The following is a 56,786-nucleotide window of genomic DNA, read 5'->3' on the forward strand; positions in this document are numbered from 1 at the left end:
TGTGCTGTCTTTTAGGACGCAATGGCGGGGCAAGCCGCTCCTACAGGTACACCACAATCCTGTGGGAGCGGGCTTGCCCCGCGATGCGCCACTCAGAACTTGTAGTTGGCGCTGACGACTACGTTGCGCTCATCGCCGTAGTAGCACCAGAAGCCATCACAGTTCGACAGGTATTCCTTGTTGAACACGTTCTTGGCTTCCACCGCCACGGTCAGCCCTTTCATGCTGTTGTCCAGGCGCCCCAGGTCGTAGTGCACCGACGCATCGTAGACGGTGTAGGAGCCCACGTGCCCCAGGTCGGTGTTGGCGGTGTTGCCGTAGGTGTCGCCCACGTAACGTACGCCACCGCCGATGCCGAAGCCATCCAGCAACCCCTGGTGCCAGGTGTAGTCGGCCCACAGGGTTGCCTGGTTGCGGGGTATCAGCGCCATGCGGTTGCCCTTGTCGTTACCTTTGAGAATCTCGGTATCGGTGTAGGTGTACGAGGCGATGGTCTTGAGGTTCTCGGTCAGCTGGCTGGTCGCCTCCAGCTCCAGGCCACGCACCTGCAACTGACCGACCTGACGGGTGATGCTGCCTTCGGTGACGTTCACGTTCTTCTGGCGCAGATCGTACACCGCCGCAGTAAGCAGGGTTTGACTCCCGACCGGCTGGAACTTCACCCCGACCTCGTACTGGCGTCCTTCGGTAGGCTTGAACGAGGTGGTGGAACTGACGTTGGCACCGATAGCCGGCTGGAACGACTCGGTGTAGGAGAAGTATGGGGTGATGCCGTTGTCGAATACGTAGCTCAGGCCTATGTTGCCGCTGAAGGCCTTGTCGCGCTCGGTGCTGGTGGCGTCGTTGCTGTTGTGGAACACGGTGCCGGTGTGAATCCAATCCTCACGCCCGCCGAGCGTCAGGCGCCAGTTGTCCAAGGCCATCTGGTCCTGCACGTATAGGCCGGTCTGGCGGGTCTTCTGACCGAAGTCCTGCAAGGCGAAGTAGGTGACCTGCGACATGTCTGCGCCATATATCGGGCGCACCACGTTGATCGGCGGCACACCCATGCCGTAAAGCCACTGATAGTTGGTGTTCGAGCGCTGGTGGTCCAGGCCCAGCAGCAGGGTGTGGTCGATGGCACCGGTCTGGAAGTTAGCCTGGAAGTTGTTGTCCACGGCGAACTGGCTGATGTCTTCGTTGACGATGCCCGACTCGCGGTTGACGTTGCCGTTGGCGTCGACACTGTTGAAGGTGTTTACGTTGACCGCCTGGAACGACAGGTCGCTCTTGGTGTAGCGCAGGTTCTGGCGGAACTGCCAGGTGTCGTTGAAGCGGTGCTCGAGCGCATAGCCCAGAGCGTAGTAGGTGCGGTCGTAGAAGTCCCAGTCCGGCTCGCCGAGGTTCTTGTGGTGGGAAATCTTGCCTACTGGCGAGGACAGCTTGGTGCCCTGTAGTGGCAGAAACTGCCCGGTAATGCCGGTATCGTCGCGGGTGTATTGCGACAGGAAGGTCAGCTTGGTGTCGTCGTTGATATTCCAGGTCAGGCTTGGGGCGATGTTGTAGCGTTTGTCCGGAATGTGGTCGACCGGGGCATTGCTGTCACGCACGGTGCCACTGACGCGGTAGAGGAACTGGCCCCCGTCGTCGATCTTGCCGGTGCTGTCGAAGTTGATCTGCTTGTGCTCGTTGCTGCCGACCTGGGCTTCGACCTGGTGCGCGCTCTCGGCTTGCGGGCGGCGGCTGACCATGTCGAGCATGCCGCCGGGTGGGGTCTGGCCGTACACCGACGATGCCGGGCCGCGCAGCACGGTGATGCGTTCCAGGTTCCAGGGCTCGATCTTCGGGTTGGCGAACGACCCCTTTGGCAGCGGCAGGCCATCGAGGAACTGGGTTGGGTCGAAGCCGCGCACGCGCAACCAGTCGGCGCGCGAGTCGGAGCCGTAGCCGCTGCTCTGCACACCGGCGGTGTAGCGCAGGGCATCGTTGAGGTTGAGCACCTGGCGGTCGTCGAGCTGCTGGCGGGTGATCACCGACAGCGAGCGCGGGGTCTCGACGACGGGGGTATCGGTCTTGGTGCCGGCGGCGGTGCGGGTGGCGACATAGCCGCTGACCGCGCCCCATGCACTCTCGTATTCAGTGTTGGCGTTGATCGCGGTTTCTGGCAGGGCCACGCTGCCTTCCGGGGCGGCCACCAGGCTGTAGCTGCCGGCGCTGCTCTGCTGCAGTTGCAGGCCGGTGCCACGCAGGGCGGCGTGCAGTGCGCCGAGAGCGTCGTACTGGCCGCTGACCGGGGCTGAAGTGCGGCCGTTGACCAACGCCGGGTCCAGGGCCAGGGCGATTCCGCCTTGGCTGGCGATCTGGTTCAGCGTGGTGGACAACGCGGCGGCGGGCAGGTCGTATGCCCGCACGCTGGACTGCTCGGCAGCCAGCAGCATGGGGCTGACCAGGGGGGTGGCAAGGCCGATGGCCAGGGCCATCAGGCTGGGACGCAGGTAAGACTCGACAGCACGGGACATGCAGTGGCTCCTAGACGGATAAGTGCTAACTGCTTCCTTGCCGAGCGAGATTTGGAAAGTGACAGGGGCTATTTGAAAAAAGTTTGCCTGCACGGCTTCGCTGGATTCAGCGAGGCCTTACCGTCACCCACCAGGGCGTCCGCTGTTCGATCTTCACCGGCAGTGCCGGCACCAGCGAGGCCAGTGCCAGATCGATATCGGTCAGCGGGAAGCTGCCGGTCACGCGCAGGTTGGCCACCTCATCCGACACCCCCAGGTGCCCGCTACGATAACGACCGAGCTCGGCGACCAGGTCTGCCAGGCGCACGTTGTCTACCACCAGCATGCCGCGGGTCCAGGCGTCGGCTCCGGCGCTGACTGGACCTACCAGGCCGAGGCCGTTGCTGTGCATCAAGACTTGCTGGCCCTCGTTCAGCACCTCTTCGTTACCCGTGTTGCGCGGTTGCGCAGCAACCTGGGCCTGCAGCACCTCAAGGCGTGTGCCGGCGGTTTCGCGTTTGACCAGAAAGCGCGTACCCAGTGGGCGCAGTCGGCCATCGTCGGTGCGTACCCACAAGGGGCGCGGATCGTCGTGGCCGGTTTCCACGGAGATTTCCCCCTGGTGCAGCACGATCACCCGCTGTTCGCCCGCGTAGTCGATGTCCACTGCGGTATGGGTGTCCAGGCTCAGCAGCGTGCCGTCCTCCAGGCGCAGGGTGCGCAGCTCGCCGGTTCCGGTACGTTGATCGGCCAGCCAGTAGCTGGGCGCCAGCGATGGGGCGCCGACCCAGGCCAGCAGGCCACCGAGCAGGAACATCCCGGCCAGCCCGCCGCCGAGTTTGCCAACCCGCTGACGCAGGCCGGCGCGTGATTGCAGCAGGGCGTGGCGGGCGGGGCCTGCAGCCGCGCCCACGCGTTGATCGAGCATGCCGAGCTGGAACCAGGCGCGGGCATGTTCCTCGCTGGCGGCGTGCCAGCGCGTGAATTCGTGGCGCTCATCGGCCGTGCCGTCGCCGCCCTCCAGGCACAGTTTCCAGGCGATGGCGGCTTCCAGGACCTTGGCCGAGACCGGCGTATTGCTCACGTCGGCTCCCCATACAACGCCACGTAGCACTGACGCATGCCTTGGGCGATGTACTGGCGCACCCGCGACACCGACACCCCCAGGCGCTCGGCGATCTCGGCATGGCCCATGCCGTCCAGGCGGTTGTACAGGAACGCCGTGCGTGCCTTGCTCGACAGTTTGCACAGCAGGCGGTCGATGGCCTTGAGGTCTTCGAGGATCAGGTGCTGGGTCTCTGGCGAAGGCTGCTCGGCTTCAGGCAGCAGCGACAGCTCGGCAAGGTAGGCCTGCTCCAGGGCGGCACGCCGGAAATGGTCGAACAGCAGGCCCTTGGCCACGGCGACGAGAAACGCCCGGGGTTCGCGAGGCGTGATCAGTTGCTCGCGGCCGAGCAGGCGCACGAAGGTGTCCTGGCTGAGGTCTTCGGCGCGCTGGCGGCAGGCTGTGCTGCGCTGCAGCCAGGCAAGCAGCCAGCTGCGGTGGTCGCGGTACAGGCTGCCGACCAGCTCGGCATGTGGGCTGTGCGCAGACGACAAAGGCGTTCCCCGGGGAAGAATGCGTTATATAACGATAATGATTCGCGATTGTGGCAGAGGAGGGAGGGGGGATGCAATTGACGCTGGTCAGAATGCCAGCAGGAGCGGATTTACCCGTGAAACGATCACCATCTGCCTACAGGCCATGGCTGTGCACAGCCCGCCGCCGCCACTGCCTCAGCCGCTGTTCCAGTTGCAACGGGCTGTCCAGTTGCTGGCGTCGTGCCTGGCTGAACAGGATCAAGGCCAGTTCGGCGGTGACCTGGGCGTCGGCGCTGGCATGATGGCGCGCCTGTACCTCGAGGCCGAAGCGCGCCACCCAATCGTCCAGGCTTGCTTCACGCAGCACCGTGTCGGGGTTGAGCATAGGCGCCAGTTCCGCCACGTCGATGAACACCTGCTGCAGACGATGGCCCAGGGTGTCCTTCAGGGCGCGGGCCAGCATGCCCTGGTCGAATGGGGCGTGGAAGGCCAGCACCGGGCTGTCGCCAATGAACTCCAGCAACTCGACGAAGGCTTCGGCCGGGTCGGTACCCGCCGCCAGGGCGCTGGGCCCCAGGCCATGGATCAGCACGCTGGCGTTGGTCTTCTGCTCGGGACGCCGCAGGGTGCGTTCGAACTGGCGGCCCAGGTCGATGCCGCCGTCCTCGATGGCCACGGCCCCGATCGACAACACTTGGTCGCGATTCAGGTTGAGGCCGCTGGTCTCCAGGTCCAGTACCACCCAGCGCTGCTCGCGCAGCGTCTGCATGCTGGACGGCATCGGGCGCGGCAGCAGCGCCAGGCGCTGGCGCAGGTCGGCGTCGAGAGTGGGCGGGTTGGGGCGCAGCCAGGCGAACAGCTTCATAACTGGTACCGCTGCGCCAGGCTGCTCTGCAGGCGCTGGGCCTGGCGCAGCGATTCACGCAGGATGCGCCGGTCCAGATGGTTGAGGCTGTCCGGGTCGACGCGGTTGGAGTAGGCCAGGTTGTCGCGACTCTGGCGCTGGTGCTGCTGCATGCGGGTCTGCTGGATGAAGTGATAGGCCTCTTCGAAGGCGGCGCCGTCGAGGGCATCGATGACGCCCTTGGCCACCAGTTGGCGCAAGCGTTCCAGCGTGTTGTTGGCAGCGATGCCGTTGGCCAGGGCGAGCAGGCGGGCGCCATCGACGAAGGGGGTCAGGCCCTGGACCTTGAGGTCGAGGGTGGCAGCCTTGTCGTTGCCCTGGCGGGTCAGCACGAACTCGCGCAGGCGCCCGACCGGCGGGCGCTGGCGCAGGGCGTTGTCAGCCATCATGCGCTGGAAGATGCGGTTGTCGGCAACCTGGGCGAGGATGCCCTGGCGAAGCGCTTCGCAGCCTTGCTCGTCGCCCCAGACCACGCGCAGGTCGAAATAGATGCTTGAGCCCAGCAGGTTTTCCGGGCTGGCTTCGCGGATGAAACCGGCAAAGCGCCGTGCCCATTCGGCACGCGACAGGCACAGCTCGGGGTTGCCGGCCATGACATTGCCCTTGCACAGGGTGAAGCCGCACTGGGCGAGGTTGTGGTTGATGTATTGCGCCAGTGGCAGCAGGCGCGCGCGGATGGCATCGGCTTCGGCGCTGTCGCGGGCCTCGAAGAGAATGCCATTGTCCTGGTCGGTGTGCAGGGTCTGCTCGCGGCGTCCTTCGCTGCCGAAGCACAGCCAACTGAACGCCACGCCGGGGTCGCCGCGTTCGGCCAGCGCCAGTTCGATGACCCGGCACACGGTGTGGTCGTTGAGCAGGGTGATGATCTGGGTGATCTGCGTCGAGGAAGCGCCATGGGCGAGCATGCGCTCGACCAGTTGGCCGATCTCGCCGCGCAATGCCACCAGTACCTCCAGGCGCGGCGCGTGACGGATGGTGCGCGCCAGGTGCACCAGGTCGACCCGCTGCAGGGAGAACAGGTCGCGCTCGGACACCACCCCACACAGGCGACCGTTGTCGACCAGGCAGACATGCGCGATATGCCGCTCGGTCATCGCCATGGCGGCATCGAAGGCGCTGGCCTGGGGGCTGAGGTAGAACGGTGCGGCGGTCATGTGCCGGTCGATCGGTGCGCTGAGTTCGGCGCTGGCGTCGGCGACCACCTGGCGCAGGTCGCGCAGGGTGAAGATGCCGATGGGGAAGCGCTGCTCATCGACGATGGCAATGCTCCCCACCTGTTGTTCGTGCATCGACCTTACCGCGTCGCGCAGCGGCGTGTCGGGCGTGCACACCACCGGGTGACGCATGGCCAGCTCGCCCAGCGGCGTATTGAGCGAATACTGCGTGCCCAGGGTTTCCACGGCGCGCTGGCGCACCTGCTGGTTGACCTGGTCGAGCAGGCTGCTGACGCCACGCAGGGCGAAGTCGCGAAACACACCGGACAACGAGAACACGCGGATGAACGCCGCCTTGTTCAATTGCAGGCAGAAGGTGTCTTCGCCGGCCAGGTGTTCGGTGCGCGTGGCCCGTTCGCCGAGCAGTGCGGCCAGGGGGAAGCATTCGCCGCTGGCGATCTCGAAGGTGGTTTCCACGCCGGGGCCGGTGACATGCTGGCGCTCGCCCATCACCCGGCCCTGCTTGACGATGTAGAAGTGTTCCACGGGTCCGTCGGCAGGCTTGATGATGCTTTCGCCGCTGGCATAGAAACGCAGTTGGCACTGTTCCACCAGGTAGGCGAGGTGGCCCTGTTCCATCTGGTTGAACGGCGGGAAGCGCTGCAGAAACTGCAGCGTCCCCTGGATATTCTGCAGCACCGCTGTCCTGCCGGCCTGGGTGTAGGCGTCCTTTTTGCTCATGAAGCTGACCGTATCGCTACGCCGAACTATATATATCTATCTATAGGTATCGGCTTTGTTGTTTTCGGCCTCCATGGTCGGCTGGCTGCCCGTGGATGCCCATTGGACGTAAGTCTATCGGTGAGAGTCGCTGTCAAGGATCCGACGAAAGGTGGGTAGGCTACGCCGGTTTTCGCGGTCCTAAACCTAGCACGAGATTTTTTTGACGAGATGGCGATGGCTGAGCATGACGAAATACTGAGTGACGCCGAGCGCGAGGCGTTGGCCGTGGTGAGCGCGCCAGTGGCGCCCAGGCCGGTGGTGCTGGTGGTGGACGACAACCCGGTGAACAGCGAGGCCCTGAGCCTGTACCTGAAAAGCCGTGGCATCGACTGCATGGTGGCCGATGGTGCGCAGGAGGCGATGTTCAAGCTGCACTACGAACCGCGCATCGCGCTGATGATCACCGATCTGCGCATGGAGCCCGAGGATGGCCTGGAGCTGATTCGGCAGATTCGCGACTCGGACCGGGCGGCGTTGTCGATCATCGTGGTCTCGGGCGACACCGATGTAAAAGAGGCGGTGGACGTGATGCACCTGGGGGTGGTGGATTTTCTGCTTAAACCGGTGGATCTGGGGAAATTGCTGGAGTTGGTGAAAAAAGAATTGAAGATCGAGTGATGCAGGACTAGGGCTGCTTCGCAGCCCAATCGCGGCACAAGGCCGCTCCTACAGGTACGGCGCAAGCTTCGAACCTTGCTCTGTGCCTGTGGGAGCGGCCTTGTGCCGCGATTGGGCCGCAAAGCGACCCCCGTCGTAGATGTAACTTACAGCCCGTTACGCGCCTTGAACTCGCGACGGCGGCGATGCAGGACCGGCTCGGTGTAACCGTTCGGCTGCTTCGCACCTTCGACGACCAGCTCGACCGCGGCCTGGAACGCGATGTTGTCATCGAAGTTCGGCGCCATCGGGCGGTACTGGGCGTCGCCCGCGTTCTGCTTGTCGACCACCGCCGCCATGCGCTTGAGGCTTTCCAGCACCTGCGCCTGGGTGACGATGCCATGGCGCAGCCAGTTGGCCAGCAACTGGGCGGAAATGCGCAGGGTGGCGCGGTCTTCCATCAGCCCGACGTTGTTGATGTCCGGCACCTTCGAGCAGCCCACGCCGTGGTCGATCCAGCGTACGACATAGCCGAGGATGCCCTGGGCGTTGTTGTCCAGCTCGTTGCGGATCTCGTCGGCCGACCAGTTGGTGTTGGCCGCCAGCGGAATGGTCAGGATGTCGTCCACCGAGGCCGGGGTACGCGAGGCCAGCTCGCGCTGACGTGCCTGGACGTCGACCTTGTGGTAGTGCAGCGCGTGCAGGGTCGCGGCGGTTGGCGAAGGGACCCAGGCAGTGTTGGCGCCGGACAGCGGGTGGGCGATCTTCTGCTCGAGCATCGCCGCCATCAGGTCAGGCATGGCCCACATGCCCTTGCCGATCTGGGCACGGCCTTGCAGGCCGGTGGCCAGGCCGATGTCGACGTTGTTGTTCTCGTACGCGCCGATCCACTTCTCGCTCTTCATGGCGCCTTTGCGCACCATGGCGCCGGCTTCCATCGAGGTGTGGATCTCATCGCCAGTGCGGTCGAGGAAGCCGGTGTTGATGAACACCACGCGCTCGGCTGCCGACTTGATGCAGGCCTTGAGGTTGACCGTGGTACGGCGTTCCTCGTCCATGATGCCGACCTTGACGGTGTTGCGCGGCATGCCCAGCAGGTCTTCGACGCGGCTGAAGATCTCGGCGGCGAACGCCACTTCTTCAGGGCCGTGCATCTTCGGCTTGACGATGTACACGCTGCCGGTACGGGTGTTCTTGCGGCTGGTGTTGCCGTTGAGGTTGTGCAGGGCGATCAGGTTGGTGAACAGGCCGTCCTGGATACCTTCGGGAACTTCGTTGCCCTGGGCATCGAGGATCGCCGGGTTGGTCATCAGGTGACCGACGTTACGCACGAACAGCAGCGAACGGCCGTGCAGGGTGACGCTGCCGCCGTTGGGCGCTGCGTACTCGCGGTCGGGGTTCATGGTCCGGGTGAAGGTCTTGCCGCCCTTGCTCACGCTTTCGGCCAGGTCGCCTTTCATCAGGCCCAGCCAGTTGCGGTAGACGACGACCTTGTCGTTGGCATCGACGGCGGCGACAGAGTCTTCGCAGTCCATGATGGTGGTCAGTGCCGACTCCATCAGGATGTCTTTCACGCCGGCGGCGTCAGTGCTGCCGACCGGGGTGCTGGCGTCGACCTGGATCTCGAAGTGCAGGCCGTTGTGCTTGAGCAGCACGGCCGTCGGTGCTGCGGCGTCGCCCTGGAAGCCGATCAGCTGGGCGTCGTCGCGCAGGCCGCTGTTGCTGCCGCCCTTGAGGGCGACGACCAGCTTGCCGGCGTCGATGCGATAGCCGGTGGAGTCGACGTGGGAGCCGGCAGCCAGGGGCGCGGCTTCATCGAGGAAGGCGCGGGCGAAGGCGATGACCTTGTCGCCGCGTACCTTGTTGTAGCCCTGGCCTTTTTCGGCGCCGCCTTCTTCGCTGATGGCGTCGGTGCCATACAGTGCGTCATACAGCGAGCCCCAGCGGGCGTTGGCGGCGTTCAGGGCGAAACGTGCGTTCATCACCGGCACCACCAGCTGCGGGCCGGCCATGTGGGCGATTTCTTCATCGACGTTTTGCGTGGTGGCCTGGAAATCGTCGGCTTGTGGCAGCAGATAGCCGATTTCCTGGAGGAATGCTTTGTAGGTCGCGGCGTCGTGGGCCTGACCCTGGCGTGCCTGGTGCCAGGCATCGATCTTGGCTTGCAGCTCGTCACGCTTGGCGAGCAGGGCTTTGTTCTTTGGAGCGAGGTCGTTGATGATCTTCTCTGCACCGGCCCAGAACTGCTCGGCGACGATGCCGGTCCCTGCAATGGCTTCGTCATTGACGAAGTCGTACAGGACCTTGGCGACCTGAAGGCCACCGACTTGAACGTATCCAGTCATTGCTTGCCTCACTCTGCTCAGCTATTTCGCTCTTCTGTATTAAGCCTGTAGCGCTTCTCTAAACACGCGGCCAGTACATGCCCTCGTCATGCAGCCCGAGCGCGGCTGGGTGCAGCCTGCCAGACAGGCTGGCGGGCGATTCGCGTATTTTCACAGGCGCCTTGGCAGACATCCAAACGACGTTTTGTAGTCCGCGCTGGCGCATACTACATGATGCAGTAGGCGGGTGAACATCAGACTAAAAGCGTCGTTGTGCGACCTATTGGTCGCATCGGGTCACGCTGGAAGGCAGTATGTTCGCAAAAAACCTGTGGATTGTTCCAGATAAATCTCTAAACGGTACACGATTTGTTGCGTGGTCCGCCCTGCGGCAGGTTGCCGCGCCTTGCCTATACTGATTCGATGCCCTTGTACGCGCAGGTAGAGGAGTGGCCCGTGGATCATCTTGTACTCACCGTGATCGCCCCTGACAAGGCCGGACAGGTCGAACGCATCGCCCAGTGCATCGCCGATCACAACGGCAACTGGCTGGAAAGCCGCATGTCGCGCATGGCCGGGCAGTTCGCCGGGATCCTGCGGGTTGCGGTGCCGGCGGAAAACTACGACGAGTTGGTCGAGTCGCTGCAGAAGCTGGGCGATCATGGCATTCGCGTGCTGATTGCCGAGAGCGGCATCGAGCCATCCTGCACCTGGAAGCCGATCGCGATGGAGCTGGTGGGCAATGATCGCCCGGGGATCGTTCGCGATATTACCCGGCTGCTGGCGGATCAGGGGGTCAACCTGGAGCGCTTTACCACCGAGGTGCGTCCGGCACCGATGAGCAGCGAGCCGCTGTTCCACGCCGATGCCTTGCTGGCCTTGCCGCTGACCTTGTCGCTGGATGACCTGCAGCAGAAGCTGGAAAGCCTCGCCGATGATCTGATGGTGGAGTTGAAGCTCAGGCCGGAGGAATAGCAGGTTATCCCCGGTTTAACGGGGAAGCCCCTGTGGATAACCTGAGGGTACTCCCCGCCAGCCCCGACCAATCGCGGGCTGCACCGGATTGAGCAAAAAATGTCCATATTTCAGGGGGTTGTGCACAAAGCACGGGGATCAGGGTGTGGATAACCTCTGGAGACCTTGCTGCAGGCCACGCTTTCCGTGGCCTGCAGAGGCTTGATCGTTTTTTGATCAGGCGCGTTTGCGCAGGCTCAGCCAGGCATCGACGCTGTAGATCGCCAGGCCCGCCCAGATGAACATGAACGCGATCAGCGTGCTCGAGGACAGGTGCTCGCCGAACAGCAGCACCGCCTGCAGCAGCACCAGGGTCGGCGCCAGGTATTGCAGGAAGCCCAGGGTGGTGTAGGGCAGGTGGCGCGCGGCGGCGTTGAAGCACACCAGCGGCACCAGCGTGACCGGGCCCGCAGCCATCAACCACAGCGCTTCGCTGCTGCTGAAGAACGCGAGGTTGGCGCTGTTGGCCTGCGGATGCAGCAGCAGCCAGCCCAGTGCCAATGGCACCAGCATCCAGGTCTCCACAACCAGCCCCGGCAGCGCCGCCACCGGCGCCTGCTTGCGAATCAGGCCGTAGAAACCGAACGACAGCGCCAGCCCCAGCGACACCCAGGGCAGGCCACCGACCTGCCACACCTGTTGCGCCACCCCCGCCGCCGCCAGCCCGACCGCCAGCCATTGCAGGCGGCGCAGGCGTTCGCCCAACAGGAGCATGCCCAGCAGCACGTTGACCAGCGGGTTGATGTAGTAACCCAGGCTGGCCTCGAGCATGCGACCGTTGTTCACGGCCCACACGTAGGTCAGCCAGTTGCCTGCGATCAGCGCGCCGCTCAGGGCCAGGATCGCCAGGCGCCGCGGGTTGTCGCGCAGCTCTCGCCACCAGCCCGGGTGTTTCCACACCAGCAGCAGGAGCGAACCGAACAGCGCCGACCACAGTACCCGGTGGACGATGATCTCTACCGCCGGGACGCTCTGGATAGCTTTGAAGTAGAGGGGGAACAGGCCCCAGATGATGTAGGCGCTGAGGCCCAGGATGTACCCGCGCTGCGGGTTTGCGGCGTGCATGCAGATTCCTTGCTTTGGCAGCTGATATCGCGGCGCCTATTGTAGACAGGTGACGCCTTGCAACTAGAACAATTTCAGTGGCGCTTCATCCAGTGCGGCCATCTGCTCGCGCAGGGCCAGGATCTGGTCGCCCCAGTAGCGCGGCTGGCCGAACCAGGGGAAGCTGCGCGGGAACGCCGGGTCGTCCCAGCGCCGTGCCAGCCAGGCGCTGTGATGCAACTGGCGCAAGGCGCGCAGCGGCTCGATCAGCGCCAGTTGGCGCGGGTCGAAATCGTGGAACTCGTCGTACCCGTCGACCAGTTCGGCCAACTGGGCCAACCGCTCTTCGCGGCTGCCGGCCAGCATCATCCACACGTCTTGCACCGCTGGCCCCATGCGGCAGTCGTCGAGGTCGACGACGTGATAGATGTCGTCGCGGTGCATCAGGTTGCCGGCGTGACAGTCGCCATGCAGGCGGATCGCCTCGAAGGGCGTGCGTTGGTAGATATCCTCGACCCGCTTGAGCAGGTCGCGGGCCACCGACTCGAACGCCGGCAGCAGCTCGCGCGGGACGAAATCGCCGTCGAGCAGGGTCTTGAGCGAGGCATGGCCGAAGTTGTCTACAGCCAGCGTCTCGCGATGCTCGAATGGGCGCGTGGCGCCGACGGCATGCAGACGTCCGAGCAATTGCCCGAGGCGATACAACTGGTCGAGGTTGCCGGGTTCGGGCGCATGGCCGCCGCGGCGGGGGAACAGGGTGAAGCGAAAGCCCAGGTGCTCGAACAGGCTGCGACCGTCATGCTGAAGCGGGGCGACAACCGGCACCTCGTGCTCGGCCAGTTCGAAGCTGAAGCGGTGTTCCTCGAGGATGGCCGCATCGCTCCAGCGCCCGGGGCGGTAGAACTTGGCGATCAGCGGTTGTTCACCTTCGATGCCCACCTGATAGACGCGGTTCTCATAGCTGTTGAGCGCCAGCACCCGGGCATCGCTGAGAAAGCCCAGGCTTTCGACGGCGTCCAGGACCAGGTCGGGGGTGAGGGTATCGAAGGGGTGGGACATGGGAGCTCCGGCAGGGGAATGCATGCGTGGCATGGTAACGCATTCCATGGTTGCTTCAGGTGCCAAGGCTCCCAGCATTCCTGGACTGCCCCCAAGGGTTGGATGTGTGTCCAACTTCTTGGGGGCAGTCCATCCTGTGGGAGCGGGCTCGTCCCGCGATCGGGCGCGAAGCGGCCGTAAACCAGCCACTACAATGCTTCAGGCCCATCACGTCGCATGCCAGGTAGCCGCTTCGGGTGATCGCGGTGCGAGCCCGCTCCAACGCATTGCGCGTTACACCGGCACCCCCAGCAGCACGAGCGACGGATGAAACTGCGCCCGCACCCTGCTGCCGACCACGATTGCCTGCTGCTGCAGCCATTGCGGTTCGGCAAAGGCGCACAGTGTCTGCCCGTTCTCCAGCGCCAGCCGCATTTCACTGCCGCCGCCTTCATCGGCCAGCACTTCGTCGACCTGGGCGTGCAGGCAATTGCTCTCGGCGTCTGGCTGATCAGCGTCAGTCAGCACGTTCACCCAGCCGGCCTTGAGCAGGGCCACCACCGTGCTTCCCAGTGTCAGCTCCAGCCGTTCGGTACTGTCCCGGGTGATCAGCGCATCGATTTCCAGGCCGCCGCCCAGTGCCAGGCTGACCCGGTCGTAACGCCCCTCGCGGCGCATTCCGCTGATCTGCCCGCGCAATTGATTGCGAGCGCTGGTGCGCAGCATCAGGCGGCCGAGCAGGTCGAGGTCGCTGTGTTCTTCGGTGGATTCGAGGATTTCGCTCTGCAACGCCTGGAGACGCTGATACAGGCGCAAGACCCGCTCGCCCTCCGTCGACAGCTTGGCGCCGCCACCGCCACGCCCGCCGGCACTGCGCTCGACCAACGGCTGGGCGGCGAGGTTGTTGAGCTCGTCGATGGCATCCCAGGCGCTCTTGTAACTGATCCCGGCCGCCTTGGCGGCGCGGGTGATCGAGCCTTGTTCAGCGATGTGCTGCAACAGGGCGATGCGCTGCGGGCGACGGAAGATGTGCTGGGCAAGCAGGGCGGGCAGGGACATGGGGCAGGTTACCGGCGGTGTGATGCGGCGAAAGTGCCTTCGAGACCGAGTCTAGTCAACCCCGCCGGGCCTGGGCGTGCGTGCCAGGCAATACACATCGACCCGGCGCGCCCCGGCCTTGCGCAGCAGGCTCGCCAGCGCTCGGGCAGTGGCACCGGTGGTCAGCACGTCGTCGACCAGGGCCACATGGCATCCGTCGAGCGCGGCGTGCGGTGCGATGGCGAAGGCCTGGCGCAGGTTACGCCAGCGCGCCTTGGCGTCGAGGGTCTGCTGCGCCGCAGTGTCGCGTGGGCGCAGTAGCACGCGCTCGTCGCAGGGGATGTGCAACTGGCTCGACAGCCAGCGGGCGAGCATGGCGGCCTGGTTGAAGCCGCGTTGGCGCAGTCGACGTGCAGCCAGTGGCACGGGCAACAGCTGGTCGGGTTTTGTCAGGCCTTCGTCATAGCGATGCTGCAGGGCCTGCGCCAGCAGATCCGCCAGCAACCGCCCCAGCGGCCACTGGCTGCGGTGCTTGAAGCGGCTGATTGCAGTATCCAACGGATACCCGTAGTGCCACGGCGCGATGACCTGCTCGAAAGGCGGTGGCCTGCGGCTGCACTGGCCACAGGTCATCGCCCGCATCGCCAGTGGCAGCGCGCAGCGCGTGCAATGTTCGTCGAGCCAGGGCAGCTCATGCTCGCAGGCCGGGCACAGGGGATACGCCTGTTGCGCAGGTTCGTCGCAGAGCAAGCAGAATTGTTTAATATTTATCCACTTGTAAACCAGTGATTTTATGTTTGGTTGACAGTGCATGGACCTTCCCTGACTATGCGAGCTATCCGTGAAGCGCTGGCGGGCTTTCCTGTCCCGGCGCCTGTCAGAGCCTAGATAAGGAAACGCCGATGAGCGCCAGCACAAATGCAACAACACGTCACGACTGGTCCCTGGCCGAGGTCAGGGCGCTGTTCCAGCAGCCGTTCAACGACCTGTTGTTCCAGGCGCAGACCGTGCACCGCGCGCACTTCGACCCAAACCGCGTGCAAGTCTCGACCCTGCTGTCGATCAAGACCGGCGCCTGCCCGGAAGATTGCAAATATTGTCCGCAGTCCGGCCACTACAACACCGGGCTGGAAAAACAGAAGCTGATGGAAGTGCAGAAAGTGCTGGAAGAGGCTGCCCGGGCCAAGGCCATCGGCTCGACCCGCTTCTGCATGGGCGCCGCCTGGAAGCACCCCTCCGCCAAGGATATGCCCTACGTGCTGGAGATGGTCAAAGGGGTCAAGGCCCTGGGCCTGGAAACCTGCATGACCCTCGGCAAGCTCGATCAGGACCAGACCCTGGCACTCGCCCAGGCGGGTCTGGACTACTACAACCACAACCTCGACACCTCGCCGGACTTCTACACCAGCATCATCACCACCCGCACCTACAGCGAGCGCCTGCAGACCCTCGCCTATGTGCGCGACGCCGGGATGAAGATCTGCTCCGGCGGCATTCTCGGCATGGGCGAGTCGCTGGACGACCGCGCAGGCCTGCTGATCCAGCTCGCCAACCTGCCCGAGCACCCGGAGTCGGTGCCGATCAACATGCTGGTGAAGGTGGCCGGTACGCCGCTGGCCAACGCCGAAGATGTCGACCCGTTCGACTTCATCCGCATGCTGGCGGTAGCCCGCATCCTTATGCCCAAGTCGCATGTACGCCTGTCCGCGGGCCGTGAGCAGATGAACGAGCAGATGCAGGCCCTGGCCTTCATGGCCGGTGCCAACTCGATCTTCTACGGCGAGAAACTGCTGACCACCGCCAACCCGCAGGCCGACAAGGACATGCAACTGTTCGCCCGCCTCGGGATCAAGCCTGAAGAGCGCGAAGAGCATGCCGACGAAGTGCACCAGGCGGCCATCGAGCAGGCGCTGGTCGAGCAGCGCAGCAGCGAGATGTTCTACAACGCCGCATCGGCCTGAGCATGGCCTTCGATCTGGCGGCACGCCTGGCCGAACGGCGCGCCGCGGACCTGTATCGGCAGCGTCCCCTGCTGCAGAGCCCGCAAGGCCCGGAAGTGGTGGTCGATGGGCAACGCCTGTTGGCGTTCTGCAGCAACGACTACCTCGGGCTGGCCAGCCACCCCGAGGTGATCGCTGCCTGGCGTGACGGTGCCGAGCGCTGGGGCGTCGGTGGCGGTGCCTCGCACCTGGTGGTCGGCCACAGTACGCCGCACCATGAGGTCGAAGAGGCCATCGCCGAGTTGACCGGACGTCCGCGTGCGTTGTTGTTCACCACCGGCTACATGGCCAATCTAGGTGCTATCACGGCGTTGGTGGGGCAGGGCGATACGGTGCTGCAGGACCGCCTCAACCATGCCTCCCTGCTCGACGGCGGGCTGCTCAGCGGCGCCCGCTTCAGCCGCTACCTGCACAACGATCCGGCCAGCCTGGCGAACCGCCTGGATAAAGCGACCGGTGACACGCTGGTGGTCACCGACGGCGTGTTCAGCATGGACGGCGATCTTGCCGACCTGCCCGCCCTGGCTGCAGTGGCGCGTCCGCACGGCGCCTGGCTGATGGTCGACGATGCCCATGGTTTCGGCACCTTGGGCGCCAATGGCGGCGGTATCGTCGAGCACTTCGGGTTGGGCATCGACCAGGTGCCGGTGCTGATCGGCACGCTCGGCAAGGCCTGCGGTACTGCCGGCGCGTTCGTCGCGGGCAGCGATGACCTGATCGAGGCGCTGGTGCAGTTCGCCCGTCCCTACATCTACACTACCAGTCAGCCGCCGGCACTGGCCTGCGCAACGCTGAAAAGCCTGCAACTGCTGCGTGACGAACGCTGGCGGCGCGAGCACCTTGGCGCGTTGATCCGCCAGTTCCGCCAGGGGGCGCAGCAGATCGGCCTGGCATTGATGGACAGCCCGACCGCGATCCAGCCGATCCTGGTTGGCGATGCGGCGCGGGCACTGACGCTGTCGAAGATGCTGCGCGCGCGGGGTTTGCTGGTCACCGCGATCCGCCCGCCAACCGTACCGGCCGGCGGTGCACGCCTGCGGGTAACCTTGAGCGCCGCGCACAGCGAAGCGCAGGTCCAGCTATTGTTGAATGCATTGGCCGAGTGTCATGCACAGCTGGAGTCCGCCGATGCGTAACCGACTGATCCTCCTGCCCGGCTGGGGGCTGGGCACTGCTTCACTGGAACCCCTGGCTGCCAGCCTGCGGGCACAGGATCCACGCCTGCAGATCGAACTGGCGCCGTTACCGGAACTGGCCGACGATGACGTCCAGGCCTGGGTCGATCACCTCGACCGCAAGCTGCCGACGGATGTCTGGCTGGGCGGCTGGTCGCTGGGCGGCATGCTGGCCAGCGTCCTGGCGCACAAGCGCGGCGACCACTGCTGCGGCTTGCTGACGTTGGCCAGCAACCCCAGTTTCGTGGCCCGGCCCGACTGGCCCCACGGCATGGCCGAGGACACCTTCGGCACCTTCCTCGATGGTTGTCGCAGCCACCCCCAGGTCACCCTCAAGCGATTCCGTACGCTGTGCAGCGAGGGCGCGCAGCAACCCCGCACCTTGCTGCGCCAGCTTGGCGTGGGCGTGCCGGACACCGACCCCTTGTACCTGGCCACCGGCCTGCAAGTGCTGGCCAGGCTGGACACCCGTCAGGCGCTCGAACAGTACGGCGGCCCACAACTGCACCTGTTCGCCGGCAGCGATGCCCTGGTGCCGGCGGATGCGGCCAAGGCGCTCAGCGAGCTGCTGCCGGATGTCGAAGTCGGCCTGGTCGAAGACAGTTCCCACGCGTTCCTGCAGGAGTACCCACAGGAGCTGGCGGCGGGTATCAAGAGTTTCTTGCATGAGAGTGGTGATGACTGATCTTTCCCGCCCGATCCTGCCCGGTGCCCTGCCGGACAAGCGCCAGGTGGCGGCCTCGTTCTCCCGCGCGGCGGCCAGCTATGACAGCGTTGCCGCCCTGCAGCGCGCGGTGGGTGAGGCTTTGCTCGCGCGCTTGCCGACGTCGATGACGCCGACCCGCTGGCTCGACCTGGGCAGCGGTACTGGCCATTTCAGCCGGGCCCTGGCCGCCCGCTTCGAGGCTGCCCACGGTGTGGCGGTGGATATCGCCGAAGGCATGTTGGGCCATGCTCGCGAGCAGGGCGGGGCGCATCATCACGTGGCGGGCGATGCCGAGCGTCTGCCGCTGCGCGATGATGCTTTCGACTTGGTGTTCTCCAGCCTGGCGGTGCAGTGGTGCGACCAGTTCGCCAGCGTGCTGGCCGAAGCCCGGCGCGTGTTGCGACCGGGTGGGGTGCTGGCGTTCAGCAGCCTGTGTGTCGGCACGCTGGAGGAGTTGCGTGCCAGTTGGCAGGCGGTGGATGGGATGGTGCATGTCAATCGGTTCCGGCGCTTCGAGGATTACCAGCGCCTGTGCGCCGACAGCGGCCTGACCCTGCTTGGGCTGGAGCGCCTGCCCCATGTACTGCACTACCCGGACGTACGCAGCCTGACCCACGAACTCAAGGCCCTTGGTGCGCACAACCTGAACCCCGGCCGCCCCTCGGGCCTGACCGGGCGTGCGCGCATGCAGGGCCTGCTCCAGGCCTACGAGCGATTCCGCGACAGCGAGGGGCTGCCAGCCACCTACCAGGTGGTCTATGGGGTGTTGCGCAAAGGCGAAGAGGAGTGACATGAGCCAGGCCTATTTCATCGCCGGTACCGACACCGATGTCGGCAAGACCACCATCGCCGCCGGGCTGCTGCGTGCAGCACGTAACCTTGGGCGCAGCACACTGGCTGCCAAGCCTGTGGCGTCCGGATGCACGGTCAGCCCCAAGGGGCTGCGCAACAGTGATGCGCTGGCGCTGATCGACGAAAGCTCGATCAAGCTGCCTTATGAGCAGGTCAATCCCTTCGCTTTCGAACCGGCCATCGCCCCGCATGTGGCTGCACGCGAAGCCGGTGTGGCACTGAGCGTGCCGACGCTGCGTGACGCCATGCAGCAAGTACTGGCGCACGGCGCCGACTTCACCCTGATCGAGGGTGCGGGTGGCTGGCGGGTGCCCTTGTCCGATCATGCCAACCTGTCCGACCTGGCGATTGCCTTGAAGCTGCCGGTGATCCTGGTGGTGGGGGTGCGCCTGGGTTGCATCAACCATGCGCTGCTCAGTGCCGAGGCCATCGCCCGCGATGGGCTGCAACTGGCGGGGTGGGTGGCCAATATCGTCGATCCCCGGACTTCGCGGCTAGAAGAGAACCTGGCGAGCCTCGCCGAGCGTCTGCCGGCGCCATGCCTGGGGCGGGTGCCGTGGCTGAAACCTGCCGCAGCCGAGGCGGTGGCCGAGCATCTGGATCTGGACCTGCTTGACTGACCGCTCGGTGAACATCCGGTTACGAAAAATGCCCTGATTCTATTAGATGGCACTGGGCTATTAAGGATTTAAACGGGTAATTTCCTTTCCGGGCTGTTTTAATTGAGGCCTCTTCCTTCACCCAGTCTTGTGGAGTCCTGATATGGAAATCACCGGCAGCTCTGCTTTCTACGCAGGCCTCGGCGCCATCCAGAACGGGCAGAACCGTGTCGACCAGGCCGCCGGCCAGATCGCCAGCAATGGCGTCGAGCGCGCAGGCACCAGCCAGTCCACCAGCTATCAGGCCGAGCGCCTGCGTGGTGTAGACCGCAGCCAGCAGCAAGACCTGGCCACCAGCACTGTGCAGCTCGCCCTGGGCAAGCATGAAGTCGAACTGGGCGTGAAAGTCGCCAAGGCCTCCGACGAAATGCTCGGTCGGTTCATCGACACCTACGCCTGACTGCATAACCGTCGGCCAAGCACCTGTGGGAGCGGGTTTACCCGCGAACAAACCAGACACCATTGCGTGGCCTGGTTGATTCGCGGGTAAACCCGCTCCCACAGGCGCTTTGGGCCGATGAATCAAGCGCTGGCATAAATGCCATCGTTCGCGACCGAATTGGCACCATCGTCCCTTCTTGACATTGCCCTGAGCTAAACGTAAGTTTCAAACAACTGTTTGACCGAAAGCCGCCAAGAGCTGGTTGGTACCCGCGGTCTCCCCAACGAACTCAGCCCAGAGGTTCATCGCCATGCCTGAATACAAAGCCCCCTTGCGTGATATTCGCTTCGTCCGTGACGAGCTGCTCGGCTATGAAGCGCACTATCAGAGCCTGCCGGGTTGCCAGGATGCTACGCCGGACATGGTCGATGCGATCCTCGAGGAAGGTGCCAAGTTCTGTGAGCAGGTGCTGGCCCCGCTGAACCGTGTCGGCGACCTGGAAGGCTGCACCTGGAGCGAGTCGGGCGTGAAGACCCCGACCGGCTTCAAGGAAGCCTACAAGCAGTTCGTCGAAGGTGGCTGGCCGAGCCTGGCCCATGACGTCGAGCACGGCGGCCAGGGCCTGCCAGAGTCGCTGGGCCTGACCCTGAGCGAGATGGTCGGCGAGTCGAACTGGTCCTGGGGCATGTACCCAGGCCTGTCGCACGGCGCGATGAACACCATCTCCGAGCACGGCACCCCCGAGCAACAGGAAACCTACCTGACCAAGCTGGTGTCCGGCGAATGGACCGGCACCATGTGCCTGACCGAGCCGCACTGCGGCACCGACCTGGGCATGCTGCGCACCAAGGCCGAGCCGCAGGCCGATGGCAGCTACAAGGTATCCGGCACCAAGATCTTCATCTCGGCCGGCGAGCACGACATGGCCGACAACATCGTCCACATCGTGCTGGCGCGCCTGCCCGATGCTCCGGCCGGCACCAAGGGCATTTCGCTGTTCATCGTGCCCAAGTTCCTGCCGAACGCCGAAGGCGGTGTAGGCGAGCGCAACGGCGTGAGCTGCGGCTCGCTCGAGCACAAGATGGGCATCCACGGTAACGCCACCTGCGTGATGAACTTCGACGCGGCCACCGGTTACCTGATCGGCCCGGCCAACAAAGGCCTGAACTGCATGTTCACCTTCATGAACACCGCGCGCCTGGGCACTGCACTGCAAGGCCTGGCTCACGCCGAAGTGGCCTTCCAGGGTGGCCTGAAGTATGCCCGCGACCGTCTGCAGATGCGTTCCCTGACCGGCCCGAAAGCACCGGAAAAGGCCGCTGACCCGATCATCGTCCACCCGGACGTGCGCCGCATGCTGCTGACCATGAAAGCCTTCGCCGAAGGCAACCGCGCAATGGTTTACTTCACCGCCAAACAGGTGGACATCGTCAAGTACAGCCAGGACGAGGAAGAGCGCAAGAAGGCCGATGCACTGCTGGCCTTCCTGACCCCGATCGCCAAGGCGTTCATGACCGAAGTCGGTTTCGAGGCCGCCAACCATGGCGTGCAGATCTACGGTGGCCACGGTTTCATCGCCGAATGGGGCATGGAGCAGAACGTGCGCGACAGCCGTATCTCGATGCTGTACGAAGGCACCACCGGCATCCAGGCCCTCGACCTGCTCGGCCGCAAGGTGCTGATGACCCAGGGCGAGGCGCTCAAGGGCTTCACCAAGATCGTCCACAAGTTCTGCCAGGGCCAGGAAGGTAACGAAGCCACCAAGGAGTTCGTCGAGCCGCTGGCTGCGCTGAACAAGGAATGGGGCGAGCTGACCATGAAGATCGGCATGGCCGCCATGAAAGACCGCGAGGAAGTCGGTGCCGCGTCCGTGGACTACCTGATGTACTCCGGTTACGCGTGCCTGGCGTACTTCTGGGCCGACATCGCCCGCCTGGCGGCCGAGAAGCTGGCGGCCGGTACCGCTGAAGAGGCGTTCTACACTGCCAAGCTGCAGACCGCGCGCTTCTACTTCCAGCGCATCCTGCCGCGCACCCGCACGCATGTGGCGGCCATCCTGTCGGGTGCCAACAACCTGATGGCGATGAAAGAAGAAGACTTCGGTCTGTCGATCTGACGCCTGAGGCTGTACGGAAAAACGCCTGCCATTATCGGCAGGCGTTTTTTTTTGCCCGCCCTAGTTGCATCCGGTAACGAGAAAACCTCAAGACTCGCCACCCGCCTGCCGTTAAACCCTTCTGTTGTATTCATCTATTCATGTGCGCTGCCGATGAAGTAAGGGCACAATGCCATTATTGATCTGCCGGGTCGGAGATTACCCTTGTTTCGTCTATCCGCTGTCCGCGCCAGCCACTTCCTGCCTTCGATCCTGCTGTTGCTGTCGGGGCTTGCGGCGGCCTACGTCAGGGACCTGAGCGTGTTCTTCACGTCCCTGTTCAACGTGCTGCCTACCCTGGTGCTGCTGCTCGGCGGTGCCTACTGTGCGGTGTATCGCCGCCAGCGCGAACTGTTCCTGATGGTTACGGTGTACATCGCCTACTTCCTGCTCGATACCCAGACCGATTACTACCGCGATCACGGCCAGGTCCGCGAAGACGCTGCAGTCGTGTTTCACCTGGTGTGCCTGTTGCTGCCTGCGCTGTTCGGCCTGTTCGGCGCCTGGCAGGAGCGCACCCACCTGGCCCAGGACATGCTTGCTCGCTTCGCCGTGCTGTTCGCGGTTGGCAGCGTGACCCTGGCGCTGGAGCAGAGTTACCCACAGGCGCTGCTGACGTGGCTGGCAGAGATCCGCTGGCCGTCGCTGCATGGGCAGTGGATGAGCCTGATCCAGTTGGCCTACCCGTTGTTCCTGGGCGTGTTCATCCTGCTGGTGGTGCAGTACCTGCGCGAGCCCCGGCCATTGCACGCCGCGCAGATCACCGGCCTGGTGGGGATCTTCTGGATGCTGCCGCAGACGTTCATCCTGCCCTTCACCCTGAACATCATGTGCAGCCAGGTGATGCTGATGATCGCCGCAGCGGTCTCCCACGAGGCCTACCAGATGGCGTTTCGCGATGAGCTGACCGGGCTTCCTGGCCGCCGCGCGCTGAACGAACGCATGCAGCGCCTGGGCCGCAACTATGTGATCGCCATGGCCGACGTGGATCACTTCAAGAAATTCAACGACACCCATGGCCACGACGTTGGCGACCAAGTGCTGCGCCTGGTCGCCAGTCGACTGTCCAAGGTGACCGGGGGTGGGCGTGCCTATCGCTATGGCGGTGAGGAGTTCGCCCTGGTGTTCGCCGGCCAGACTGCCGAAGAATGCCTGCCGCACCTGGAGGCGGTGCGCGAGATGATCGCCAACTATGCCATCCAGTTGCGCGACCAGAACAACCGCCCGCAGGATGATTCCACCGGGCGCCAGCGACGGGCAGGGTCGGCAGGCAACACGGTGTCGGTGACCATCAGTATCGGCGTCGCCGAGCGCCTGCCGGAGCACCGCAACCCGGAAGAGGTGCTCAAGTCCGCCGACCAGGCGCTCTACAGCGCCAAGGCTGCAGGGCGCAACTGTGTGATGCTGTCGGGGCAGACCGCGCGGCGCGGGGCGGTTCGCACGGCGTGACCATATCGGACTATATGGTCGAGTGATGACCCTATGTCTCGTAAAAGTTGTTCGGTTACACTGGCCTCAACCCAGTGCGCGGCCCCTGGTGGCCGCCCCGACTCTGCTAACGAGAGGTTGTCATGGCCGACTATAAAGCGCCCCTGCGCGATATGCGCTTCGTACTCAATGAAGTCTTCAAGGTTTCCGAACTCTGGGCTCAACTGCCGGGCCTGGCGGACGTCGTCGATGCCGAGACCGCCCTGGCCGTGCTGGAAGAGGCCGGCAAGGTCACCAGCAAGAGCATCGCGCCGCTGAGCCGCGCCGCTGATGAAGAAGGCTGTCACTGGGACAACGGCGCGGTCCGCACCCCGGCCGGGTTCATCGAGGCTTACCAGACCTACGCCGAAGGCGGCTGGGTCGGTGTCGGCGGGGATCCGCTGTTTGGTGGCATGGGCATGCCCAAGGCCATCTCGGCCCAGGTCGAGGAAATGGTCAACGCCTCGAGCCTGTCGTTCGGGCTGTATCCGATGCTCACCGCAGGTGCCTGCCTGTCGATCAACGCCCACGCCAGCGAAGCGTTGAAGGAAAAGTATCTGCCGAACATGTACGCCGGCGTCTGGGCCGGCTCCATGTGCCTGACCGAGCCCCATGCCGGCACCGACCTGGGCATCATCCGCACCAAGGCCGAGCCGCAGGCTGACGGCAGCTACAAGGTCAGCGGCACCAAGATCTTCATCACCGGTGGCGAGCACGACCTGACCGAAAACATCATCCATCTGGTGCTGGCCAAGCTGCCGGATGCGCCGGCCGGTCCGAAAGGCATCTCGCTGTTCCTGGTGCCCAAGTTCCTTGTCAACGACGACGGCAGCCTGGGTGCGCGCAACCCGGCCACCTGTGGCTCGATCGAACACAAGATGGGCATCCAGGCTTCGGCCACCTGTGTGATGAACTTCGACGAGGCGGTCGGCTATATCGTCGGTGAGCCGAACAAAGGCCTGGCGGCGATGTTCACCATGATGAACTACGAGCGCCTGGGTGTCGGTATCCAGGGCCTGGCGTCGGCCGAGCGCTCCTACCAGAATGCCGTCGAATACGCCCGCGACCGCTTGCAGAGCCGTGCGCCGACGGGCCCGCAAGCCAAGGACAAGGTCGCCGACCCGATCATCGTCCACCCCGACGTGCGTCGCATGCTGCTTACCATGAAAGCGCTGACCGAAGGCGGTCGGGCGTTTTCCACCTATGTCGCGATGCAACTGGACAGCGCCAAGTTCAGCGAAGACGCCGCTACCCGCAAACGCAGCGAGGAACTGGTGGCCTTGCTGACGCCGGTGGCCAAGGCCTTCCTCACCGACCTCGGCCTGGAATGCACCGTACATGGCCAGCAGGTGTTCGGTGGACACGGCTACATCCGCGAATGGGGCCAGGAGCAGTTGGTGCGCGATGTGCGCATCACGCAGATCTACGAAGGCACCAACGGCATCCAGGCCCTGGACCTGATGGGGCGCAAGGTGGTGGCCAGCGGTGGCGCTTACTACCGTCTGTTCGCGGACGAGATCCGCGAGTTCATCCGCACCACCGACGTCGAGTTCAGCCAGCCGCTGGGTACTGCGCTGGATCAGCTCGACGGCTTGACCGAATGGGTGCTGGAGCGGGCCAAAGGCAACCCCAACGAAATTGGTGCCGCCTCGGTCGAGTACCTGCATGCGTTCGGCTACGTGGCCTATGGCTACATGTGGGCACTGATGGCCCGTGCTGCGCAGGTAGGTGAGGGCGACGAGGCCTTCTATGGCGCGAAGCTTGGGACGGCGCGCTTCTACTTCGCCCGCCTGCTGCCAAGGCTGGATTCGTTGGTGGCTTCGGTGAAGGCGGGCAGCGAGTCGTTGTACTTGCTGGATGCCGCGCAATTCTGATCGAGGGCCGGGGTTTACGCGTGCGAACAGGACGTTCTGAAAACCTCGGCTTTGTAAGCTTTTTCCTACATCACGTGGTGACTTTTCTCCTCTTTCCTAAGATTGGATCCACGGTTAATCTTTCTTACATGGACGGAGCGCAGGAAGCGCAAAGGACAGAACAGGGACACGTAGGATTTCCCGCCAGGATGGTGGGACGATAAGGATGTCAGGGAAACAGTCTGGAGAACCCCGCCTCGGCGGGGTTTTCTTTGTCTGGCGTTTTTACCCGTTGCGGCCGTCCAGCGCCGGGACGCCCACCTGGCGAGCATCGCTCTCCTCCTCCAGCAGGGTGCGCAGCAATTCCACCGACGCCTGCTGGCGTTGGGCATCGCGAAATACCAGGCCCACCTTGAGCGGAACCCGTGGCTCGCTCAGGGGTTTCCACAGCAGTGCCTGATCGTCTTCGGCCGCTTCCTTGGCACGCCCCGGAAGGATGGTCGCCAGGGCGGTATTGGCCAGGCTGTCGAGAATCCCGCCCATGTTGTTCATCTCTGCCTGCACCTGCGGCCTGCGCCCGAGATTGGCCAGTTGCGCCTTCCAGATCTGCCGGATCTGGAATTCCTCCCCCAGCATCAGCAGCGGTAATTCGGCGGCTTGTCTGATCGAGACCTTCTTGAAGTCTTTCAGTGGATGCGTATTGGGGATGACAAGCTGCAGTTCATCTTCGTACAACAACAGCCCATGCAGCCCTGGCTGACGTGGCGGCAGGTAGCTGATACCGATATCCAGGCTGCCGTTGAGCAGCCGCCGCTCGATTTCCAGCCCCGACAACTCGTAGATCTGCACGACCAGGTGTGGCTGGGCCTTGCGCAGTTTCTCCAGCAGCCGCGGCACCAGGCTCGGGCGTACGGTCTGCAGTACGCCGATGGCCAGGGTGCGCAAGGACTGGCCCTTGAACCCCTGCATGGCTTCCTGGGCGCGCTGCAGCCCGTCGAGCAGGGGCAGCGCATGGTTGTAGAGAGTGTGCGCGGCGAGGGTTGGCAGCAAGCGCTTGTTGCTGCGTTCGAACAGGTTCAGGTCAAGGCTGTGCTCAAGCTGGCGGATCTGTTGCGACAGTGCCGGTTGCGACAGTGACAGGCGCTCGGCAGCCCGGCCCACATGGCCTTCTTCATAGACCGCGACGAAATAACGCAGTTGACGAAAATCCATAAGAAATACTTATCGAAAAAGCTGGAAAAACGAAATGGCCGCGAAGCGCCGGTACGCCTAGTCTATCGCCGTATTCCGGAGGGCTGAAGCGATCAGTCCGGTTCATTGTTACCCCGGATGAGAAACACTTTTGATAGGCAAGGCAAAATATCCGACCTCAGGCGAAGACCGGGGCGCCTTGCCGTCCCCGTGATTGCCCTGGAGTCATCATGAACCTGTTCAAGCTGCGTCGTTCGGCTGCGGTCGTTGTCGAGCCCGTGCAGAGCACGACGCAGGAGGCGGCGCCCTCGCAACTGTCCCGCGAGTGGCTGATGCCCGGCCGCGAGCGCGCACCTCAGGTGTTCGTGCGTGGTCAGGGTTCGTGGTTGTGGGACGACCAAGGGCATGCGTACCTGGACTTCACCCAGGGCTGCGCGGTCAACAGCCTCGGGCACAGCCCGGAAGTGCTGGCCAGGGCCCTCGGCAGCCAGGCCCAGGCCCTGATCAATCCGGGCGCGGGCTTTCACAGCTCGGCGCTGCTGGCGTTGGCCGGGCGCTTGTGCCAAAGCACCGGCAGCGACCAGGCGTACCTGCTCAACAGTGGCGCCGAGGCTTGCGAGGGCGCAATCAAGCTTGCGCGCAAATGGGGCCAGCTGCATCGCGGCGGCGCCTATCACATCATCACGGCCAGCCAGGCCTGCCATGGCCGCAGCCTTGGCGCGCTGTCGGCGTCCGACCCGCTGCCGTGCAACCGCTGCGAACCGGGATTGCCCGGTTTCAGCAAGGTGCCGTTCAACGACCTGGCCGCCCTGCATGCCGAGGTCGACTCGCGCACCGTGGCGATCATGCTCGAGCCGATCCAGGGCGAGGCCGGCGTGATTCCGGCAACACGTGAATACCTGCAGGGTGTCGAAAAGCTTTGCCGCGAGCTGGGCATCCTGTTGATTCTCGACGAAGTGCAGACCGGTATCGGCCGTTGTGGCGCGCTGCTGGCCGAACAGACCTACGGCGTGCGCGCCGACATCCTCACCTTGGGCAAGGGCCTGGGCGGTGGGGTGCCGCTGGCGGCCCTGTTGGCCCGCGGTACGGCCTGCTGCGCCGCGCCGGGCGAGCTCGAGGGCAGCCACCACGGCAACGCCCTGATGAGCGCGGCGGGCCTGGCTGTGCTGGATACCGTGCTGGCGCCGGGTTTTCTCGAGCAGGTGCAGGACAGCGGCCGACACCTGCGCGAGGGTCTCAGCCGTCTGGCGGGGCGCTACGGGCAGGGCGAGGTGCGGGGCCTGGGGCTGTTATGGGCGTTGCAGCTGCGTGAAGCGCTGGCTCAGGAACTGGTCGAGGCAGCACTGCAAGAAGGCCTGCTGCTCAATGCCGCGCAAGCGGATGTGGTGCGCTTCTCGCCAGCGCTGACCGTGAGCCGGGGCAATATCGACGAGATGCTGCTGCGGCTGTCCCGCGCCTTCGCCCGTGTGCATTCCCGCCAACAGGTTCGCCGCGAAGCGACGGCCTGACCACCGAATTTCAAAGAACCGTCTCGCGTTCCTGCGCATCGCCCTTGGCCAGCTGTATTTGGCCCGGGGCGTTTTTTTTGAGCGTGATATCAGTGTGGAACCTCTGACGAAGCGCACTAGTCTGTGTTGAGAACCCTCCAGGAGAGCATCACATGGACTTCATTCGTATCATCATCGCTATTCTTCTGCCGCCTTTGGGCGTGTTCCTGCAGGTTGGCTTCGGCGGCGCGTTCTGGTTGAACATCCTGCTGACTCTGCTGGGCTACATTCCAGGGATCGTGCATGCGGTGTACATCATCGCCAAACGCTAGGCCATGGTGGGGCCGTGCGCGGCCCCCTCAGCGCTCCAGCACCTGGCAATAGAATCGCCATTCCTCCTCCAGCGCATGGGCAAGGTTCTGTGCCTTGCGAAAACCATGACGCTCTTCGGCATAGAAATGCCCCACGGCCTTGATGCCATTGGCTTTCAGTGCTTCCAGCATGCTGCGGGTCTGTTCCGGCACTACCACGGCATCCAGTTCGCCCTGGAAGAAGATCACCGGCGCCTTGATCCGCTCAGCATGCAGTAGCGGCGTGCGCTGCCGGTAGCGCTCGGCATCTTGCTGCGGGTCGCCGATCAGCCACTCCAGGTAATCGCCTTCGAACTTGTGAGTCGCCTTGCCCAACGCGATGGGGTCGCTGACGCCATAAAGGCTGGCGCCCGCGCGGAATACGTCGTGGAAGGCCAAGGCGCATAGCGTGGTGTAGCCGCCGGCACTGCCGCCGCGAATGAACGCCTTGTCCGGGTCGATCAAACCTTGCCCGGCGAGAAATGCAACGGCGGCGCAGGCGTCCTGCACGTCGATCTCGCCCCAGCGCAGGTGCAATGCCTGGCGATAGGCACGGCCATAGCCGCTGCTGCCCCGGTAGTTGAGGTCGGCGACGGCGAAACCGCGCTGGGTCCAGTACTGGATGCGTGCGTCGAGCACCGGGTAGCAGGCCGAGGTCGGGCCTCCGTGGATGAACACCACCAGTGGGGGTTTGTGCTGGCTGTCCATGGCTGGGTAGAAGAAACCATGGGCCAGGGCCTCGCCACTGGGGTAGCTGATGGGTAGCGGGCAACTGATGCGCGTGTCCGGCAGCACCTGGCTGCCTCCCGCCAGGACCCGGCTGCGCTGGCCGTCGCGTTCGATGGCGAGGATTGCAGGCGGGCGTGTGGGGGAAGCTGCGATGGCGTAGAGGTATTGCGCGTCCATCGCCAGGCTGCGAAACCGTGTGTAGTCCTTGGCGAAGGCCTGCATACGGTTGTCTTCGCCGTGTATCGCCAAGGTCCCGAAGCCGTTTTCGAAGCGGGTGGCGAGGTAGCGCTGCGGCCCCAAGGGTAGCCAGGTGCAGGCGCCCAGCTGCCAGGGCGCGGCAGCGTGGTCGGCGGCCTCGGCGGGCAGTGCCTGCCAACGACCGCCGACCTCGCCCCAGGGTTGCCAGAAACCGTTGCGATCGGACAGGCAGTACAGCCTGCCGTCAGCGTCGAAGCGTGGTTGCTGCAGCGACTCGTCCTGGCCGGCCACACATTGTGCCGCCCCCCAGAGCCCATCGCCTTGTCGTTCGCGGAGCATCAGGCGGGTGACCGTCCAGGGCTGTGCCGGGCGATCCCACTCGATCCATGCCAGGCGTTGGCCATCGGCGCTCAAGGTGGGCGAGGCGTAGAAGTCGGCGCCCTCGGCCAGCACCTGGCGCGTTCCGGCGGCCAGCGCCACCAGCCGATGCTCGACGCGCTCGGCATGATGCTCTTCGACCGCCAGTACCTGGCCCTCATGCCACTGCAGGTCGCCATAGCGACAGTCAGGTGCTGCGGTCAGCCCCTGTGGCTGCGAGCCGTCCAGCGCCTGGCGATAGACCTGCTGGTCTTTCTCGTTGACGAAGAGTACGGCATCCGGGCTCAAGCAAAAGCTGCCGCCGCCGTATTCATAGACTCGGCTGCGCGCGCTGAAACCATCCGGTGTCAGGCAATGGGCCTGCTGCTGGCGCCAGTGCCAGATACGGCAGGCGCCATCGGCGGGGCGGAATTCGTTCCAGAACAGCCCCTGGTCGCCGACCTTGAGTTCAGCGAAGTCGGTGCCAGCCGCCACTGCCTGGGTGGCGCTGAACTCAGCCGCGGGCGATGACACGGGAGTTGCGCTCGTTGCGGAAGGTCATCTGTTCGATGTTCATCTGGGCGGTCTGCGCCTCCTCGCGGGCCTTGAGAATGATGCCGTGATCCGGCGACTTGGCGCACACCGGGTCGGCCTTGCTGGCATCGCCGGTGAGCATGAAGGCCTGGCAGCGGCAGCCGCCGAAATCCTTTTCCTTCTCGTCGCACGAACGGCAGGGTTCGGGCATCCAGTCATAACCGCGAAAGCGATTGAAGCCGAACGAGTCGTACCAGATATGCCGCAGGTCATGGTCGCGCACGTTGGGAAACTGCACCGGCAACTGGCGCGCGCCATGACAGGGCAGGGCGGTGCCGTCGGGGGTGATGGTCAGGAACAGGCTGCCCCAGCCGTTCATGCAGGCCTTGGGGCGTTCTTCGTAGTAGTCGGGCGTGACGAAGATCAGCTTGCACGGGTTGCCGTCGGCTTTCAGACGATCGCGGTACTGGTTGGTGATGCGCTCGGCACGCTCGAGCTGCTCGCGGGTCGGCAGCAAGCCCAGGCGATTGAGGTGCGCCCAGCCATAGAACTGGCAGGTGGCAAGTTCGACGAAGTCGGCTTCGAGAGCGATGCACAGCTCGATGATGCGGTCGATCCGGTCGATGTTGTGCCGGTGGGTGACGAAGTTCAGCACCATCGGATAACCGTGGGCCTTCACTGCGCGCGCCATTTCCAGCTTCTGTGCGAAGGCTTTCTTCGAACCGGCCAGCAGGTTGTTCACCTGCTCGTCGCTGGCCTGGAAGCTGATCTGGATATGGTCCAGGCCGGCCTGCTTGAAGGCCGCGATCTTCTGCTCGGTGAGGCCGATGCCGGAGGTGATCAGGTTGGTGTAGTAACCCAGGCGCCGGGCCTCGCCGATCAGTTCGGCGAGGTCCTGGCGCACCAGCGGCTCGCCGCCGGAAAAGCCGATCTGCGCCGCGCCCATTTCACGGGCCTGGGCCATCACCCTGAACCACTGCTCGGTACTCAGCTCCTTGCCCTGGGCGGCGAAGTCCAGCGGGTTGGAGCAGTACGGGCACTGCAGTGGGCAGCGGTAGGTCAGCTCGGCGAGCAGCCACAACGGCAGGCCGACCGGCACCTCAGGCGAGGGTGATCCAGTGTTCGGCACGGGCCACCTCCATGAACTGCTCGATATCCTCGGCCACTTCCGGGATACCGGGGAATTGCTGTTCGAGCTCGGCGATGATCGCCGCGACATCGCGTTGGCCGTCGACCAGTCCACCGATCAGGCCGGCACTGTCGTTGAGCTTGATCATGCCTTCGGGGTACAGCAGCACGTGACCCTTCTGCGCGGGTTCGTACTGGAAGCGGTAGCCGGTGCGCCAGTTCGGCACCAGTGTGCGGTCGAGACTCATAGTGCGATCCCCTTGTGCCAGACCCGTTCGCTTGTGACGCTGTGATAGGGCGGGCGGTTCAGTTCATAGGCCATGCTCATGGCATCGAGCATGCTCCAGAGGATATCCAGCTTGAACTGCAGGATTTCCAGCATACGCTCCTGCCCTTCGCGCGTGGTGTAGTGCTGCAGGGTGATCGCCAGGCCGTGCTCTACATCGCGTCGGGCCTGGCCCAGGCGGGTTCGGAAGTACTCGTAGCCGGCCGGGTCGATCCAGGGGTAGTGCTGCGGCCAGCTGTCCAGGCGCGACTGGTGGATCTGCGGGGCGAACAGCTCGGTCAGCGAGCTGCTGGCCGCTTCTTGCCAGGAGGCGCGGCGGGCGAAGTTGACATAGGCGTCGACGGCGAAGCGCACGCCGGGCAGCACCAGTTCCTGCGAGCGCAGTTGGTCCGGGTCCAGGCCCACCGCCTGGCCGAGGCGCAGCCAGGCCTCGATGCCGCCGTCCTCGCCCGGGGCGCCGTCGTGGTCGAGCAGGCGCTGGATCCACTCGCGGCGTACTTCGCGGTCCGGGCAATTGGCCAGGATCGCGGCATCCTTCATGGGGATGTTCACTTGGTAGTAGAAGCGGTTGGCCACCCAGCCCTGGATCTGCTCGCGGGTCGCGCGGCCCTGGTACATCGCCACATGGTAGGGGTGATGGATGTGGTAGTAGGCGCCCTTGGCGCGCAGGGCCTGCTCGAACTCGGCAGGGGACATCGGCAGTGCGTCGCTCATCAGGCCTCCTTACAACTCGATGCTCATGCCATCGTAGGCGACTTCCACGCCACGGCGCTGGACTTCGGCGCGCTCCGGGGAGTCTTCGTCGAGGATTGGGTTGGTGTTGTTGATGTGGATAAGCACCTTGCGCTGGCGTGGGAAGGCGTCGAGCACCTCCAGCATGCCACCGGGGCCGTTCTGGGCCAGGTGACCCATCTCGCGGCCGGTGCGGGTGCCGACGCCGCGGCGCTGCATTTCATCGTCTTCCCACAGGGTGCCGTCGACCAGCAGGCAGTCGGCGCCATGCATCATCTGCAGCAGCTTGTCGTCGACCTGACCCAGCCCCGGTGCGTAGAACAGCTTGCCGCCAGTACGCAGGTCCTCGACCAGCAGGCCAAGGTTGTCGCCCGGGTGCGGGTCGAAACGGTGCGGCGAGTAGGGTGGCGCTGCGCTGCGCAGGGGGAATGGGGTGAATCGCAGGTTCGGGCAGGCGGGGATGACGAAGCTGCCTTGCAGCTCGATGCGGTTCCACTGCAGGCCACCGTTCCAGTGACTGAGCATGGTGAACAGCGGGAAGCCGGTGCTCAGGTCCTGGTGGACCATGTCGGTGCACCAGACCTGGTGCGGGCAGCCTTCGCGCAGGCTGAGCAGGCCGGTGGTGTGGTCTATCTGGCTGTCGAGCAGGACGATCGCGTCGATGCCGGTGTCGCGCAGGGCGCGTGCCGGCTGCATCGGCGCAAAGGCCTGGAGCTGGGCGCGGATATCGGGCGAGGCATTGCACAGGATCCAGTGCTCACCGTCGTCGGACAGGGCAATGGACGACTGGGTGCGTGCCGTCGCGCGCAGGCTGCCATCGCGAAAGCCCTTGCAGTTGACGCAGTTGCAGTTCCACTGCGGGAAACCGCCACCGGCGGCGGAACCGAGAATCTGGATGAACATGGCTACTCTCTTGCCGCGGGTCCATGAAACGAAAACGCCCCGGCGGGCCGAGGCGTTGCACTGCAGCGCTGCTTAGCGGCTGGCGAAGTACATGGTGACTTCGAAGCCGATGCGCAGGTCGGTGTAAGCGGGTTTGGTCCAGGTGGTCATGGTCGAACTCCTTCCGGATGGTGTGGGTGGATGTCAGCTATCTACTTTGGTGCCGCCTGAGTCAGGAGGTTCCATTGGCTGAGATTGCGCTATCTTACAAGAAAAATTTGTACCGAAAGGTTAATTCTTCGAAAAGCGCCCTTGCAGTACAGGTAACAATCCTCGCCTCGCACAGGGGGTATTTACTCGAAGCGCGCATCCGGCGCAGCGCTGGTGGCCAGGCACAGCCAGCCGTGGTCGGCGTCCAGAAGGCGTTTCAGCAAATGGTCCAGTATTGGCTGGTCTGTCCTGAGAATAGACCTGCGCAGCCGGGCAAGGTCTGTCGGCTCTGTAGCCAGATATGTCTGCCAGGCCCATTCGGCGACTTCGCCATTGGCCATCGCCGGCTCCTCGAACTGCGCGGCCAGGGCCTGCCGGGCCGTGGGATCGAACGTGACGCCGTCGGCCAGCAGGCTCAGCAGGTGCTCGAGAATCTGGCCGGGCGTGGTCTGTGGCGATTGCACGCCGAACAGCAGGCCGCCCTGGCCTTCTATCAGACGAAAGGCGCTGAACACGGCATAGCCCAGTTGCAGTTCGACCCGCAGGCGTTGGTAGACCGGGCCTTGCAGCGCCTGCGCCAGTACCCGACCTGCGCCTTCATCGTGGGTAGGAAGCGGGCAGAACAGCAGCAATGCATGCTCACTGCCGCCCGTGGAGTGCTGCACCCAGCGCCGGTTCGGTAACAACAGAGAGGCCGGCGGGGGCGTTCCCTGCACCCCCGGTGCACCTGCCAGCACCGCGCCGAGTGCTGCTTGCGCCGCGCCATCGAAGCCGATGGCGAGCCCGTGTCGAGGGGCGCTGGCCCAGATCTGCTCAAGCACCGCCAGATCCAGCAAGCAGGCTGGTTGTGGCTGTACGGCTGCCGGGCGCAGGTGATCGGGCAGCACCTTGAGCAGTGCCCTGATCGGGATGTGCGGCGGTTCGGCGGGCGCAGGTGTGCGCAGCAAGTGTGGTGGAGGATGGCGCAGGTGTTCCAGGGCCAGCTCGAGGGTGCGGATCACCGCGCCTGGCATGCCCGCACAGCGCAGTTGCCAGTGCTCGCCAACGAGGGTGAAGTCCAGCTGCAGCGAGGCGCGGCGGGCGCGTTCGAGCAGTGGTTGCAACGCCTGTGACAGCACCGCATGAAAGCGCTCGCGCAGCGGCGAGGCGATCTGCCAGCGTAGATAGAGCGTTGCGAAGCCTCGCTCGATCGGCAGGATCTCGCTGACGGTCAGGTCCTCCGGCAGCGCCGCGCCGCCAACAGGGAGGTCGGCCATCAGCAGAGGCTCCTCGCGCGGTTGCTGCCATTGGCCCTGATCGCCGTTCGGCAGATCATCGAGTAATGCCTGGAAGGCTTCCAGCGCCCGGGCATCCAGTGCTTCGAACGGGCGCCCGGCACTGTCCCGGCGGGCGAGCTCGAGTGCGCTGGCTGCTTGCTTGCGGCTGTGTTGCAGGCGCTCGAATTCGCTGTTGAGCGCTGCCGTGTCCGAGCGGCGCAACGCGCCGAGCCAGCCGTGCAGCAGTGCGCGGACCTCGGCTGGCGGGGCGTCAGGTTGCAGTTGCAGGCGAATGTGCCAGAGCAATTGACCGGCAAAGGCGTACAGCGAGTCGCTGTGAACCTCCTGTAGCCAGCCGCGTTGACGCAGGGCATCGAGCCAGCCACCCGGGCGGCTGTCGCTCAGGCAGGCCTGCAGCAGGTCGAGGGCCTGCTCGGCGCCTGGAGGAAGGTGCTCATGGGCGAACAGCAGGTCAAGACAGCCAGTGGAGGCTTCAGGCTCGATCAAGGGGGTATCGAGCAGAGGGACGGGAGGCGTTTGCGCCTGCATTGCGCCCATGCTGAACAGGCCACCGAATTGTCGGCCCAGGGCTTCGAGCTGCATCAGCGATTGCGGGCCGCAAAGGCTCAGATGGATCTGCCCACCGCGATAGAAGCGGGCATGGAAGTCGCCCAGCGCGCGCTGGAAAGCAGGGTCCTGCAGCGCCAGGCTGTACCGGTTGCCTGCGTGGAACCCGCTCAGGGGATGGTGTGGCGATACGCATTGCAGCAGCCTGAACTGGCGCTGCGCCTCGGTATTGCGTGACCAGGCGATGAACTCGGCATGGATCACTTCACGCTCGCGGTGCTGGCGTGCAAGGCTCAGGTCCGGCTCGGCGAGCATCTGGCACAGGCGCTCCAGCGCAGATCCCAGGGCCGCCGGAGGCACTTCGAAGAAGAAGTCGGTAGTGCGTTCGCGGGTACTGGCATTGACCTGGCCGCCGAACGCCTGGACATGGCGCATCAGGCCATCTTCCAGCGGGAAGCGCGCGGTGCCGAGGAACACCAGGTGCTCAAGGAAATGCGCAATGCCCGGCCACCTTGGCGGGGCGTCATGGCTGCCGGCATGTACCCTCAAGGCTGCGGCGGCGCGCTTGAGGCGCGGGGCGTGGCGCAGGGTCAGGCGCAGGCCGTTGGGCAGGGTGAGTGTGTTGATAGCGTCGGTCATGGAGGGATGCTAGCGCATTTGCGCTGGCCCGGCCGGTGCCATCTGCCACGGTGCCCATTTCGCCAGTGAAGCCGCTCCTTGCCCGTCGGCGTCAATCCTGTGCGCGGTGAAGATCCCGCCGCAGGTCGGCAAGATACGGAAACGCCTCGCGCCCCTTCACCACCCGCTCACGCTCAATGTCGGCCAGCAACTGGCATTCCTCGCGTCCGGCCATGGCCAGCAGGCTGCCGTCCGGGCCGATGATGCTGCTCTGCCCGCAATACTGGATTTCACCTTCAGACCCGCAGTAGTTGGCGTATACCAGATAGCACTGGTTCTCCTGCGCCCGCGAGCGCACGGTCACCTGGCAGACGAAGTCGTAGGGCGTCATGTTCGCGGTCGGCACCAGGATCAGCTCGGCGCCTTCGAGTGCCAGGCGCCGGGCGTTCTCGGGGAACTCGATGTCGTAGCAGATCAGCAGCCCCAGCTTCCAGCCATCGAGCTCGACCACCGGAAAATGGTTGGCACCGGGGCTGAACATCGAGCGGTCCAGCTCGCCGTACAGGTGGGTCTTGCGGTAGTTGCACAGGCTGCGGCCGTGGGCGTCGATCAGTTGCACGCTGTTGTGAATCGAGCCGTCCTCGGCCCGCTCCGGGTAGCCATAGACGATGGCGATGCGCTGCGCCTGGGCAATCTCCACCACCGCCATGGCCGACGGTCCGTCTTCGGGTTCGGCCAGGCGCTGCACCGCGTCGGCGCCGATGTTGTAGCCGCTGAGGTACATCTCCGGGCACACCAGCAGTTGCGCGCCACGCGCTGCGGCCAGTTGCGCCTGCTGCTGCAGGCGTTCGAGATTGCCGGGCACGTCCAGTGGCCTGGGCGTGCCCTGGAACAGGGCGATGCGCATGGGCGCCTCCTCGTGTCAGTCAGGCAGGGCGATCGGGCCGATCTCGTGGAACACGTCGCCCGGCCCGGGGTTGTCCGCGTGGGTCTTGCCGCCGAAGTGGTTCATGATACCCCACACCGCATTCAGCGACGTCTGCACCGCGCCTTCGACCCAGGCCGGGGTCCAGGACACGTCATCGCCAGCAATGAAGATGCCGCGCTGCTCGGGGGGCAGGTCCTGTTGCATGAAGTGCGCGTACATGCGCTGGTTGTAGCGGTAGTGACCTGGCAGCGCGCCTTTGAAGGCGCCAAGGAAGTAGGGGTCGGCTTCCCAGGAGATGGTGATCGGGTCGCCGATGATGTGCCCGGCGATGTCGGTTTTCGGGTAGATCTTCTTCAGCGCATCCAGGGCCAGCTGCACGCGTTTCTCGGTCGGGTGCGGCAGCATCTTCAGCGCATCGCTCATCCATGCGTACGACAGGCAGATCACTCCCGGCTTGTCGTCACCGTTGTCGAACAGGTAGGTGCCGCGGGTCAGGCGATCGGTGAGGGTCATGCTCAGCAGGTCGCGGCCGGTCTGCGGGTCCTTGTCCTTCCAGAACGGGCGGTCGACCATGACGAAGGTCTTCGAGGACTGCATGTAGCGGGTGCGGTCCAGGGCCATCCACATCTTCTGCGAGAACAGCGACTCTTCGCAGTCGATCTGGGTGGTCAGCAGCCAGCTCTGGCAGGTGGTGAGCACGGCGGCGTAGTGGCGGGTGTCGCCATAGTTGTCGGTAACCGCCAGACGGCCATCGCTGGCGCGGGCGATGCGCTTGACCCCCGCCCGCGGCGCGCCGCCATGCAGCGAGCTGAGGCTGGTGCCGGCCTGCCAATGCGCAGTGCTGTCCGGCACATGCCGCCAGATGCCCTGCGGCACTTGCTCCACGCCTCCGACCACCAGGTGCTGGTGATCGTCGCAGTTGGTCATGACCACACGGAAGATTTCCAGCATCGAGTTGGGGAAGTCCGAATCCCAGCCGCCGGTGCCGAAACCGACCTGGCCGAACACTTCCCGGTGTTGGAAGCTCAGCTTGGCGAAGGCTTTGGAGGTGGCGACGAAATCGTAGAAGGTGCGGTCGTCCCACAGCGGCACCAGGGTGTCCCACAGAGCTTTCAGGCGCGGCACGTCGCGCTCGCGGATGGCCTGCTGGATCTCGCCGAAGCGTGCGCCGTCTTCCAGCGCGTCGGCCCAGGCTTCGGCCACCTCATGGAACAGCGCCGGCAGGTCGGCGGCCTTCTCGGCGTAGTAGGTCTGGCCTTCGAGGTCGATCACCGTGCTGCCCGAGGCCGGGGTCAGCGGGTTGGGAAAGGGTTTCGTTTCCAGGCCGAGCTTGTCGACATAGTGGTAGAAGGCGGTGGACGACACCGGGAAGCGCATGCCGCCCAGTTCGGCGACGATACCGTCGGTGCCGTTGAAGGCCTGCGAGCGCAGGCGCCCGCCGAGCTTCGAGGCCTCGTAGACGACGGGCTTGAGGCCCAGCTTCATCAGTTCGTAGGCCGCCACCAGCCCGGCGATACCGGCACCGACGATCGCCACTTCTTCGCCATGCCGTTCAGGGGGGATGCTGCCAAGGCCTGCGGGATGCTCCAGCCAGTCGTCGAAGGCGAAGGGAAAATCAGGACCGAAGATGGTGACCGGCGGTTTGCCCTCGACGGGGTGGCGGTTTTTCTTGTTCATCTGATGACCTTGCCAGAGCGGCTGCGCTGAGGGCGGAGCCTGAGTATAGGAAATGCCTGGTGGTCATTTTATGAAGCGGGGCGCTCGTAATTAAGAGCAATAGTGGCGTCGATCTGCAGGGGATTATGTCGATATGACGATAAGAGTTTGCATTGTGGCGATACCTCTATCCAGGCTGCCCGCGATCCACCTTGCTGCTCAGGATGATCGAGGTGGTGGTCTTTTCCACGCCTTCCAGGCTGCCGATCTGGTCGAGCAATTGGTCGAGTTGTTCCGGAGAGTCGCTGAGCAGCCAGGCGACGTAGTCGAACTCGCCACTCACCGCACACAGTTGCTGTACCTGCCCCATTGCCGACAGGCGGCGCACCACCTCGCGTCCCGAGCGTGGCTGCACCGTGATGCCGACATAGGCCTGCAGACCACCCCCGGCCAGGCGCTGGCCCAGGCGGACGCCGTAGCCGGTGATCACCTTGTGTTTCTCCAGGCGCGTCAGCCGCGAGGTGACGGTGGTGCGGGCGATGCCCAGATGGCGTGCGAGAGTGGCGACGCTTTCGCGGGCGTTGATCTGCAGCAGGGCGATGAGCTGGCGATCGATTTCGTCGAGGGCGATGGCGCGGGAGTCCGGCATGACAAATCTCTGCAATGGGTGCGCTAGCCTAGCCAGACCTGGGCTCGGGCGGCAAGGTGAGCCGTTCGCACGATGATGGCAAAATGATTTAATCGATTTCACTTCTGTCTCAAAGCGGGCGCGTATTATGATGCGCCACTTGGTATTTGATAATCATTCGCGCTATGGAATTGGCGCCAGAAATCCTCTCTGCCTAGCGGTAGGTGCCACGTGTCCAGCCTGTTCAAGTTCGACGTCGATGCGGCGTTCTGTGTTTCCTTGCGCGATCGGCAAGACAGCCGCGAGCGTTTCATGCGAGAAGTGGGCAGCAGGATTGGCAATCCGCTGGTCTTCCACCTGAGGGACAAGGACGTCAACCCGATCCGGGCCCACTACGAGTCCCATCGCGCCTTGGCGCTGATGGCCCTGGAGCAGGGCTGGCAACGCATCCTGATTTTCGAGGACGATGCCAAGGCCTACGACTGGTGCGCCGCGTCGATCAACTGGATCAACCGCTTCATCGCCACCCGCCCGTTCGAGAGCCTGCACCTGGGCTACACCATGGGCCGCACCTGGCTGACCTGGTTTCCGTTCATCGCCCGTGGCCGGGTCAGTGCGCCGCATGCCTACATTCTTTCCCAGGAAGGCTGTCGAGTGCTGGTGGCCGCGCCCTACGACGGCAGGACACTGGACAGCCTGTTCAAGCGACGGATCAAGCAGCACTGCGCCTACCCGATGCTGTTCCGCCGCATCAGCACCGCCGCCTCCCAGGATGCGCGTGTCGCCCGGCATGAGGATGCGCAGTGGCAGCAGAACTGGGCGCGTCACCTGCGTTCGCCGCTGAAGTATTTCTGGAAAACCTTGTTACGCTGGAGCTTTTGATAGCGCAGGGGGAAACCGGCATTGACCTTCGAACATCTGCTCGAGTGCTGGCGACTGGAAGTTTCCAATAAGAAGAAGCCGGGACGGTGGATCAGTTTGCTGAGTAATGTCCTGCGTCGGTCGCGCAGGGATAACAAGCTGCGCTTCCTGTTTTGCTACCGTCTGGCGCAGTACCTGGATGGCAAGGGAGGGCTGGCGCGCCGCTATGCCCGGGGCCTGCAGCAGCGACTCAACCTGAAGTATGCCGTGGACATCGACATCGGCGCGCAGATTGCGCCGGGGTTGCGCATCGCCCATCTGCCAGGCGTTGTCATTACCCGGCATGTACGGATCGGGCGCAATTTCTTCATTCGCCAGAACTGCACCATAGGCATCAAGACCTTGGGGCTGGAGCACTACGCGTTGGAGATCGGCGATAACGTCAGCCTGGGCGCCAACAGCTGCATCATCGCCGACCGCCTGCGCATCGGCGACAACGTGGTGATTGGTGCGATGTCACTGGTCACCCGCGACATTCCCGCCGACACGACGTTCTACAACCCGCGGCAGGCGACGCTGCTGCAGCGCTGAGCGTTGCCGGGACGCTCAGCCGACCGACGCTGCAGGCGACCGATCGCTGCGACTGCCCGACAAAAGCACCATGGCCGCCGCCAGCAGCAGCACACAGGCATAGGCATTGGTGGTCACGACCAGCCCGACATGCTGGGTGGCGATGCCGGCGGCCACTGCCGGCAGGCTGAAGGCCAGGTAACTCAGCACATAGAACCCGGCCATCAGCCCGCCGCGTTCGTGAGCATGGGCCAGCGGTACGACCGAGCGCAGGGCGCCGAGAAACCCGCCACCAAAGCCCAGGCCGGCGACCGCGGTGCCGAGGAAGAACAGCCAGGCCAGGCCGCCGTCCACGCCGATCAGGGTCAGCAGCAAGCCGCTGACCAGTGCCAGGCTGCCGCGGCGCAGGATCACCTGGGCCTCGCTGTTGCGCAGGGCGAAGATGCCCAGCGCGCCGCAGCTGGTCAGCAGGAAAACCAGGGTGCCGCCGACCAGCGGTGCCTGCAGCCCCGTGACCTGGCGCGCCAGGGTCGGCCCCAGCGACAGGTAGAAGCCGCCCAGTGCCCAGAGGCTCGCATTCAGCGGAGCGATCCGCCAGAAGGCGCGCCGGGCCTGCGGTGGAATTCGTACCCGTGGTCGCAGCGAGGCCCAGGCGCCGGGCTGACGGCTGATGCTTTCCGGCAGGCGCGGCAGCAATACCGCGAACAGTGCAAAGACGCCCAACAGGACCAGGAAGACCCGGTGCAGCGGCTCGCCGGAAAACTGCATCAACGCACTACTGCCCAAGGCGCCAAGGGCCAGGCCCAGCATCGGCGTCACGCTATTGAGCAGCGGCCCGCGCTCACGGTCGAAGTCCAGCAACGCCGCGCCGAGCACACTGGTGGCAAGCCCTGTGGCGCAGCCCTGCAGCAGGCGCGCGACGATCAGCGCCTCGACCGATTCTGCCCGCAGGAATACCGCCATGGCCAATACCTCCAGCGCCAAGGCCGCCGCGATCACCGGGCGCCGGCCGATGTGATCGGACAGCGAGCCGCAGACCAGCAGCGTCAGCAGCAAACCGCCCGCGTAGATGCTGAACACCACGCTCAGCAAGGCCGGCGAGAAGCCCCAGGTTTCGCGGTAGAGGGCATAGAGTGGTGTCGGCGCGCTGGCCGCAGCCGAGAAGGCGATCAGAATCGCCCCCAGCAACCACAGGGACGCGGCGCGAGACAGACCGTTGCGGCGTTCGCGCGTGCTTTTGGGTAAGGTATCGCTCATGGTTGCTCTCGCAAAGGCTAAGAGTTAGCTTTTGCAGACGATGAACCTGTTTCGAGATAAAAGCAAATTCTTTGCGTTAAGGTGCGTATGGCGATCAATCAGGGCGTGCGTCCAGGCGGGCGTAGTGCGAGGGTCCAGGCTTCGGTCCACAGTGCGGTCAACCAGTTGCTGGAGGAGCGCGAGCGTGGCGAACTGACCGTGCCGCTGATCGCTGCCCGCGCGGGTGTGACGCCTTCGACCATCTACCGGCGCTGGGGCGACCTCAACGAACTGCTGGGAGACGTTGCGCTGCAGCGCATCCGTCCGGACAGCGGCCCGGCCGACACCGGCAGCCTGCCCGGAGACCTGCTCGCCTGGGGCATCCAGTACATGGAAGAGACATCATCGGTGCCCGGCCGCGCCGCGGTGCTCGACCTGCTGGCAGCTGGTGGCGGCTGCTCCGGGCGCTGCCTGGAAATTGCCACGGCGCAGTTTGGTGCGATTCTCGAACGCGCAGTGGCACGCGGTGAGCCGGTTCCGAGCAATGATCGCGTGGTCGATAGACTGATGGCACCGCTGGTGTACCGGATTCTGTTTTCCGGTGAGCCGCTGGAGGCGGCGTATGTGGAGGCGTTGGTGGAGGTGACGCTGGAGGGGATTGGCGGCTGAGGGTTGTTTGCCTGACGTGGCCGTCCCACCAAACGCAAAAAAGCCGCGCTGATGCGCGGCTTTGTCGTATCTGGTGGGCCCACACTGCGCCTGTTTCTCGCTGCCGAAGATCCAGCCGGTCATGTTCTTCTTTTCCAGCACGAAAATGCCGTAAGGCGAGAGGGCTGTGATCCATTTTCTTCCTTGAGCCGAGCTGCTTGACGAGCGCCCGTGGCAGGGCGAGCAGATGTGCCGAAAACCTGATGTCTGGCACAGATCTGGATAATGGCTAATTGCTTTCAATGGCTCGAGGGGATCGCGACCATAGTCCTATGGCGCGATGACGCACCAGGGGCTGATGAGATCGGCTCAGGTGCTCAGCGTGCTATCTGGTAACGGGTGCTACGTCCACCACCGGGTAGCCGTTCGATGCAACCTTTCCCTAGCAGGTCGCTCAGATGACGGGTCGCGGTGGCTTTGGAGACTTTGGCCACGGCTTGGTATTGCCCCGCGCTGATACCGTTCTCGAAACCCCTTTCGCCACCATCGAGCAGGCGGTTCAGAACTTTGATCTGCTCTGCCGATAGCGTTTGGCTGCGGTGTGCCTGCCAAAAGCGCGCCTTGACCAGTACACGGTCGATGCGAGCGAGAGCCTGCTCCAGGCTGTTGAGTAAGGTTGCGAGAAACCACTGCAACCAACTGGTGATATCTAGCCCACCTTTCTGACTGACTTCGAGGATGCGGTAGTAACCGGCGCGGTCGTCGAGGATGCTCGCGGACATCGCGTAAAATCGAATGGCTTGCTGTTCGCCTTGGGCCAGCGCCAGATCGGTGATGGCGCGGGTGAGGCGACCATTGCCGTCGTCGAAAGGGTGTAGGGTCACGAACCAGAAATGGGCGATGCCAGCGCGCAGAAAGGGGTCAAGGCTGGCATCGCTTCGGCTGCTCTCGAACCAGCCGAGAAAGTCCGCCAATTGCGCTTCCAGCCCTGCGCGGGGAGGGGCCTCGAAATGTACCGTAGGGCGGTCTATGCGACCGGAAACGACCTGCATCGGCTCTTCGCCGCGCAGTGTGCCGATGTGTAGCGGTCGAGCCAGTAGTTGGTCATCGGTGGGGAATAGCCAACGGTGCCAGGTGAAGAGTCGCTGTTCGTCTAGCGGTTGTTGATGCAGGCAGGTGGCATCGAGCAGCAGTTCCGCCAGGCCTTCGGAACGTGAGGTGGTGCGACCCTCTTCGCTCAGCCCCAAGCGCCGGGCCAGTGATGAACGCACCGAACCGACATTCAGTTGCTCACCCTCGATGGCTGAGGAGGTGACGATGTTCTGCAGCATGGCATCCAGGCTGCTCTGCACTTCGGTGTCACTGCCCACCGCACCGAGCATTCCCAACAGACGCCCCTGAGCCTGGCTGCAGGCTCGCAACAGCGGGGCGAGCGCTTCGGCTTGCCAACTGAAGTGCGGCCAGTCGGGCTGCTGCCAGATCCAGAGCGGGTCATTCATAAGGGTTGTTCATCTGTGAGCCGATTAACGAGCCTATTCGGCTCATGCAGTGAGCCGATAATGCCGCTTATTCGGCTCACTGTCTAATTCTCAAGCCGGGCTTGCTAGGTTGATGAGCGCGTCTGATCAGGGTTGTTGCGCGCACGCTTGTTCAGCGTTTCAGAAACATCGTTGAAAGAGGTCATTTGTGGCTCTTGGGCTACAAAATGGCACAGTCCAAGCTGTCTTGTAGCTCAAGGGCTACAAGCTTCCAGGCATAGCTCTGCATCTGCGTCGGTTTCCGGTTGTAGGTTCGGTTACCGATGGCTGTTTCAAACGATCCTTGGCGCCGCTCTCATCGTCGCCTCGTTCTTCGTGGCGCCTGGCACACAGCCAGCGCTCCTCGTGGGAGGGCTCGCAAACGTGGCAGGTGGCGTCATCCAGATGCTGAGTCCACAAGCCAAAGGGCTAGCCATGAGCGGAGCGCCTGAGAACCTGCCGTCCTACGCTTTCGGCTCCGCCAAGAACACTACAGCCAGCGGCAACCCAGTACCGATCTGCATCGGCAAGCGCCGCTGGGGCGGGGCGATCATTTCGGCATCGATCTACGCCGAGGACAAGGCTTAAAGTGATCCAGAGCCACTTCAGTGCAAAGACGCTGTGTAGCTCTGTCTTATTTCAGCAAGTTCGCCTGCTGAATACTTTATGGCGACGTGATAAGGCAATACGTCAGAAACAAAATAATGAAAAGATGACCACACTATCACAAGAAATGTTAAACCACACACAGCGAAAACTATTATGTTTATCATTGATAGTGGCATTAATATTGCTGTGCAAAGCGCTATAACTAAAAACACCTCGGCCAGGGATGTGGTGCGTCGAATTTTCTTGATATTTCTATCAATCTCGACTTTTGCACCGAGACCCAAAGCTTTGCGTTGGACGTCATTTCCTTTTACATCATGGAACTTTAGTGTTATGTCAATTACAAGAGTTTTAAATTCTTCTTTCAGAGTAAATAGGTAGAACAAACCTTCGGACATGCTACGACACAGCCAGGCTGTGGCTATCACAAATCCCACCGAATAAAGGAGCTGTAGCATTGTAAGAGACGGGATGACGCCATCAGACATATCCAACATGTTTTTGACCTTTATTTGGGAAAGGCCACAAAAAACCACATCCGAAAGGTTATTACTGGAAATGAATATAGACACCACGAAGAATAGCCAGGCAAATATGTTTGCCAGGCTAAACTTGAAGCCAAGCTCCTCATCATACCTTGCCTTGCAGTATTCTAGCAGCTTATCCATTACGCCAACCTGATGAAGAAAACATCTCCGCCCTTCGCATCATATGCTCCCCCTTCAAATATTGGGCTTCCAAGAAATGTCATTGGAACAGCGGAGCCCAGATATTTCTTGATCTGCTCGAACTCTACTTCACTGCTGTAGTTTAGTTTTACAGTTCTTTCGGTGACCACATTGGTCACCTTAGCAGATTTATTCCCCGAATCCAATTCTGTGACTTTGACCTGGAATATTAAAGGCTCCCCGAGATGCCTGTTCGAAACCATGGAGTGGAAATTTTCGCTTGATACTCTGTCAAACTTGAAAGGGATAGGTCTATCTGCATCCACGATTATTTCGATTGTGCTTTTTCCCGCGTTCGGGTGTCTAACAACACTTATCAGCTGATCAATTTCCTTATTTATTGCTCGGTCTCCATACGGGTGCTGCGATGCATTTGGAACATAGTTTTCATATGTCTCAGGGGTAATTATTCCGAGTGATACTTGCTGATCTCTCTGGACGGCCTGCTGCACTAATGAGCCAGCATTCACCAACGCTTGCGCTCGTGACTTTTCTACCGCTGGACTGATTGCGCCGACTATGCGTTTCAGCGTACGTTTGATACGTGGACTATTTTCCACAAACTCAATTATGAAGCCACCATCACGGGGCGGGCGAGACCACAATTCGGTCTCTATATAATCTTCTGCACTGAGCCGGGCATTTTTCCAAACCTCACCGTACTTTACATCTAGATGGGCTCGGTTTACTGCACCCTGGAGGTGATGCAAGCTCCGCCCAAGAGTGCGCAAGCTAACGGTATGGTTTCTAGTGATATCGCCATCAAAATGCAAATGCAGTGTACTCATACGTGCTTCCCTGCTGTATACCGGACAGACTGACTTTTGGCATAAGAAAATGAAATGGGACTGGTGATTGGCCAAGTGCCATCACCAAGTATGCACGATCCAATCGTCACATTCAGCCACTTTCAGATACATATGTCTGAAATTCGCCGCTGCGGGCCGGTCTGCTCTGATCATTCGGTGAGGTGCAAGACCCCACATGGTCATTATTGGGGCCCACGGACGGGGACTATGAAGGGGTTCTGCGCGTTTGATTTTCAGCGTTAGCCAGCGCGCTTCCTGCCGCGCACCGATGGCACGAAACGGGGAACGAAAGGGGAAAACGACGCGCTCTACAAGAAAAAAGGCTTGCGATATTCTCGCAAGCCTTTGATTTTTTTGGTGGGCCCACACGGACTCGAACCGTGGACCAAAGGATTATGAGTCCTCTGCTCTAACCAACTGAGCTATAGGCCCCAGAGGTCGGCCGGATTATAACGAGGGTTTGCTAAGGGTGCCATCTGAAAGATCCGACAGTGCTATGCGAAGAAAGGTGGCGGCGAATTCGTCGGCCGGCAGGGGCAGGCTGACGATGTAGCCCTGGATCTGTTCGCATCCTTCTGCGGCGAGGAAGCGTTGCTGGGCCTGGTTCTCCACGCCTTCGGCGATGATGGTCAACTGCATGCTGCGGCCCAGGGCAATGATGGCGCGGGCGATGGCGGCGTCGTGGGGGTCGTCGGGCAGGCCGCGGATGAACGACTGGTCGATCTTGAGGATGTCCAGCGGCAGGCGCTTCAGGTAGCTCAGCGAGGAGTAGCCGGTGCCGAAGTCGTCGATCGCCAGTTGCACACCGAGGTGCTTGAGCTGATGCAGGATGGCCAGGGCTTCTTCGGCCTGGCTCATGATGAAGTTCTCGGTGATTTCCAGCTGCAGGTCGCCGGCCTTGAGGTGGAAGGTCTTGAGCAGGTGCTCGATCCGCCGGGTCAGGCTGGGCTGGCGCAATTGAGCACCTGCGAGGTTGATCGACAGCGGGCCGAACGCCTGGTAGGTGCGTTTCCAGGTGTGCATCTGCTGGCAGGCCTGCTCCAGCACCCAGTCGCCGAGCTGGAGGATGCTGCCGTTCTCTTCGGCCAGGTGAATGAACTGCTCCGGCGGCACCTCGCCGAAGGTCGGGTGGTTCCAGCGGATCAGCGCCTCGGCACCGACCAACCCCTGGGTCTTGAGGCTGAACTTGGGTTGGTAGTACAGGCTCAGTTCGTTGCGTTCGATGGCGCGGCGCAGCTCATGCTCGAGGAAAATACGCTCGCTGGCCTGGGCAGTGAGGTCGAGGGTGTAGCTTTCGACGCGGTTGCGGCCCTTGGCCTTGGAGCGGTACATCGCGGCGTCGGCGTTGCGGATCAATGTGGCGACGTCGGTGCCGTCCTGCGGGTACAGGCTGATACCGATGCTGGCACTGGTGAAGAACTCGTGCTCGCCGGCCTGAACCGGGGCGTGGAAACACGCCAGTAGCTTGTTGGCGATGGCGCTGGCGTCGCTTGGGCGATGCAGGCCGGGCAACAGGATGATGAATTCGTCGCCGCCCAGGCGGGCGACGGTGTCGACATCGCGAACCTGTTCTTTCAGGCGTTGGGCGATGCCCTTTAGCAAGAGGTCGCCGACCGGGTGGCCGAGGCTGTCGTTGATGTGCTTGAAGCGGTCGAGGTCGAGGAACAGCACTGCGCCCTGGCGGCTGGAGGCCTGGGCGCAGGTGAGGGCAGCCTGCAGGCGGCTCTCGAACAGGGTGCGGTTGGGCAGGCCGGTGAGCGGGTCGTGGTGCGCCTGGTAGTCGAGCTTGGCCTGGGCGTGCTTGAGGCTGGAGATGTCGGCGAACACGGCGACGAAATGGGTGGTCTCGTGCTCACTGTTGCGTACGGCGCTGATGGTCAGCCAACTAGGGTAGAACTCGCCGTTCTTGCGTCGGTTGCAGATCTCGCCCTGCCAATGGCCTTCGGCGGTGAGCTGATGCCACATGGCGACGTAGAAGGCGCTGTCATGTTGACCGGAGGCGAGCAGACGCGGGGTCTGGCCTAGGGCTTCGAGCTCGCTGTAGCCGGTGATCTCGCTGAAGGCGCGGTTGACCGCGCTGATGCGCTGTTCGGTATCGGTGATCAGCACGCCCTCGGCGGTGTTCTCGAAGACCGTGGCGGCCAGTTGCAGTTTTTCCTGCATCATGTGGCGCTCGGTGATGTCGCGGGTGATGGTCAGCATGCAGTCGATGCCGCCGATTGGCAGTGGCCGAGCGGACATTTCACACAGGCGGATCTGGCCGTCGCTACGGCGGATATGGCAACTGAAATCGCGCGCAAAACCATCGCGCTTGAGCAGTTCGATCAGCCGATCACGTTCTTTGAGGTCGACCCAGATGCCCAGGTCGAGGCTGTTGTGGCCAAGACTCGGGTTGATGTCGTAGCCGGTCAGGCGGCAGAAACCTTCGTTGGCTTCCAGCAGCAGGCCATCGCTCTGGCGCGACAGCAGCAAGCCATCGGGAGATGCGTGGAAGGCCTTGGCGAACTTCTCTTCGGAAGTCTGCAACTGTTGCTGGGTTTCCTTGAGCTGGCTGATGTCGCGTACAGCAACCACCAGCGCCGGTGTGCCGTCCAGGTCGAAGCTTTCAGCGGAGGTGAGGCCTGTGAATAACTCGCCGTTGCTGCGCCGGAAGCTCATTTCCAGATTGCGGATGCCGCCCAGTTGCATGCGCTCAAGGATCGTCGGGCCGGAGCCCGCAACGCCCCACAGGTCCAGTTCTGTGGCGGTGCGGCCTATGACCTGGGCTGGGCTCAGGCCGATCTGCTCTTCGAATGCTTTGTTGACCTCCAGCAGGCAGCCGTCGCTGTGGCGGGCGATGAGCAGGATGTCGGGGCATTGCTCAAACACCGAGGCGAACTTCTGTTCGGATAGGCGCAGGGCATCCTCGGTACGTTTGGTTTCGCTGATGTCGATCATCAGGCCGCGCATCAGCGGCTTGTGGCCTTGCTCGATCATGCTGACGATATTGCGTACCCAGAGGATGTGCCCGTCGGCACGCACCACGCGATAGTCGAGGCTGTGGTCGCGCCCGGCGGCGGTTTCGGCATCGCAGTAGGCCTGGGCCCAGAGGGCGTCTTCGGGGTGCAGGATGCCGCGCCAGAAGCCGGGTTTGAGCCATTCCCGCAGCGGATAGCCGAGCAGGCCCTCGGCATGCGGGGAGACGTAGCTGTAGGTGAAGTCGTTGGCGTCGGCCTCCCAGGCGATGGCCGAAAGGCTCTCGATCAGGCTGCGGTAGTGGTATTCGCTGCTGCGTAGCTCTTGCTCCAGAGCGATCCGCCGCGAAATCTCCGAGCTGAGGCGGCGATTGATGCGCAGCATGGCGGCGAGGATCAGCAGCACAACGGCCAATGTCGGCAGGCCATAAATCACTAGGTCGCGCCATAAGCTCCGTTGATCGACGACGTTGCCGACCCAGCGCTCCTGAATGTCACTGATTTCGGTACTGCTCAGGTCGGCCATGACTTTGTCGAGAATGCCGATGAGGATTTTCTGTTCTCGTGGGGCGGCCATGGCCAACTGATAGCGGTAGGGCGTCTCGCCACTGACGTACAGGCCATCGAGCTTGAGCTGGCGCAGGCTCCAGATGCTCGATGCAAGGTCGCCAACCACCGCATCCACTTCGTCGGTAGCCAACGCCTGCAGGGCTGAACTGACATTGGGCAAGGCCACCAGATTGAGGTCCGGGTGGTGGGTGCGCAGCAATTCATGGGGGGCGTAGTTTTCCACGACCGCGATTTTCAGGCCGTACAGGTCTTTGAGGGTGCGTGGCTGAGGGCCGCCCTCGTGGGCGAGGATGACGATGGGGAAATCGAGGTAGGGGCGGGTGAAGGCTAGGTAGGATTGGCGTTCGGGCGTCGACATGATGCCTGGAAGCAAGTCGATACGGTTCTGTCGTGCTTGCTCAAGTACTTGCGACCAATTGCTGGGCTCGACCGGCTGCAGCGTGACGCCCAGGCGTTGCTGGACCAGGGCAATGTAGTCGGCGGCCAATCCCTGATAGCGACCTTCCTGGTCGCGAAATTCGAATGGCGGCCAAGACGCATCCACGCCCAGGCGCAGCTGCGGATGGGCGTTGAGCCAGGCTTGTTCTTCGTCCGTCAGGGTCAGGGCGCCGGCCGCTGTGTTCCAGATCATCAAGAGCAGCAGAAGTGCCGGCATCAAGGGCATGGCGACCTCTCTCTATCAGGGGGCTGATTCGAGTGTAGACGGACGCGGGTGAAGAGTGCCGGTGAATGCGGCAGATTGCCTGCTGCTTTTTGTCGCCCATGAAAAACCCCGGCCTGGGCCGGGGTTCGTCATCACTCGTCGAGGAAGGAGCGCAGATGCTCGCTTCGCGTCGGGTGGCGCAGCTTGCGCAACGCCTTGGCTTCAATCTGACGGATCCGCTCGCGGGTCACGTCGAACTGTTTGCCGACTTCTTCAAGTGTGTGGTCGGTGTTCATGTCGATACCGAAACGCATGCGCAGCACCTTGGCTTCGCGTGCGGTCAGGCCCGAGAGCACGTCGCGAGTGGCTTCCTTGAGGCTTTCGACCGTGGCCACGTCGATCGGGGACTGCATGGTGGAGTCCTCGATGAAGTCGCCCAGATGCGAATCTTCGTCGTCGCCGATCGGGGTTTCCATGGAGATCGGCTCTTTGGCGATCTTCAATACCTTGCGGATCTTGTCCTCAGGCATTTCCATGCGCTCACCCAGCTCTTCCGGGGTCGGTTCGCGACCCATTTCCTGCAGCATCTGTCGGGAAATACGGTTGAGCTTGTTGATCGTCTCGATCATGTGCACCGGAATCCGGATGGTGCGCGCCTGGTCGGCGATCGAACGGGTGATCGCCTGTCGGATCCACCAAGTGGCGTAGGTCGAGAACTTGTAGCCACGGCGGTATTCGAACTTGTCCACCGCCTTCATCAGGCCGATGTTGCCTTCCTGGATCAGGTCGAGGAACTGCAGGCCGCGGTTGGTGTACTTCTTGGCGATAGAGATCACCAGACGCAGGTTCGCCTCGACCATTTCTTTCTTGGCGCGACGGGCTTTCGCCTCGCCGATCGACATGCGACGGTTGATCTCTTTGATTTCCGCGACGGTCAGGCCGGTCTCGGTCTCAAGGTCGATCAGCTTCTGCTGGCAGGCGACGATCGCGGCGTCCTTCTCACCCAGGGCGGCGGCCCACTTGGTGCTGCGCTTGGCGAGGTCACCGCTCCAGGTCTGGTCGGTCTCGTTGCTCGGGAACAGGCGCAGGAAGTCGGCACGCGGCATGCGGGCATCACGCACGCACAGTTGCATGATCGCGCGCTCCTGCTGACGCAGGCGGTCAAGGGCACCGCGGACACGCTCGACGAGCACGTCGAACTGCTTGGGCACCAGCTTGATCGGCATGAACAGATCGGCCAGGGCCTGGAGCGCCGCAACGCTTTCCTTGCCACTGCGACCATGCTTCTTCAGGACCTTGTTGGTGGCCTGGAGCTGATCGGAGACGGCGCCGAAACGCTGACGGGCAACTTCTGGATCGGGGCCGCTTTCGCCCTCTTCCTCGCTGTCGTCGCTGTTTTCGTCGCCTTCTTCTTCGTCCTCCGACTCTTCCTTCGCCGCTGCAGTCTTGGCGCCTGGGATCGGTACTTCTTCGGTAGGCGCGGCGATATTGTCGTCAGGGTCGATGTAGCCGCTGAGAACGTCCGACAGACGGCCGCCTTCGGTCGTTACACGGTCGTACTCGCCGAGAATGTGATCGACGGTGCCCGGGAAGTGAGCGATGGCGCCCATGACTTCGCGGATACCTTCCTCGATGCGCTTGGCGATTTCGATCTCGCCTTCGCGGGTCAGGAGCTCGACGGTACCCATTTCACGCATGTACATGCGTACCGGGTCGGTCGTGCGGCCGATATCGGTTTCAACGGCCGCCAACGCTGCGGCGGCTTCTTCGGCTGCGGCTTCGTCGGTGTCGGCTTCCGCCAACAACAGGGCATCCGCATCCGGAGCACTCTCGAATACGTTGATCCCCATGTCGTTGATCATGCGGATGATGTCTTCCACCTGTTCCGGATCTGAAATATCCTCAGGCAGGTGGTCGTTGACCTCCGCGTAAGTCAGGTAGCCCTGCTCACGACCGCGGGTGATCAACTCTTTGATACGAGATTGCTGTTGCGCTTTTCCGGACATAACACCCTATCCACTGAAGGTCTTGGCGGGCAAAAAACAAGCCGAGGATTATACCCGAGCATGGACCTCACGCGCCAGATGAGGTCGGGGTTTGTGCGGGAACATTCCTGCTGAGCAGGGCGAGCAACTGGGATTTTTCCTCGGTGCTCAACTCACTTTGACGTGCTTTCCTGAGCAGATGTTCCAAGCTTCGCTCGCGCTGGCGGGCTGACAAGCTAGTTATGGTGTCGAAAAACTGTTGTTCAAGGTTATCGGCATCGATCAGCCATTCCTTCTCTGCCAGCGCCCGCAACAGACGCCCCTGTTCGGTGCCGTGCCAGCGTGCGATCAGCTGCATGGAGCTTAGCCCAGGATTCTTCTGCACGGCTTCGATCAGGGCCACCAGCAACTGGCTGTAAAGATGTTCTTCGTCGGCGAAATGGCTCGCGTCCTCGACCTTTCCGGCCAGCAGCGGATGGTGCAGCAATGTGCGCAAGGCCGCGAGCGCCGGGGGTTCGACCGGTGCCGGTGTGCGTGGAGGCGCTTCGTCGCGCTGCCAGCCCTTGCCGCCCTTGCGGTTCTTGTCCCAAGGCTTGCCATTGCCATCCCAGGGCTTCTTGCCACCCCCCTTGTTGGGTGTCCAGGGGCGCTGCTCCTGCTGGGTGGGGGCGTAGTCGTAATGCTGTTCGCTGAAGTCCGGCGTGTAGCTGGCCATGGCATCGTAGTCATAGCCTGGATCATAGTCCGGTACGCTGGGTGCGGGCGTATTCTGCGCCAACTGCTCCATTTGTTGGACATCAAGACCAGTAATTTCCTTCAAGCGATTGCGCATTAACTGGCGCAGATTGGCGCCCGGAATCTTTTCGATCAACGGTGCAGCCAGGGTCGCCATGTGCGCCTTGCCTTCCAGTGAGCGTGGGTCGGCTTCGCTGGCCAGTTGCTCGAAGAAATAGTCGGCGAGCGGCTGGGCGTGCTGATGGATGCGGGCCTGGAAGGCGTCGGTGCCTTCGGCGCGGACCAGCGTATCCGGATCTTCCCCTTCGGGCAGGAACAGGAAGCGCGCACGCCTGCCATCCTGCAGGTTCGCCAGGGTGGCCTCCAGTGCGCGCCAGGCCGCCTTGCGCCCGGCCTGGTCGCCGTCGAAGCAGAACAGCACGTTGGGCACCACGCGGAACAGGCGCTTGAGGTGCTCTTCGCTGGTCGCGGTGCCAAGGGTGGCCACGGCGTTGCGCAGGCCTTGCTGGGCGAGGGCGATCACATCCATGTAGCCCTCGACCACGATGATCTCGTCGAGGTTGCGGTTGTGCTTGCGTGCCTCGAACAGCCCGTACAGTTCCTGGCCCTTGTGGAACACCGGGGTTTCCGGGGAGTTCAGGTACTTGGGCTTGTCATCGCCCAGCACGCGCCCTCCGAAGGCGATCACCCGGCCTCGACTGTCGCGGATCGGGAACATGACCCGATCGCGGAAGCGATCGTAGCGCTTGCCGGTCTCGGCGTTCTCGATCAGCAGGCCGGCGTCGATCATCACCTTCTGTTGCAGGGTGTCGGCGCCAAGGTGCTTGAACAGGTTGTCCCAGCCCGGCGGGGCGAAACCCAGGCCGAAATCACGGGCAATTTCGCCAGACAGGCCGCGGCCCTTCAGGTACTCGACCGCTGCCTTGCGTGTCGGATGGTTGCGCAGCGCCTGGCGATAGAACTCTGCAGCCGCTTCGAGCAGCGGGTACAGCGGCGAATCAGTGGGCTGGCGCGGCTTTTGTCCGCGTCGCCCCTCTTCGCGCGGCACTTCCATGCCTGCGGCGCGGGCCAGTTCCTCGACCGCCTGGGGGAAGTCCAGGTTGTCGTGGTCCATGATGAAGCCCAGGGCGTTGCCCCCGGCGCCACAGCCGAAGCAGTAGTAGAACTGCTTGTCGGGGCTGACGGTGAAGGACGGCGTCTTTTCCTTGTGGAACGGGCAGCAGGCCGAGTGGTTCTTGCCGGTCTTCTTCAGTTGGATGCGCGAACTCACCACGTCGACAATGTCGGTGCGGTTGAGGAGGTCGTCGATGAAACTCTGGGGAATCAGCCCGGCCATGGCAGTCTCGTTATCTGGCTACTGGCAAGTCTAATCGCTGGAGAGAGCAACAAGGGAGATGCGTGTCTGCGTTTCACCTGCCGCATCGGGCATTCTGGTGAGGCGTATGAATTCTGCCCATGGGCGTTTGCCGGGGCGCCCAAGGCACATGACCGAGGGGTGAAGCGACAACTGCCATTAGCCCGGCACGAGGCCGGGCTGGGCAGAAGCTTTGCGTAGAACGTCTGTATTAGTACAGGCGAACGGCGCGGCGCTGTTCGCGCTGAACTTTCTTGGCGTGACGCTTAACAGCGGCAGCAGCTTTGCGCTTACGCTCGGCGGTCGGCTTCTCGTAAAACTCGCGGCTACGAACTTCAGCCAGTACACCGGCTTTTTCGCAGGAGCGCTTGAAACGACGCAGAGCTACGTCGAAGGGTTCGTTCTCTTTAACTTTGACGGCTGGCATCCAGGGCTACCTTAATTCATTACCGGGGTAGACGTGCTCCTGGCAAAACAAAGGTGTGCTGGAGAACGTCGGTTTTCAAGGGTTGCGGATGTTAACCCTTAGCGTGGCGGAATGCAAAGCCTCTGATCGAAAACCGCTGGTCGGCACTCTGCACGGGGACTAGAATGCGCGGCTTCGAATTCAGCCTCCACAAGGCACGGACCCATGCTAGTACTGGGATTGGAAACATCCTGCGACGAAACTGGCGTCGCATTATACGACAGTGAGCGCGGCCTGCTGGCCGATGCGCTGTTCAGCCAGATCGACCTGCACCGCGTCTACGGCGGCGTGGTGCCCGAGCTCGCCTCGCGCGATCACGTCAAGCGCATGCTGCCGTTGATTCGCGAAGTGCTGGATGAAGCCGGCTGCATCGCCGCCGACATCGATGCCATTGCCTACACCGCAGGCCCCGGGCTGGTCGGTGCGCTGCTGGTTGGCGCCTCCTGTGCACAGGCGCTGGCGTTCGCCTGGGACATTCCGGCAATTGGCGTTCACCATATGGAAGGCCACCTGCTGGCGCCGATGCTCGAAGAGCAGCCGCCGCAGTTCCCGTTCGTCGCCTTGCTGGTATCCGGTGGTCACACGCAGTTGGTGCAGGTCGATGGCATCGGCCAGTACGCGCTTCTGGGTGAAAGCCTGGATGACGCGGCAGGCGAGGCCTTCGACAAGACGGCCAAGCTGATCGGTCTGAATTATCCCGGCGGCCCCGAGATCGCTCGCCTGGCCGAGCAAGGTACGCCCGGACGCTTCGTATTCCCGCGGCCGATGACCGATCGCCCGGGGCTTGAGTTCAGCTTCAGTGGCCTCAAGACCTTCGCCCTGAACACCTGGCAGCAGTGCCGCAATGCCGGTGACGACAGCGAGCAAGCCCGTTGCGACCTGTCGCTGGCATTCCAGCAGGCGGTGGTGGAGACTCTGACCATCAAGTGCAAGCGTGCCCTCAAGCAGACTGGCCTCAAGCGCCTGGTCATCGCCGGTGGCGTGAGCGCCAACCAGGCGCTGCGGGCATCGCTCGAGGACATGCTCGCGAGCATCAAGGGCAATGTGTATTACGCGCGTCCGAAGTTCTGCACCGACAACGGCGCGATGATTGCCTACGCCGGCTGCCAGCGCCTGTTGGCCGGGCAGCAGCAGGATCTGGCGATCAGTGTGCAGGCGCGTTGGCCCATGGAGCAGTTGCCGCCGCTGTGAGGCAGAGTTTTTCCCGCGAGTGATTCAGAAATGTCGTTCGCGGCCGGCAAACAGGTCGCGCAGGTTGCTACGGTGTCGCCAGACTATAAGTACTGTCAGCACCGTCATTGGCAGCAGCGCGGCCGGTTCGCGCCAGGCCAGCAGCGGCAGGGTCAGCGGCGTGGCGATCAAGGCCGCCAGCGAGCTGGTGCGGGTGAGGTAGAAGGTCAGCAGCCAGGCGCCGATCGCCAGCAGCGCGGCGGGGAAGTACAGGCCCATGAGCATGCCCGCCGCAGTGGCGACGCCCTTGCCGCCCTGGAAGCGGAAGTACAGCGGAAACAGGTGGCCGATCACGGCGCACAGGCCTATCCAGGCCTGGGCCTGCAGGCTCAGGCCGGCAAGGCTCGCCAGCAGCACGGGCAGCAAACCCTTGCACAGGTCGCCGAGCAAGGTGAGGATGGCCAGCTTGCGGCCTGCCAGGCGCAGCATGTTGGTCGCGCCGGCGTTGCCCGAGCCGCTGGAGCGCGGGTCGGGGTTGCCACTGAGGCGGCTCAGGACAATGGCGAAGGACAGCGAGCCGAGCAGGTAGGCGAGCAGCGCCAATAACCAAAACATGCTAACTATTCCGGGCGGGGACGCCCTGATTCTAACGGCGCCAGTCGCCCTTGTCGTGCTGTGGAGAGAAGTGCTTGGACAGAGTGTTCATCGAGGGACTGGAAGTCGATACCGTCATCGGTGCCTATGACTGGGAGCGGGATATTCGCCAGTGCCTGCGCCTGGACCTGAGTTTTGCCTGGGACAACCGCCCGGCGGCGGCCGGTGACGACCTCAGCCTGGCGTTGGACTACGCCAGTGTCTCGGCACGTATCCAGGCCTTTGCCGAGCAGTCGCGCTTCGAGCTGGTGGAAACCTTTGCCGAGCGCCTGGCGGCGACCTTGATGGAAGAGTTCGACATTCCGTGGATGCGGTTGAAACTGACCAAGCCCGGTGC

At 63.3% G+C, this 56,786-nt stretch carries 48 protein-coding genes, 1 tRNA gene and 2 pseudogenes (1 of these 51 running past the window's edge); 19 read left to right on the top strand and 32 right to left on the bottom strand.

The window, feature by feature from the left end:
- Nucleotides 1-92: 92 nt before the first annotated feature.
- The 5 genes from ACPZMI_RS12920 to ACPZMI_RS12940 form a co-directional block, all read right to left on the bottom strand.
- The gene (locus tag ACPZMI_RS12920) at nt 93-2,498 is read right to left on the bottom strand and encodes a TonB-dependent siderophore receptor (protein WP_426352363.1); all 2,406 of its coding nucleotides are present in this window, start codon (nt 2,496-2,498) and stop codon (nt 93-95) included.
- Between the two features lie 106 nt (nt 2,499-2,604).
- Nucleotides 2,605-3,561 (bottom strand): FecR domain-containing protein, encoded by a 957-nt coding sequence (locus ACPZMI_RS12925; protein ID WP_288375787.1) that lies wholly within the window; start codon nt 3,559-3,561, stop codon nt 2,605-2,607.
- On the bottom strand, nt 3,558-4,076 hold the full coding sequence (locus tag ACPZMI_RS12930; protein ID WP_186667501.1) for an RNA polymerase sigma factor: 519 nt from the start codon (nt 4,074-4,076) through the stop codon (nt 3,558-3,560). The genes ACPZMI_RS12925 and ACPZMI_RS12930 overlap by 4 nt, the downstream gene beginning before the upstream one ends.
- Nucleotides 4,077-4,212: 136 nt before the next feature.
- Nucleotides 4,213-4,923 carry a 3'-5' exonuclease gene (locus tag ACPZMI_RS12935; protein WP_186667502.1) on the bottom strand — a complete coding sequence of 237 codons (711 nt, stop codon included), beginning with the start codon at nt 4,921-4,923 and terminating at the stop codon, nt 4,213-4,215.
- Nucleotides 4,920-6,857, bottom strand: a complete 1,938-nt coding sequence (locus ACPZMI_RS12940; protein WP_186709400.1) for a putative nucleotidyltransferase substrate binding domain-containing protein — start codon at nt 6,855-6,857, stop codon at nt 4,920-4,922. Before ACPZMI_RS12940 ends, ACPZMI_RS12935 begins: the two co-directional genes overlap by 4 nt.
- Nucleotides 6,858-7,073: 216 nt before the next feature.
- On the opposite strand from ACPZMI_RS12940, the gene ACPZMI_RS12945 reads away from it, so the two are divergent.
- Complete coding sequence (locus tag ACPZMI_RS12945; RefSeq protein ID WP_186709396.1) at nt 7,074-7,517, top strand: response regulator; 444 nt, start codon at nt 7,074-7,076, stop codon at nt 7,515-7,517.
- A 146-nt stretch (nt 7,518-7,663) separates the two neighbouring features.
- On the opposite strand, the gene ACPZMI_RS12950 is transcribed toward ACPZMI_RS12945, so the two are convergent.
- The gene (locus ACPZMI_RS12950; RefSeq protein ID WP_186720140.1) at nt 7,664-9,841 is read right to left on the bottom strand and encodes a malate synthase G; all 2,178 of its coding nucleotides are present in this window, start codon (nt 9,839-9,841) and stop codon (nt 7,664-7,666) included.
- A gap of 435 nt (nt 9,842-10,276) precedes the next feature.
- Here ACPZMI_RS12950 and ACPZMI_RS12955 point away from each other — a divergent pair, with 435 nt between their 5' ends.
- Entirely contained in the window at nt 10,277-10,795 is a 519-nt protein-coding gene (locus tag ACPZMI_RS12955) for a glycine cleavage system transcriptional repressor (protein WP_186667506.1), read from the top strand.
- A gap of 216 nt (nt 10,796-11,011) precedes the next feature.
- Here ACPZMI_RS12955 and rarD read toward each other — a convergent pair whose 3' ends face one another.
- The 4 genes from rarD to ACPZMI_RS12975 all read right to left on the bottom strand — a co-directional run bounded on the left by rarD (nt 11,012) and on the right by ACPZMI_RS12975 (nt 14,767).
- A complete protein-coding gene (gene rarD, locus ACPZMI_RS12960; protein ID WP_186667507.1) occupies nt 11,012-11,899 on the bottom strand; it encodes an EamA family transporter RarD in 888 nt (295 codons plus the stop codon).
- Nucleotides 11,900-11,962: 63 nt separating this feature from the next.
- On the bottom strand, nt 11,963-12,937 hold the full coding sequence (locus ACPZMI_RS12965) for a serine/threonine protein kinase (RefSeq protein ID WP_426352364.1): 975 nt from the start codon (nt 12,935-12,937) through the stop codon (nt 11,963-11,965).
- A gap of 273 nt (nt 12,938-13,210) precedes the next feature.
- Complete coding sequence (locus ACPZMI_RS12970; protein ID WP_426352365.1) at nt 13,211-13,975, bottom strand: TOBE domain-containing protein; 765 nt, start codon at nt 13,973-13,975, stop codon at nt 13,211-13,213.
- A gap of 51 nt (nt 13,976-14,026) precedes the next feature.
- Nucleotides 14,027-14,767: a ComF family protein gene (locus ACPZMI_RS12975; protein WP_186720135.1), complete on the bottom strand. Its 741-nt coding sequence runs from the start codon at nt 14,765-14,767 to the stop codon at nt 14,027-14,029.
- An 89-nt stretch (nt 14,768-14,856) separates the two neighbouring features.
- On the opposite strand from ACPZMI_RS12975, the gene bioB reads away from it, so the two are divergent.
- The 9 genes from bioB (at nt 14,857) to ACPZMI_RS13020 (ending at nt 25,224) form a co-directional block, all read left to right on the top strand.
- Nucleotides 14,857-15,915 (top strand): biotin synthase BioB, encoded by a 1,059-nt coding sequence (gene bioB / locus ACPZMI_RS12980; protein ID WP_426352366.1) that lies wholly within the window; start codon nt 14,857-14,859, stop codon nt 15,913-15,915.
- Nucleotides 15,916-15,917: 2 nt separating this feature from the next.
- Nucleotides 15,918-17,090, top strand: a complete 1,173-nt coding sequence (gene bioF, locus ACPZMI_RS12985; protein WP_426352367.1) for an 8-amino-7-oxononanoate synthase — start codon at nt 15,918-15,920, stop codon at nt 17,088-17,090.
- Nucleotides 17,083-17,814 (top strand): alpha/beta fold hydrolase, encoded by a 732-nt coding sequence (locus ACPZMI_RS12990; RefSeq protein WP_426352368.1) that lies wholly within the window; start codon nt 17,083-17,085, stop codon nt 17,812-17,814. Before bioF ends, ACPZMI_RS12990 begins: the two co-directional genes overlap by 8 nt.
- A complete protein-coding gene (bioC, locus tag ACPZMI_RS12995; protein ID WP_426352369.1) occupies nt 17,807-18,625 on the top strand; it encodes a malonyl-ACP O-methyltransferase BioC in 819 nt (272 codons plus the stop codon). Before ACPZMI_RS12990 ends, bioC begins: the two co-directional genes overlap by 8 nt.
- A gap of 1 nt (nt 18,626) precedes the next feature.
- Nucleotides 18,627-19,307, top strand: coding sequence for a dethiobiotin synthase (bioD, locus tag ACPZMI_RS13000; RefSeq protein ID WP_426352370.1), 681 nt, complete (start codon nt 18,627-18,629; stop codon nt 19,305-19,307).
- A 142-nt stretch (nt 19,308-19,449) separates the two neighbouring features.
- Complete coding sequence (locus ACPZMI_RS13005; protein WP_186667516.1) at nt 19,450-19,746, top strand: pyrroloquinoline quinone biosynthesis protein PqqE; 297 nt, start codon at nt 19,450-19,452, stop codon at nt 19,744-19,746.
- Nucleotides 19,747-20,038: 292 nt separating this feature from the next.
- On the top strand, nt 20,039-21,844 hold the full coding sequence (locus ACPZMI_RS13010; protein ID WP_186667517.1) for a phenylacyl-CoA dehydrogenase: 1,806 nt from the start codon (nt 20,039-20,041) through the stop codon (nt 21,842-21,844).
- Between the two features lie 204 nt (nt 21,845-22,048).
- Nucleotides 22,049-23,332, top strand: a complete 1,284-nt coding sequence (locus ACPZMI_RS13015; protein ID WP_426352371.1) for a GGDEF domain-containing protein — start codon at nt 22,049-22,051, stop codon at nt 23,330-23,332.
- 122 nt (nt 23,333-23,454) lie between these two features.
- Complete coding sequence (locus ACPZMI_RS13020; RefSeq protein ID WP_186667519.1) at nt 23,455-25,224, top strand: acyl-CoA dehydrogenase C-terminal domain-containing protein; 1,770 nt, start codon at nt 23,455-23,457, stop codon at nt 25,222-25,224.
- Nucleotides 25,225-25,488: 264 nt separating this feature from the next.
- On the opposite strand, the gene ACPZMI_RS13025 is transcribed toward ACPZMI_RS13020, so the two are convergent.
- Nucleotides 25,489-26,415, bottom strand: a complete 927-nt coding sequence (locus tag ACPZMI_RS13025) for a LysR family transcriptional regulator (protein ID WP_186709385.1) — start codon at nt 26,413-26,415, stop codon at nt 25,489-25,491.
- 209 nt (nt 26,416-26,624) lie between these two features.
- Between ACPZMI_RS13025 and ACPZMI_RS13030 the strand changes: the two genes are divergently transcribed.
- Both ACPZMI_RS13030 and ACPZMI_RS13035 read left to right on the top strand, forming a co-directional pair.
- Entirely contained in the window at nt 26,625-27,902 is a 1,278-nt protein-coding gene (locus ACPZMI_RS13030; RefSeq protein ID WP_426352372.1) for an aspartate aminotransferase family protein, read from the top strand.
- A gap of 152 nt (nt 27,903-28,054) precedes the next feature.
- Entirely contained in the window at nt 28,055-28,213 is a 159-nt protein-coding gene (locus ACPZMI_RS13035; RefSeq protein ID WP_003177654.1) for a YqaE/Pmp3 family membrane protein, read from the top strand.
- Between the two features lie 27 nt (nt 28,214-28,240).
- Here the strand turns inward: ACPZMI_RS13035 and ACPZMI_RS13040 are convergent, their stop codons facing one another.
- The 10 genes from ACPZMI_RS13040 to ACPZMI_RS13085 all read right to left on the bottom strand — a co-directional run bounded on the left by ACPZMI_RS13040 (nt 28,241) and on the right by ACPZMI_RS13085 (nt 38,961).
- A complete protein-coding gene (locus ACPZMI_RS13040; RefSeq protein ID WP_426352373.1) occupies nt 28,241-30,049 on the bottom strand; it encodes a S9 family peptidase in 1,809 nt (602 codons plus the stop codon).
- Nucleotides 30,030-31,178: a pyrroloquinoline quinone biosynthesis protein PqqE gene (gene pqqE, locus ACPZMI_RS13045; RefSeq protein WP_426352374.1), complete on the bottom strand. Its 1,149-nt coding sequence runs from the start codon at nt 31,176-31,178 to the stop codon at nt 30,030-30,032. The genes ACPZMI_RS13040 and pqqE overlap by 20 nt, the downstream gene beginning before the upstream one ends.
- Complete coding sequence (gene pqqD / locus ACPZMI_RS13050; protein WP_054892198.1) at nt 31,150-31,425, bottom strand: pyrroloquinoline quinone biosynthesis peptide chaperone PqqD; 276 nt, start codon at nt 31,423-31,425, stop codon at nt 31,150-31,152. Before pqqD ends, pqqE begins: the two co-directional genes overlap by 29 nt.
- Complete coding sequence (pqqC, locus tag ACPZMI_RS13055; protein ID WP_186667524.1) at nt 31,422-32,177, bottom strand: pyrroloquinoline-quinone synthase PqqC; 756 nt, start codon at nt 32,175-32,177, stop codon at nt 31,422-31,424. Before pqqC ends, pqqD begins: the two co-directional genes overlap by 4 nt.
- A gap of 9 nt (nt 32,178-32,186) precedes the next feature.
- Nucleotides 32,187-33,098 carry a pyrroloquinoline quinone biosynthesis protein PqqB gene (gene pqqB / locus ACPZMI_RS13060; RefSeq protein WP_186667525.1) on the bottom strand — a complete coding sequence of 304 codons (912 nt, stop codon included), beginning with the start codon at nt 33,096-33,098 and terminating at the stop codon, nt 32,187-32,189.
- A 72-nt stretch (nt 33,099-33,170) separates the two neighbouring features.
- A complete protein-coding gene (gene pqqA, locus ACPZMI_RS13065) occupies nt 33,171-33,248 on the bottom strand; it encodes a pyrroloquinoline quinone precursor peptide PqqA (RefSeq protein WP_081255326.1) in 78 nt (25 codons plus the stop codon).
- Between the two features lie 182 nt (nt 33,249-33,430).
- Nucleotides 33,431-35,749 carry a pyrroloquinoline quinone biosynthesis protein PqqF gene (gene pqqF, locus ACPZMI_RS13070; protein WP_426352375.1) on the bottom strand — a complete coding sequence of 773 codons (2,319 nt, stop codon included), beginning with the start codon at nt 35,747-35,749 and terminating at the stop codon, nt 33,431-33,433.
- Between the two features lie 91 nt (nt 35,750-35,840).
- Entirely contained in the window at nt 35,841-36,635 is a 795-nt protein-coding gene (locus tag ACPZMI_RS13075) for a carbon-nitrogen hydrolase family protein (protein WP_426352376.1), read from the bottom strand.
- 15 nt (nt 36,636-36,650) lie between these two features.
- Nucleotides 36,651-38,333, bottom strand: a complete 1,683-nt coding sequence (locus ACPZMI_RS13080; RefSeq protein ID WP_426352377.1) for a flavin monoamine oxidase family protein — start codon at nt 38,331-38,333, stop codon at nt 36,651-36,653.
- 166 nt (nt 38,334-38,499) lie between these two features.
- On the bottom strand, nt 38,500-38,961 hold the full coding sequence (locus ACPZMI_RS13085) for an Lrp/AsnC family transcriptional regulator (RefSeq protein ID WP_186667529.1): 462 nt from the start codon (nt 38,959-38,961) through the stop codon (nt 38,500-38,502).
- A 210-nt stretch (nt 38,962-39,171) separates the two neighbouring features.
- On the opposite strand from ACPZMI_RS13085, the gene ACPZMI_RS13090 reads away from it, so the two are divergent.
- Nucleotides 39,172-39,822 (top strand): glycosyltransferase family 25 protein, encoded by a 651-nt coding sequence (locus ACPZMI_RS13090; protein WP_288375750.1) that lies wholly within the window; start codon nt 39,172-39,174, stop codon nt 39,820-39,822.
- A 21-nt stretch (nt 39,823-39,843) separates the two neighbouring features.
- Entirely contained in the window at nt 39,844-40,392 is a 549-nt protein-coding gene (locus ACPZMI_RS13095) for a serine acetyltransferase (protein ID WP_426352378.1), read from the top strand.
- 15 nt (nt 40,393-40,407) lie between these two features.
- Here the strand turns inward: ACPZMI_RS13095 and ACPZMI_RS13100 are convergent, their stop codons facing one another.
- A complete protein-coding gene (locus tag ACPZMI_RS13100; protein WP_186720125.1) occupies nt 40,408-41,628 on the bottom strand; it encodes an MFS transporter in 1,221 nt (406 codons plus the stop codon).
- Nucleotides 41,629-41,715: 87 nt separating this feature from the next.
- On the opposite strand from ACPZMI_RS13100, the gene ACPZMI_RS13105 reads away from it, so the two are divergent.
- On the top strand, nt 41,716-42,276 hold the full coding sequence (locus ACPZMI_RS13105) for a TetR/AcrR family transcriptional regulator (RefSeq protein WP_186667532.1): 561 nt from the start codon (nt 41,716-41,718) through the stop codon (nt 42,274-42,276).
- Nucleotides 42,277-42,360: 84 nt separating this feature from the next.
- Here ACPZMI_RS13105 and ACPZMI_RS13110 read toward each other — a convergent pair.
- Both ACPZMI_RS13110 and ACPZMI_RS13115 read right to left on the bottom strand, forming a co-directional pair.
- A pseudogene (locus ACPZMI_RS13110) lies at nt 42,361-42,438 on the bottom strand (nuclease-related domain-containing protein); the annotation flags it as partial.
- 194 nt (nt 42,439-42,632) lie between these two features.
- Entirely contained in the window at nt 42,633-43,754 is a 1,122-nt protein-coding gene (locus tag ACPZMI_RS13115; protein ID WP_426352379.1) for a Fic family protein, read from the bottom strand.
- A gap of 306 nt (nt 43,755-44,060) precedes the next feature.
- Between ACPZMI_RS13115 and ACPZMI_RS13120 the strand changes: the two are divergent.
- Nucleotides 44,061-44,360 (top strand): annotated as a pseudogene (locus ACPZMI_RS13120) (tail assembly protein); the annotation flags it as partial.
- A 17-nt stretch (nt 44,361-44,377) separates the two neighbouring features.
- On the opposite strand, the gene ACPZMI_RS13125 reads toward ACPZMI_RS13120, so the two are convergent.
- The 7 genes from ACPZMI_RS13125 to rpsU form a co-directional block, all read right to left on the bottom strand.
- Nucleotides 44,378-45,049, bottom strand: a complete 672-nt coding sequence (locus ACPZMI_RS13125; protein WP_426352380.1) for a hypothetical protein — start codon at nt 45,047-45,049, stop codon at nt 44,378-44,380.
- Nucleotides 45,049-45,897, bottom strand: coding sequence for a hypothetical protein (locus ACPZMI_RS13130; protein WP_426352381.1), 849 nt, complete (start codon nt 45,895-45,897; stop codon nt 45,049-45,051). Before ACPZMI_RS13130 ends, ACPZMI_RS13125 begins: the two co-directional genes overlap by 1 nt.
- A 376-nt stretch (nt 45,898-46,273) precedes the next feature.
- Nucleotides 46,274-46,350, bottom strand: a tRNA-Ile gene (locus ACPZMI_RS13135).
- 15 nt (nt 46,351-46,365) lie between these two features.
- Nucleotides 46,366-50,106 (bottom strand): EAL domain-containing protein, encoded by a 3,741-nt coding sequence (locus ACPZMI_RS13140; protein ID WP_426352382.1) that lies wholly within the window; start codon nt 50,104-50,106, stop codon nt 46,366-46,368.
- Nucleotides 50,107-50,237: 131 nt separating this feature from the next.
- Nucleotides 50,238-52,091 (bottom strand): RNA polymerase sigma factor RpoD, encoded by a 1,854-nt coding sequence (gene rpoD, locus ACPZMI_RS13145; RefSeq protein WP_054892208.1) that lies wholly within the window; start codon nt 52,089-52,091, stop codon nt 50,238-50,240.
- 67 nt (nt 52,092-52,158) lie between these two features.
- Entirely contained in the window at nt 52,159-54,141 is a 1,983-nt protein-coding gene (gene dnaG / locus ACPZMI_RS13150; protein ID WP_186709537.1) for a DNA primase, read from the bottom strand.
- A 229-nt stretch (nt 54,142-54,370) separates the two neighbouring features.
- Entirely contained in the window at nt 54,371-54,586 is a 216-nt protein-coding gene (rpsU, locus tag ACPZMI_RS13155) for a 30S ribosomal protein S21 (RefSeq protein ID WP_003255575.1), read from the bottom strand.
- A gap of 204 nt (nt 54,587-54,790) precedes the next feature.
- Between rpsU and tsaD the strand changes: the two genes are divergently transcribed.
- Nucleotides 54,791-55,816: a tRNA (adenosine(37)-N6)-threonylcarbamoyltransferase complex transferase subunit TsaD gene (gene tsaD, locus ACPZMI_RS13160; RefSeq protein WP_426352383.1), complete on the top strand. Its 1,026-nt coding sequence runs from the start codon at nt 54,791-54,793 to the stop codon at nt 55,814-55,816.
- A gap of 24 nt (nt 55,817-55,840) precedes the next feature.
- Here tsaD and plsY read toward each other — a convergent pair whose 3' ends face one another.
- On the bottom strand, nt 55,841-56,410 hold the full coding sequence (plsY, locus tag ACPZMI_RS13165) for a glycerol-3-phosphate 1-O-acyltransferase PlsY (protein ID WP_186667542.1): 570 nt from the start codon (nt 56,408-56,410) through the stop codon (nt 55,841-55,843).
- A gap of 74 nt (nt 56,411-56,484) precedes the next feature.
- Here plsY and folB point away from each other — a divergent pair, with 74 nt between their 5' ends.
- A protein-coding gene (gene folB / locus ACPZMI_RS13170) for a dihydroneopterin aldolase (RefSeq protein WP_186667543.1) crosses the window boundary here: on the top strand, nt 56,485-56,786 show its 5' portion. 55 nt of this gene lie beyond the right edge of the window; the window shows 302 of its 357 coding nt (coding positions 1-302); its start codon is at nt 56,485-56,487; the stop codon falls past the right edge of the window.

The organism is Pseudomonas wayambapalatensis (genome assembly GCF_049942315.1).
Lineage (GTDB): Bacteria > Pseudomonadota > Gammaproteobacteria > Pseudomonadales > Pseudomonadaceae > Aquipseudomonas > Aquipseudomonas wayambapalatensis.

Bases quoted from the DNA above. Each gene is read 5' to 3' on its own strand.
- ACPZMI_RS13140 (WP_426352382.1), bottom strand. From the start codon at position 50,106: ATGCCCTTGATGCCGGCACTTCTGCTGCTCTTGATGATCTGGAACACA.
- ACPZMI_RS13100 (WP_186720125.1), bottom strand. From the start codon at position 41,628: ATGAGCGATACCTTACCCAAAAGCACGCGCGAACGCCGCAACGGTCTG.
- ACPZMI_RS13105 (WP_186667532.1), top strand. From the start codon at position 41,716: ATGGCGATCAATCAGGGCGTGCGTCCAGGCGGGCGTAGTGCGAGGGTC.
- ACPZMI_RS12965 (WP_426352364.1), bottom strand. From the start codon at position 12,937: ATGTCCCACCCCTTCGATACCCTCACCCCCGACCTGGTCCTGGACGCC.
- plsY (WP_186667542.1), bottom strand. From the start codon at position 56,410: ATGTTTTGGTTATTGGCGCTGCTCGCCTACCTGCTCGGCTCGCTGTCC.
- ACPZMI_RS12970 (WP_426352365.1), bottom strand. From the start codon at position 13,975: ATGTCCCTGCCCGCCCTGCTTGCCCAGCACATCTTCCGTCGCCCGCAG.
- ACPZMI_RS13075 (WP_426352376.1), bottom strand. From the start codon at position 36,635: ATGCGCATCGCCCTGTTCCAGGGCACGCCCAGGCCACTGGACGTGCCC.
- ACPZMI_RS13115 (WP_426352379.1), bottom strand. From the start codon at position 43,754: ATGAATGACCCGCTCTGGATCTGGCAGCAGCCCGACTGGCCGCACTTC.
- pqqA (WP_081255326.1), bottom strand. From the start codon at position 33,248: ATGACCACCTGGACCAAACCCGCTTACACCGACCTGCGCATCGGCTTC.
- ACPZMI_RS12945 (WP_186709396.1), top strand. From the start codon at position 7,074: ATGGCTGAGCATGACGAAATACTGAGTGACGCCGAGCGCGAGGCGTTG.
- ACPZMI_RS13005 (WP_186667516.1), top strand. From the start codon at position 19,450: ATGGAAATCACCGGCAGCTCTGCTTTCTACGCAGGCCTCGGCGCCATC.
- ACPZMI_RS13080 (WP_426352377.1), bottom strand. From the start codon at position 38,333: ATGAACAAGAAAAACCGCCACCCCGTCGAGGGCAAACCGCCGGTCACC.
- bioD (WP_426352370.1), top strand. From the start codon at position 18,627: ATGAGCCAGGCCTATTTCATCGCCGGTACCGACACCGATGTCGGCAAG.
- tsaD (WP_426352383.1), top strand. From the start codon at position 54,791: ATGCTAGTACTGGGATTGGAAACATCCTGCGACGAAACTGGCGTCGCA.
- pqqD (WP_054892198.1), bottom strand. From the start codon at position 31,425: ATGAGTCTCGACCGCACACTGGTGCCGAACTGGCGCACCGGCTACCGC.
- pqqF (WP_426352375.1), bottom strand. From the start codon at position 35,749: ATGACCGACGCTATCAACACACTCACCCTGCCCAACGGCCTGCGCCTG.
- ACPZMI_RS12990 (WP_426352368.1), top strand. From the start codon at position 17,083: ATGCGTAACCGACTGATCCTCCTGCCCGGCTGGGGGCTGGGCACTGCT.
- ACPZMI_RS13020 (WP_186667519.1), top strand. From the start codon at position 23,455: ATGGCCGACTATAAAGCGCCCCTGCGCGATATGCGCTTCGTACTCAAT.
- ACPZMI_RS13025 (WP_186709385.1), bottom strand. From the start codon at position 26,415: ATGGATTTTCGTCAACTGCGTTATTTCGTCGCGGTCTATGAAGAAGGC.
- pqqC (WP_186667524.1), bottom strand. From the start codon at position 32,177: ATGAGCGACGCACTGCCGATGTCCCCTGCCGAGTTCGAGCAGGCCCTG.
- dnaG (WP_186709537.1), bottom strand. From the start codon at position 54,141: ATGGCCGGGCTGATTCCCCAGAGTTTCATCGACGACCTCCTCAACCGC.
- ACPZMI_RS13130 (WP_426352381.1), bottom strand. From the start codon at position 45,897: ATGAGTACACTGCATTTGCATTTTGATGGCGATATCACTAGAAACCAT.
- ACPZMI_RS12935 (WP_186667502.1), bottom strand. From the start codon at position 4,923: ATGAAGCTGTTCGCCTGGCTGCGCCCCAACCCGCCCACTCTCGACGCC.
- ACPZMI_RS13125 (WP_426352380.1), bottom strand. From the start codon at position 45,049: ATGGATAAGCTGCTAGAATACTGCAAGGCAAGGTATGATGAGGAGCTT.
- ACPZMI_RS13030 (WP_426352372.1), top strand. From the start codon at position 26,625: ATGAACCTGTTCAAGCTGCGTCGTTCGGCTGCGGTCGTTGTCGAGCCC.
- bioF (WP_426352367.1), top strand. From the start codon at position 15,918: ATGGCCTTCGATCTGGCGGCACGCCTGGCCGAACGGCGCGCCGCGGAC.
- rpsU (WP_003255575.1), bottom strand. From the start codon at position 54,586: ATGCCAGCCGTCAAAGTTAAAGAGAACGAACCCTTCGACGTAGCTCTG.
- ACPZMI_RS13035 (WP_003177654.1), top strand. From the start codon at position 28,055: ATGGACTTCATTCGTATCATCATCGCTATTCTTCTGCCGCCTTTGGGC.
- pqqB (WP_186667525.1), bottom strand. From the start codon at position 33,098: ATGTTCATCCAGATTCTCGGTTCCGCCGCCGGTGGCGGTTTCCCGCAG.
- ACPZMI_RS12920 (WP_426352363.1), bottom strand. From the start codon at position 2,498: ATGTCCCGTGCTGTCGAGTCTTACCTGCGTCCCAGCCTGATGGCCCTG.
- ACPZMI_RS12940 (WP_186709400.1), bottom strand. From the start codon at position 6,857: ATGAGCAAAAAGGACGCCTACACCCAGGCCGGCAGGACAGCGGTGCTG.
- ACPZMI_RS13085 (WP_186667529.1), bottom strand. From the start codon at position 38,961: ATGCCGGACTCCCGCGCCATCGCCCTCGACGAAATCGATCGCCAGCTC.
- ACPZMI_RS12975 (WP_186720135.1), bottom strand. From the start codon at position 14,767: ATGCACTGTCAACCAAACATAAAATCACTGGTTTACAAGTGGATAAAT.
- bioC (WP_426352369.1), top strand. From the start codon at position 17,807: ATGACTGATCTTTCCCGCCCGATCCTGCCCGGTGCCCTGCCGGACAAG.
- ACPZMI_RS13010 (WP_186667517.1), top strand. From the start codon at position 20,039: ATGCCTGAATACAAAGCCCCCTTGCGTGATATTCGCTTCGTCCGTGAC.
- rarD (WP_186667507.1), bottom strand. From the start codon at position 11,899: ATGCACGCCGCAAACCCGCAGCGCGGGTACATCCTGGGCCTCAGCGCC.
- bioB (WP_426352366.1), top strand. From the start codon at position 14,857: ATGAGCGCCAGCACAAATGCAACAACACGTCACGACTGGTCCCTGGCC.
- rpoD (WP_054892208.1), bottom strand. From the start codon at position 52,091: ATGTCCGGAAAAGCGCAACAGCAATCTCGTATCAAAGAGTTGATCACC.
- ACPZMI_RS12950 (WP_186720140.1), bottom strand. From the start codon at position 9,841: ATGACTGGATACGTTCAAGTCGGTGGCCTTCAGGTCGCCAAGGTCCTG.